The 56,764-nt window shown below is 69.3% G+C and carries 51 protein-coding genes and 1 pseudogene; 22 read left to right on the top strand and 30 right to left on the bottom strand.

The genetic code is table 11. The annotated features are described in order from the left end of the window. Positions 1-19: 19 nt before the first annotated feature. Genes LOK44_RS25380 through LOK44_RS25370 form a run of 3 tightly spaced genes read left to right on the top strand, consistent with a single transcriptional unit; the run spans position 20 to position 3,667 of the window. Entirely contained in the window at positions 20-760 is a 741-nt protein-coding gene (locus tag LOK44_RS25380) for a lysophospholipid acyltransferase family protein (RefSeq protein ID WP_237573001.1), read from the top strand. 20 nt (positions 761-780) lie between these two features. Further along, entirely contained in the window at positions 781-2,424 is a 1,644-nt protein-coding gene (gene fadD12 / locus LOK44_RS25375; protein WP_237572862.1) for an acyl-CoA ligase FadD12, read from the top strand. Then, the gene (locus LOK44_RS25370) at positions 2,408-3,667 is read left to right on the top strand and encodes an alpha/beta hydrolase (protein ID WP_372481325.1); all 1,260 of its coding nucleotides are present in this window, start codon (positions 2,408-2,410) and stop codon (positions 3,665-3,667) included. The genes fadD12 and LOK44_RS25370 overlap by 17 nt, the downstream gene beginning before the upstream one ends. Positions 3,668-3,679: 12 nt before the next feature. Here LOK44_RS25370 and LOK44_RS25365 read toward each other — a convergent pair whose 3' ends face one another. Beyond that, positions 3,680-5,098 (bottom strand): WS/DGAT/MGAT family O-acyltransferase, encoded by a 1,419-nt coding sequence (locus LOK44_RS25365; protein WP_237572860.1) that lies wholly within the window; start codon positions 5,096-5,098, stop codon positions 3,680-3,682. Positions 5,099-5,148: 50 nt separating this feature from the next. Then, positions 5,149-6,372, bottom strand: coding sequence for an alpha/beta hydrolase (locus LOK44_RS25360; RefSeq protein ID WP_237572859.1), 1,224 nt, complete (start codon positions 6,370-6,372; stop codon positions 5,149-5,151). Positions 6,373-6,506: 134 nt separating this feature from the next. Between LOK44_RS25360 and LOK44_RS25355 the strand changes: the two genes are divergently transcribed. Both LOK44_RS25355 and LOK44_RS25350 read left to right on the top strand, forming a co-directional pair. Beyond that, entirely contained in the window at positions 6,507-8,711 is a 2,205-nt protein-coding gene (locus LOK44_RS25355) for an acyl-CoA dehydrogenase family protein (RefSeq protein ID WP_237572858.1), read from the top strand. A gap of 148 nt (positions 8,712-8,859) precedes the next feature. Continuing rightward, entirely contained in the window at positions 8,860-10,164 is a 1,305-nt protein-coding gene (locus LOK44_RS25350; protein WP_237572857.1) for a septum formation family protein, read from the top strand. Between the two features lie 209 nt (positions 10,165-10,373). Here LOK44_RS25350 and LOK44_RS25345 read toward each other — a convergent pair whose 3' ends face one another. From LOK44_RS25345 to LOK44_RS25320, 6 genes are read right to left on the bottom strand one after another with little or no spacing between them, the layout of a single operon-like run. Further along, complete coding sequence (locus tag LOK44_RS25345) at positions 10,374-11,171, bottom strand: ABC transporter permease (RefSeq protein ID WP_237572856.1); 798 nt, start codon at positions 11,169-11,171, stop codon at positions 10,374-10,376. Beyond that, positions 11,146-12,054 (bottom strand): 2-aminoethylphosphonate ABC transporter permease subunit, encoded by a 909-nt coding sequence (locus LOK44_RS25340; RefSeq protein WP_237572855.1) that lies wholly within the window; start codon positions 12,052-12,054, stop codon positions 11,146-11,148. Before LOK44_RS25340 ends, LOK44_RS25345 begins: the two co-directional genes overlap by 26 nt. Further along, positions 12,051-13,223 (bottom strand): ABC transporter ATP-binding protein, encoded by a 1,173-nt coding sequence (locus LOK44_RS25335; RefSeq protein ID WP_237572854.1) that lies wholly within the window; start codon positions 13,221-13,223, stop codon positions 12,051-12,053. Before LOK44_RS25335 ends, LOK44_RS25340 begins: the two co-directional genes overlap by 4 nt. Position 13,224: 1 nt before the next feature. Beyond that, positions 13,225-14,280 (bottom strand): 2-aminoethylphosphonate ABC transporter substrate-binding protein, encoded by a 1,056-nt coding sequence (locus tag LOK44_RS25330; RefSeq protein ID WP_237572853.1) that lies wholly within the window; start codon positions 14,278-14,280, stop codon positions 13,225-13,227. Positions 14,281-14,282: 2 nt separating this feature from the next. Next, positions 14,283-14,984 carry a phosphonatase-like hydrolase gene (locus LOK44_RS25325; RefSeq protein WP_237572852.1) on the bottom strand — a complete coding sequence of 234 codons (702 nt, stop codon included), beginning with the start codon at positions 14,982-14,984 and terminating at the stop codon, positions 14,283-14,285. Between the two features lie 10 nt (positions 14,985-14,994). Then, positions 14,995-16,110, bottom strand: coding sequence for a TIGR03364 family FAD-dependent oxidoreductase (locus LOK44_RS25320; protein ID WP_237572851.1), 1,116 nt, complete (start codon positions 16,108-16,110; stop codon positions 14,995-14,997). A gap of 109 nt (positions 16,111-16,219) precedes the next feature. Between LOK44_RS25320 and LOK44_RS25315 the strand changes: the two genes are divergently transcribed. The 3 genes from LOK44_RS25315 (at position 16,220) to LOK44_RS25305 (ending at position 18,380) form a co-directional block, all read left to right on the top strand. Continuing rightward, positions 16,220-16,753 (top strand): HD family phosphohydrolase, encoded by a 534-nt coding sequence (locus LOK44_RS25315; protein WP_237572850.1) that lies wholly within the window; start codon positions 16,220-16,222, stop codon positions 16,751-16,753. Further along, entirely contained in the window at positions 16,750-17,445 is a 696-nt protein-coding gene (locus LOK44_RS25310; protein ID WP_237572849.1) for a GntR family transcriptional regulator, read from the top strand. The genes LOK44_RS25315 and LOK44_RS25310 overlap by 4 nt, the downstream gene beginning before the upstream one ends. 71 nt (positions 17,446-17,516) lie before the next feature. Next, positions 17,517-18,380: an alpha/beta hydrolase gene (locus LOK44_RS25305; RefSeq protein WP_237573000.1), complete on the top strand. Its 864-nt coding sequence runs from the start codon at positions 17,517-17,519 to the stop codon at positions 18,378-18,380. A 163-nt stretch (positions 18,381-18,543) separates the two neighbouring features. Here the strand turns inward: LOK44_RS25305 and LOK44_RS25300 are convergent, their stop codons facing one another. From LOK44_RS25300 to LOK44_RS25290, 3 genes are read right to left on the bottom strand one after another with little or no spacing between them, the layout of a single operon-like run. Further along, positions 18,544-19,857 (bottom strand): amidohydrolase family protein, encoded by a 1,314-nt coding sequence (locus LOK44_RS25300; RefSeq protein ID WP_237572848.1) that lies wholly within the window; start codon positions 19,855-19,857, stop codon positions 18,544-18,546. Further along, a complete protein-coding gene (locus tag LOK44_RS25295) occupies positions 19,851-21,029 on the bottom strand; it encodes a CoA transferase (protein WP_372481321.1) in 1,179 nt (392 codons plus the stop codon). Before LOK44_RS25295 ends, LOK44_RS25300 begins: the two co-directional genes overlap by 7 nt. Before the next feature lie 19 nt (positions 21,030-21,048). Next, a complete protein-coding gene (locus LOK44_RS25290; protein WP_372481320.1) occupies positions 21,049-22,056 on the bottom strand; it encodes a MaoC family dehydratase in 1,008 nt (335 codons plus the stop codon). A gap of 51 nt (positions 22,057-22,107) precedes the next feature. Here LOK44_RS25290 and LOK44_RS25285 point away from each other — a divergent pair, with 51 nt between their 5' ends. Beyond that, a complete protein-coding gene (locus LOK44_RS25285; RefSeq protein WP_237572846.1) occupies positions 22,108-23,310 on the top strand; it encodes an acyl-CoA dehydrogenase family protein in 1,203 nt (400 codons plus the stop codon). Positions 23,311-23,312: 2 nt separating this feature from the next. Next, the gene (locus LOK44_RS25280) at positions 23,313-24,032 is read left to right on the top strand and encodes a GntR family transcriptional regulator (RefSeq protein ID WP_237572845.1); all 720 of its coding nucleotides are present in this window, start codon (positions 23,313-23,315) and stop codon (positions 24,030-24,032) included. Between the two features lie 51 nt (positions 24,033-24,083). Here LOK44_RS25280 and LOK44_RS25275 read toward each other — a convergent pair whose 3' ends face one another. From LOK44_RS25275 to fadD4, 5 genes are all read right to left on the bottom strand, one after another. Next, positions 24,084-24,428 (bottom strand): ester cyclase, encoded by a 345-nt coding sequence (locus LOK44_RS25275; RefSeq protein ID WP_237572844.1) that lies wholly within the window; start codon positions 24,426-24,428, stop codon positions 24,084-24,086. Between the two features lie 32 nt (positions 24,429-24,460). Then, complete coding sequence (locus LOK44_RS25270; RefSeq protein ID WP_237572843.1) at positions 24,461-24,820, bottom strand: DoxX family protein; 360 nt, start codon at positions 24,818-24,820, stop codon at positions 24,461-24,463. 85 nt (positions 24,821-24,905) lie between these two features. Continuing rightward, positions 24,906-25,478, bottom strand: coding sequence for a TetR/AcrR family transcriptional regulator (locus tag LOK44_RS25265; RefSeq protein ID WP_237572842.1), 573 nt, complete (start codon positions 25,476-25,478; stop codon positions 24,906-24,908). Positions 25,479-25,554: 76 nt separating this feature from the next. Then, positions 25,555-26,439, bottom strand: coding sequence for an enoyl-CoA hydratase/isomerase family protein (locus tag LOK44_RS25260; RefSeq protein WP_237572841.1), 885 nt, complete (start codon positions 26,437-26,439; stop codon positions 25,555-25,557). After that, positions 26,436-27,956 (bottom strand): fatty-acid--CoA ligase FadD4, encoded by a 1,521-nt coding sequence (gene fadD4 / locus LOK44_RS25255; RefSeq protein ID WP_237572840.1) that lies wholly within the window; start codon positions 27,954-27,956, stop codon positions 26,436-26,438. Before fadD4 ends, LOK44_RS25260 begins: the two co-directional genes overlap by 4 nt. Before the next feature lie 264 nt (positions 27,957-28,220). Here fadD4 and LOK44_RS25250 point away from each other — a divergent pair, with 264 nt between their 5' ends. Continuing rightward, positions 28,221-28,949: a hypothetical protein gene (locus tag LOK44_RS25250; protein WP_237572839.1), complete on the top strand. Its 729-nt coding sequence runs from the start codon at positions 28,221-28,223 to the stop codon at positions 28,947-28,949. 11 nt (positions 28,950-28,960) lie between these two features. Here LOK44_RS25250 and LOK44_RS25245 read toward each other — a convergent pair whose 3' ends face one another. Both LOK44_RS25245 and LOK44_RS25240 read right to left on the bottom strand, forming a co-directional pair. Continuing rightward, a complete protein-coding gene (locus LOK44_RS25245; protein ID WP_237572838.1) occupies positions 28,961-30,790 on the bottom strand; it encodes a phosphoenolpyruvate carboxykinase (GTP) in 1,830 nt (609 codons plus the stop codon). A 116-nt stretch (positions 30,791-30,906) separates the two neighbouring features. Beyond that, positions 30,907-32,109 carry a hypothetical protein gene (locus LOK44_RS25240; RefSeq protein ID WP_237572837.1) on the bottom strand — a complete coding sequence of 401 codons (1,203 nt, stop codon included), beginning with the start codon at positions 32,107-32,109 and terminating at the stop codon, positions 30,907-30,909. A gap of 41 nt (positions 32,110-32,150) precedes the next feature. On the opposite strand from LOK44_RS25240, the gene trmB reads away from it, so the two are divergent. From trmB to LOK44_RS25225, 3 genes are read left to right on the top strand one after another with little or no spacing between them, the layout of a single operon-like run. Beyond that, complete coding sequence (gene trmB / locus LOK44_RS25235; protein ID WP_372481319.1) at positions 32,151-32,933, top strand: tRNA (guanosine(46)-N7)-methyltransferase TrmB; 783 nt, start codon at positions 32,151-32,153, stop codon at positions 32,931-32,933. A gap of 22 nt (positions 32,934-32,955) precedes the next feature. Continuing rightward, positions 32,956-33,651 carry an NYN domain-containing protein gene (locus LOK44_RS25230; RefSeq protein WP_372481318.1) on the top strand — a complete coding sequence of 232 codons (696 nt, stop codon included), beginning with the start codon at positions 32,956-32,958 and terminating at the stop codon, positions 33,649-33,651. A 53-nt stretch (positions 33,652-33,704) separates the two neighbouring features. Next, a complete protein-coding gene (locus tag LOK44_RS25225) occupies positions 33,705-37,010 on the top strand; it encodes an MMPL family transporter (protein ID WP_237572835.1) in 3,306 nt (1,101 codons plus the stop codon). On the opposite strand, the gene LOK44_RS25220 is transcribed toward LOK44_RS25225, so the two are convergent. Beyond that, positions 37,007-38,182 carry an AI-2E family transporter gene (locus LOK44_RS25220; RefSeq protein ID WP_237572834.1) on the bottom strand — a complete coding sequence of 392 codons (1,176 nt, stop codon included), beginning with the start codon at positions 38,180-38,182 and terminating at the stop codon, positions 37,007-37,009. The genes LOK44_RS25225 and LOK44_RS25220 overlap by 4 nt on opposite strands. Positions 38,183-38,258: 76 nt before the next feature. Between LOK44_RS25220 and LOK44_RS25215 the strand changes: the two genes are divergently transcribed. From LOK44_RS25215 to LOK44_RS25205, 3 genes are read left to right on the top strand one after another with little or no spacing between them, the layout of a single operon-like run. Further along, complete coding sequence (locus tag LOK44_RS25215; protein ID WP_237572833.1) at positions 38,259-39,392, top strand: lysylphosphatidylglycerol synthase transmembrane domain-containing protein; 1,134 nt, start codon at positions 38,259-38,261, stop codon at positions 39,390-39,392. Positions 39,393-39,401: 9 nt separating this feature from the next. After that, positions 39,402-40,673 (top strand): M23 family metallopeptidase, encoded by a 1,272-nt coding sequence (locus tag LOK44_RS25210; RefSeq protein WP_237572832.1) that lies wholly within the window; start codon positions 39,402-39,404, stop codon positions 40,671-40,673. After that, positions 40,660-41,046, top strand: coding sequence for a DUF3054 domain-containing protein (locus tag LOK44_RS25205; RefSeq protein ID WP_237572831.1), 387 nt, complete (start codon positions 40,660-40,662; stop codon positions 41,044-41,046). The genes LOK44_RS25210 and LOK44_RS25205 overlap by 14 nt, the downstream gene beginning before the upstream one ends. Here the strand turns inward: LOK44_RS25205 and LOK44_RS25200 are convergent. From LOK44_RS25200 to LOK44_RS25185, 4 genes are all read right to left on the bottom strand, one after another. Then, complete coding sequence (locus LOK44_RS25200) at positions 40,940-42,364, bottom strand: sensor histidine kinase (protein WP_237572830.1); 1,425 nt, start codon at positions 42,362-42,364, stop codon at positions 40,940-40,942. The genes LOK44_RS25205 and LOK44_RS25200 overlap by 107 nt on opposite strands. Before the next feature lie 2 nt (positions 42,365-42,366). After that, positions 42,367-43,044, bottom strand: coding sequence for a response regulator transcription factor (locus tag LOK44_RS25195; RefSeq protein WP_237572997.1), 678 nt, complete (start codon positions 43,042-43,044; stop codon positions 42,367-42,369). A 122-nt stretch (positions 43,045-43,166) separates the two neighbouring features. Next, complete coding sequence (locus LOK44_RS25190) at positions 43,167-43,550, bottom strand: heme-binding protein (RefSeq protein WP_237572829.1); 384 nt, start codon at positions 43,548-43,550, stop codon at positions 43,167-43,169. Positions 43,551-43,721: 171 nt separating this feature from the next. Further along, a complete protein-coding gene (locus LOK44_RS25185) occupies positions 43,722-44,303 on the bottom strand; it encodes a hemophore (protein WP_237572828.1) in 582 nt (193 codons plus the stop codon). A 305-nt stretch (positions 44,304-44,608) separates the two neighbouring features. On the opposite strand from LOK44_RS25185, the gene LOK44_RS25180 reads away from it, so the two are divergent. Both LOK44_RS25180 and LOK44_RS25175 read left to right on the top strand, forming a co-directional pair. Continuing rightward, complete coding sequence (locus LOK44_RS25180; RefSeq protein ID WP_237572827.1) at positions 44,609-47,602, top strand: MMPL family transporter; 2,994 nt, start codon at positions 44,609-44,611, stop codon at positions 47,600-47,602. Then, complete coding sequence (locus LOK44_RS25175; protein ID WP_237572826.1) at positions 47,599-48,123, top strand: XRE family transcriptional regulator; 525 nt, start codon at positions 47,599-47,601, stop codon at positions 48,121-48,123. The genes LOK44_RS25180 and LOK44_RS25175 overlap by 4 nt, the downstream gene beginning before the upstream one ends. Here LOK44_RS25175 and LOK44_RS25170 read toward each other — a convergent pair whose 3' ends face one another. Both LOK44_RS25170 and LOK44_RS25165 read right to left on the bottom strand, forming a co-directional pair. Next, positions 48,124-48,813 carry a hypothetical protein gene (locus LOK44_RS25170; protein ID WP_237572825.1) on the bottom strand — a complete coding sequence of 230 codons (690 nt, stop codon included), beginning with the start codon at positions 48,811-48,813 and terminating at the stop codon, positions 48,124-48,126. It abuts the gene before it with no gap. Continuing rightward, positions 48,810-49,397: a hypothetical protein gene (locus LOK44_RS25165; protein WP_237572824.1), complete on the bottom strand. Its 588-nt coding sequence runs from the start codon at positions 49,395-49,397 to the stop codon at positions 48,810-48,812. Before LOK44_RS25165 ends, LOK44_RS25170 begins: the two co-directional genes overlap by 4 nt. 111 nt (positions 49,398-49,508) lie before the next feature. On the opposite strand from LOK44_RS25165, the gene LOK44_RS25160 reads away from it, so the two are divergent. After that, positions 49,509-51,500, top strand: coding sequence for a M13 family metallopeptidase (locus tag LOK44_RS25160; protein WP_237572823.1), 1,992 nt, complete (start codon positions 49,509-49,511; stop codon positions 51,498-51,500). A 67-nt stretch (positions 51,501-51,567) separates the two neighbouring features. Beyond that, positions 51,568-51,756, top strand: a complete 189-nt coding sequence (locus tag LOK44_RS25155) for a GNAT family N-acetyltransferase (protein WP_237572822.1) — start codon at positions 51,568-51,570, stop codon at positions 51,754-51,756. Between the two features lie 7 nt (positions 51,757-51,763). Here LOK44_RS25155 and LOK44_RS25150 read toward each other — a convergent pair whose 3' ends face one another. The 4 genes from LOK44_RS25150 to LOK44_RS25135 all read right to left on the bottom strand — a co-directional run bounded on the left by LOK44_RS25150 (position 51,764) and on the right by LOK44_RS25135 (position 54,773). Beyond that, on the bottom strand, positions 51,764-52,414 hold the full coding sequence (locus tag LOK44_RS25150; protein ID WP_237572821.1) for a TetR/AcrR family transcriptional regulator: 651 nt from the start codon (positions 52,412-52,414) through the stop codon (positions 51,764-51,766). Between the two features lie 136 nt (positions 52,415-52,550). Next, positions 52,551-53,558, bottom strand: a complete 1,008-nt coding sequence (locus tag LOK44_RS25145) for a L,D-transpeptidase (protein ID WP_237572820.1) — start codon at positions 53,556-53,558, stop codon at positions 52,551-52,553. Between the two features lie 233 nt (positions 53,559-53,791). Beyond that, on the bottom strand, positions 53,792-54,127 hold the full coding sequence (gene ricR, locus LOK44_RS25140; protein WP_308192791.1) for a copper-sensing transcriptional repressor RicR: 336 nt from the start codon (positions 54,125-54,127) through the stop codon (positions 53,792-53,794). A gap of 1 nt (position 54,128) precedes the next feature. Next, the gene (locus tag LOK44_RS25135; protein ID WP_237572819.1) at positions 54,129-54,773 is read right to left on the bottom strand and encodes a DUF305 domain-containing protein; all 645 of its coding nucleotides are present in this window, start codon (positions 54,771-54,773) and stop codon (positions 54,129-54,131) included. A gap of 78 nt (positions 54,774-54,851) precedes the next feature. Here LOK44_RS25135 and ilvD point away from each other — a divergent pair, with 78 nt between their 5' ends. Next, entirely contained in the window at positions 54,852-56,555 is a 1,704-nt protein-coding gene (gene ilvD / locus LOK44_RS25130; RefSeq protein WP_237572818.1) for a dihydroxy-acid dehydratase, read from the top strand. A 77-nt stretch (positions 56,556-56,632) separates the two neighbouring features. Here the strand turns inward: ilvD and LOK44_RS25125 are convergent. Next, positions 56,633-56,764 (bottom strand): annotated as a pseudogene (locus LOK44_RS25125) (IS481 family transposase); the annotation flags it as partial.

The raw sequence follows: 56,764 nt of genomic DNA, 5'->3' as shown, positions 1-56,764 counted from the left end.
GGGCCTCACCGAGAAGGTCATGGGCTGGATCCGGCCACTCATCAAGGGTTACCACCGCGCTGAGGTGCGGGGCCTCGACAACGTCCCGCCCGGCGGCGTGCTCGTCGTGTCGAACCACTCGGGTGGCCTGTTCGCCATGGACGTACCGGTGTTCGCGACCGACTTCTACGCGAAGTACGGCTACGAACGCCCCGTCTACACACTCGGATTCGACCTGCTGTTCGTCGGACCCACCGCCGAACTGTTCAAGAAGACCGGCTTCATCCCCGCCAACCACGAGAACGCCGACGAGGCCCTGCGGACCGGCGGCGTCGTCATCGTCTTCCCCGGCGGCGACTACGACGTGTACCGACCGACGTTGGCCCGCAACAAGATCGACTTCGGCGGCCGAACCGGGTACATCCGCGCCGCACTCAACGCAGGCGTGCCGATCGTTCCGTCGGTGTCGATCGGCGGACAGGAGAGCCAGATCTACCTCACCCGCGGCACCGCACTCGCGAAGACCCTGCGCCTCGACAAGCTCGTGCGGGCGAAGATCCTGCCCGTCTCGATCGGCTTCCCGTTCGGCCTGTCCGCGGTGCTGCCCGTCAACGTGCCCCTGCCGACCAAGATCGTCACGCAGGTGCTGCCGCCCATCGACATCGTCGCGGAGTTCGGCGAGGACCCCGACATCGACGAGGTCGACGCCCACATCCGGCACGTGATGCAAACGGCGCTCGACGAACTCGCGCGGGAACGCCGCCTGCCGGTACTCGGCTGAGGCGACGGGAGACGAGGACAGTGGCTCTCACCGACCGCCTGACTTCGACCATCGGCCTGGTCACCACCATGGCCCGCGCCGGCGTCATCGCGCCCATGCGCCCGGACAAGTACGTTCGCGTCGCCGCGGCCATGGCACGCGAGAACATGGGCATCACCTCGGGTTTCGCCGCCGCCGCCCAACGCTGCCCTGACCGCCCAGGTCTCGTCGACGAGATCGGCACCCTGACGTGGCGCGAGATCGACCGGCGCGCAGACGCTCTGGCGGCTGGGCTGCAGCAGCTGTCCGGCGGGACTCCCGGCACGGTCGGCATCATGGCGCGCAATCACCGCGGTTTCGTCGAGGCGCTGATCGCCGCCCACCGCATCGGCGCCGACGTGCTGCTGCTCAACACGTCGTTCGCCGGACCCGCGCTTGCCGAGGTGGTGGAGCGCGAGGGCGCCGACGCGATGATCTACGACGAGGAATTCACCCCGACCGTTGACCGCGCCCTGGCCGACGCGCCGGATGCGGTGCGCATCGTGGCGTGGGCCCATGAGGAGGGTCACCCCCACACCGTCGAGGGCCTGATCGCTGCCAATCTCGGCCGCACCCCGCGGCGGGCCAACGCCAAGAGCAAGACCATCCTGCTGACGTCGGGCACCACCGGAACCCCCAAGGGCGCCAGCCACTCCGGCGGCGGACCCGACACCCTCAAGGCCATCCTCGACCGCACGCCGTGGCATGCGGAGGAGACCACGGTCATCGTCGCGCCCATGTTCCATGCGTGGGGCTTCTCGCAGCTGGCCTTCGCCGCGTCGATGGCGTGCACGATCGTCACGCGGCGCAAGTTCGACCCCGAGGCCACCCTCGCGCTGATCGACACGCACCGGGCGACCGGATTGTGCGTCGTGCCGGTGATGTTCGACCGCATCATGGACCTCCCGCCGGCCGTGCTGGCCCGCTACAGCGGCCGCACGCTGCGCTTCGCCGCCGCGTCGGGTTCCCGGATGCGTCCCGACGTGGTCACCGCGTTCATGGACCGGTTCGGCGACGTCATCTACAACAACTACAACGCGACCGAGGCCGGCATGATCGCTACGGCCACACCGGAAGACCTGCGCGCCGCGCCCGACACCGCGGGCCGCCCCGCCGAGGGGACGGACGTCAAGATCCTCGACGCCGAGTTCCGCGAGCTCCCCACCGGCGAGGTGGGGTCGATCTACGTACGCAACTCCACGCAGTTCGACGGCTACACCTCCGGCACCACCAAGGACTTCCACGAGGACTACATGTCCTCGGGCGACGTCGGCTATCTCGACGCCGCGGGCCGGCTGTTCGTCGTGGGCCGCGACGACGAGATGATCGTCTCGGGCGGCGAGAACGTCTATCCCATCGAGGTCGAGAAGACCCTCGCCAACCACCCCGACGTGGCCGAGGCGTCCGTGCTGGGCGTCGACGACGCCGAATACGGGCAGCGTCTCGCGGCGTTCGTCGTACTGACTCCCGGAGCGTCGGCCACCACCGAATCACTCAAGGCATACGTGCGCGAGAACCTCGCCAACTACAAGGTTCCGCGCTCCATCACAGCCCTGGAAGGTTTGCCACGGGGCAGCACCGGCAAGATTCTCCGTCGTGAGCTTCAAGATCTCCTCGACTCGGACGGCGATGGGTCGCAGACGTAAGCGCCGCTTCGTGCGAAGCCAGACCTCCCGTGACATCACGTCCTTGGTACGCGCCACCGCGGAGGTACTCAACGCCGCCAACGCCGTACAGCCACTGGGTCGCGAGGGCTACGTCACCATCCCGGTGTTCTTCCTGGGGTGGCCCACCGGCGAGGCCGCGCCGGTCATAGCCGGCGCCTCGGTGCTCGACGCGCTGCGGCGCGGCATCCGCGGCGACTTCTCCAGCCGCAGCGGCCGAGCCGCGCTGGCGCTCACCGCCGCGTCGTGGGGTCTGCTCGGCTACGTCTACTACCGCAACAAGAAGTCGCAGCCGTCCTTCGAGGAACCGCTGCGCGAGGCCCTCGGCGACGACTACGCCGCCGTGGCGAAGGAGGAGCGACGCCGTCGGCCCGGCGGCGTGTTGCGCACCTCATGGGCGCGGCGGGCATACGTCAAGAAGACCGACGTCGTCCGCTACGGCCCCCACCGCGCCAACGTCGCCGACATCTGGCACCGCGCCGACCTGCCACGCGACGGCAAGGCGCCGGTGCTGCTCCAGGTGCCCGGTGGTGCCTGGGCGATCGGGATGCGCCGGCCGCAGGCCTACCCGCTGATGAGTCACCTCGCCGAGCAGGGCTGGATCTGCGTCTCGATGGCCTACCGGATCAGCCCCCGCCACACCTGGCCCGCGCACATCATCGACGTCAAGCGTGCGTTGGCCTGGGTTCGCGAGAACATCGCCGACTGCGGCGGCGACCCGGACTCCATCTCGATCACGGGTGGGTCGGCGGGCGGTCACCTCTGCGCGCTGGCCGCGCTCACGCCGAACGAGCCGCAGTGGCAGCCCGGTTTCGAGGACGTGGACACCTCGGTCGTGTGCGCCGTCCCGATCTACGGCCGCTACGACTGGTTCACGAGTAAGGGATCCGGACGGCCCGAATTCATTTCGATCCTGCAGAAGTTCATCGTGAAGCAGCCCTACGCCGAGGCTCGCGGGGCGTACCTCGAGGCGTCGCCCATCACCAGGGTGCGGGCCGACGCCCCGCCGTTCTACGTGCTGCACGGTGGGGACGATTCGATCATCCCCGTTCGGGAGGGGCGCGAGTTCGTCGACGCCCTCAAGGCGGTGTCGAACAATCCCGTCGTCTACAGCGAGATCCCGCACGCGCAGCACGCCTTCGACTTCTTCGGCTCGCCGCACGGCGATTACACGGCTCAAGCCGTCGGCCGATTCCTCGACTGGGTGCGAGCGAAGCGCACCTGACGGCTGGGGCCGCTACTGCGCCATCGCAGACGGCACGACGGTCAGCTTCTCGGAAAGCCCTACCGCACGGCGGATCTCGATGAACGCTGCCACCATGGCGTCGGTGAGTTCGTGGGGATCGTCGAGTGTGGCGCCGTCGGAGAGCACCGAGATGTTCAGCTGGTCGACGTAACTCCACACCGTGATGTTCAGGCCGCTGCCGGTCGTCAACGGGCCCACCGAGTAGATCTCGGTGACCAGTGCGCCACCCACCCGGCCGTGTTCCCGGGGCCCCGGCACGTTCGAGATCGGAAGGTTCAACACCTTGTTCTGGCCGTCCTTCTCGGCGAGCCAGTGGAACATCTTCTCGGCGGGCGCCGGCGGGAAGTAGGCCGACCAGCGGCTGACCAGTTCCGGGCCCATCAGATGGTGGGTCTCCTTCGCGTCGACGGCGGCATGGTGCACGGCCCGTACCCGCTCCAGCGGATCGTCGAGCTGGATGGGCACCACCATCATCACGCCGGTGAAGTAGTTGCCCGACAAGCGTTCCCGCGAAAAGTCGAAGCTGACCGGTACCGAGGCCAGCAGCGGATGGTCGGCGTGCCCGTCGTACTTCAGCGACAGTTCGCGCAGCGCGCCCGCCGAGATGGCGAGCACCATGTCGTTGATCGTGACGTCGAGGTGCTTTGCGGTCTGCTTCACGTCGGCCAATGCCAACGTGGCGGTGGCGAACTTGCGCGTCGCATCGACGCGGTGGTTCATGAACGACGGTGGTGGGGTGAACGGGCGCGTGAGTTCGGGCGACAACTTCTTGTCACTCTTGCGGACCCGGCTCAGACCCTGCGCGGTGTACTGCATGACGCCCGGCAACCGTCGGATCTGGCGGAGGTGGTCGAAGAACGCGGTTCGCACGAGTTCGGACTTCTCCGGCGGCGGGTCGGTCGCATACGAGTCCCGGTCTGGCTGAGGATCGGCCGAGAGGTCCATGCCCCGTGCCAACAGATTCGCCGAGGCGACGCCGTCGGCGAGCGCGTGATGGATCTTGCCCAGGACGGCGATCCGCCCGTTGGCGAGCCCCTCGATGAAGTACATCTCCCACAGCGGGCGGCTGCGATCCAGTGCGATACTGGCGATCTCGCCGATGGCGGCATCGAGTTCGCGGCGCCCACCGGGGCTCGCGACCCGGTACGACCGCACGTGGTACTCGAGATCGACCTCGCAGTTCTCCCGCCACATCGGGTGGTGGAACTTGAACGGGATGTCGACGAGTTCGTAGCGGAACGGATCGAGCTTGTAGAGCCTGCCGTGAATGACCTGACGGAACTCGTCGATGCCGAATTGACGGCCCTTCAACTCCGATATGTCGATCACCGCGAGCTTCAGGGTGTGCATGTGCACGGTGGGCGTCTCGCTGTACAGCAGCACCGCGTCCCACCCGCTGAGCCTCTTCATCGGCTGCCTGCCTTGACCGGATGCGATGCACGAGGAGCCATGGGGTGAGGCTATATAACCTGCTTGTCGCCCATCACCGAATGGTTGCGATGAACCTGGTTGAGGAACAGGCCGATTGCCGTCGCCATGGGTCCCGTGCGCGCGCCGTCGGTCATGTCGAACCCGTGGCCTGCGCCAGGCAGCTCGACGTAGCTCACCACCGACCGCGACACCCGCTTGAGCTTCTCCACGAAGTCCCGCGCCTGCTTCACCGGTATGACCGTGTCGCCGGAGCCGTGCACCACCAGGAACGGCGGAGCGTCGGAGTGCACGCGGGCCAGCGGCGAGGCCTTGCGGAACACCTCGGGGTGCTTGTCGATCTTGCGGTTGACCACCACGCGCTCGAGGAAGTCGACGAAGCGTGCGCGCTCGACCGTCGAACGGTCCTCCCAGCAGTACCTGCCGTAGATGCCGATGACGGCGTCCACCGAGGTGTCGGAACCCTCGGGCAGGTCGGCCTGCATCTCGGGGTCGTTGGCGGTCAGGCCGGCCAGCGCGGCCAGGTGGCCACCGGCCGAGGTGCCGGAGATGGCCACGAAGTTGCGGTCGCCGCCGAACTTGTCGACGTTGGCCCGTGCCCACGCGATGGCGGTCTTCACGTCGGTGATGTGTTGCGGCCAGCGGTTGTTCGGTGCGACGCGGTAGTCGATGGACAGGCACACCCAGCCCATCTCGGCGAGGTGGGACATCAGCGCGTAGCCCTGCAGGATCCGGCTGCCGTGCACCCACGCTCCACCGGGCAGGAAGATCAGGACCGGGGCCGGCTGCGCCGGCAGCTCCTTCGGCCGCCACACGTCGAGTACCTGGCTCGGGTGGTCCCCGTAGCGGACCGAACTCCGGTACACGTTGCGGCGGTGCTCCAGCGCCTTCCACACCGGCGGGGTGCGGTCGGGCTCGGGCCATTCGGTGTCGAGTGCCTCGGTGTTGACCACGCCGCGCAGCGCAGCCTGGGCAACGGCGTTCGCCTGGTCCCGCTCCTCCTTCTTGGCCTCGCCGATGCCCGGGGTGAACCACGACTTCGCGGCGGCGGAGATGAACTCGGGCATGACCCGCACGCCCCAGATGCTCATGGCCGTCATGCCGCCGAGGGGTTCGAGATGCTTGCCAACGACCGGGAGCGACGTCGCGCCCACGCTCATGGCCAGCAGGTAGTCCGAGGGACCGGCCTCCATCAACCAGCGGAGGCGGGTCGTCATCGTCGGGCCTGGGTACCGGACATCCGGTCGCGCCGTCATTGCGCGACCATACCCCCGGTTAGCCGTCGGCAAACGACAACTTCGTCAACCTGTCTACCCATCGGCCGTTGACCTGCAACCTGTGAGTCAGATCACAGTCTGTGCGACCGCCCAACGATGGTTAAGTCGAGCCCGTGGGCACCTCAGCGCTAGCCATCACCGACGATCATCGCGACCTCGCCGACTCCGCATCGGGGCAGCTCAAACGCCTGGACAGTCGCTCCGTCGCGCGGGCCACGCTCGACGGCGGCTCCAAGCACCCCGAGCGGCTCTGGCAGGCGGCTGCCGAACTCGGCTGGCAGGGCCTGGCCCTATCCGAGGAATTCGGTGGCTCCGGCGTCACGCTCGCCGAGCTGGCGGTGGTGCTCGAGGTGCAGGGCCGCGAGTTGTGCCCCGGCCCGTTCCTCTCGAGCGTCGCCGCAGCGGTGGTGATCGACCGGTGCGCATCGGACGACGTTCGGGCGCAATTGCTTCCGGGCCTTGTGGACGGATCCACCGTCGCGGCGCTCGGCCTGTCCGGCACGTTGGTCGTCGGCACTGATTCCGCGGTGAGCGGCGAATGTCCGGCGGTGCTGGGTGCCCCCGACGCCGGGGTGTTCGTGCTGGTCGCCGGTGAGGACGTGGTGATCGTCGACAGCTCGGCCGACGGCGTCACGGTGACGCCGCTGGACGGGCTGGACACCACGCGCAGCATCGGGTCGGTGGAACTGCGTGACGTCGCGGTCGATGCGTCGCGCGTCCTGCGCGGATCCGCGGTTCGGGCCCGCACGGTGTTCCGCATCCTCGCCTCGGCGGAGGCGGTCGGGGTCAGCTGGGCCGCGCTGGACATGGCCGTCGACTACGCCAAGGTCCGCGAGCAGTTCGGGCGCACCATCGGCACGTTCCAGGCTGTCAAGCACCACGCTGCGAACATGCTGGTCAACGCCGAGCAGACCACGGCCGCGACGTGGGACGCCGCACGCGCCGACGACCTGGACGGTGCATGGTTCCCGGCAGCGGTCGCCGCAAGCCACGCCATCCGCACGCAGATCTTCAACGCGGAGTTGAACATTCAGCTGCATGGCGGCATCGGGTTCACCTGGGAGCACGACGCCCACCTGTATCTCCGCCGCGCCCGCACGCTGGCCGCGCTGATCGCCGACGCGGGCGACCCACTGCACGACGTGGTGGAGGCCCAGCGTCGCGGCCTGGCGCACGGCGCATCCTTCGCGCTTCCAGAGGAGGCCGAGGTGCACCGCGCCGCGGCTCGCGACGCCGTCACCACCGTTCGGTCGCTGCCCGCCGACCAGCAGCGCGACTTCCTCGTCGACTCCGGCTACCTGGTGCCGCACTGGCCCAAGCCGTGGGGGCGCGAGGCCGACGTGCTCGAGCAGTTGGTGATCGAGGAGGAGTTTGGGTCGGCGGGCAGGAGCGGAGCGACCGGGGAAGTGGAACCGGTCGTCCGGCCGGACATGGGGATCACGGGCTGGGTGACGCTCACGATCGCCCAGGCGGGCAACGACGACCAGCGCGAGCGCTGGGTGGAACCGGTCCTGCGCGGCGAGGTCATGTGGTGCCAGCTCTTCTCCGAGCCGGGCGCCGGCTCCGACGCCGCGGCGGTGCGGACGTCGGCGAAGCGGGTCGACGGCGGCTGGCGCATCACCGGACAGAAGGTGTGGACGAGCCTGGCCCACGAGTGCCAGTGGGGCCTGGCGACCGTCAGGACCGATCCGGATGCGCCCAAGCACGCGGGCGTCACGATGATGGCGATCGACATGAGCGCCGACGGCGTGACCGTCAACCCGTTGCGCGGCCTCACGGGCCACTCGCACTTCAACGAGGTGTTCTTCGACGACGTCTTCGTCCCCGACGGCGACGTCGTGGGCGACGTCAACCGGGGCTGGCTCGTCGCCCGCGCCACGCTGGGCAACGAGCGGATCTCGATCGGCGGAGGCTCGTCGGCGCCCACCGGCTTCACCGTCGACGACGCGGTCGAACTCCTCGACTGCGCGGCGCCCGACGTGGCAGCCGCCAACCTCCGTCGGGTGGGTGAGGCGATCGCCGACTCGCACACCCTGCGGCTGCTCAATCTGCGCCGCGTGACCAGGGCGATCGCCGGCGCCGAACCAGGTCCCGAGGGCAACGTCACGAAGCTCGTCCTCGCGGAGTGGTCGCAGCGTCTGACCGAACTCGGGATGGACCTCTCGGGCGTCGCCGCCGTCGTCGGCAAGACCCCGATGCTGACGGTCACCTACCTGGGGAACCGAGCGATGACCATCGCGGGCGGCACGTCGGAGATCACCCGGAACACGATTGCCGAGCGGATCCTCGGCCTGCCGCGGGACCCCTTGATCAAGTAACGATCACGAACCGACCCGAATACGATGCGGCGACCTCGGATAGCGCCCCACAGAGACGTATGCCAGGCTTCTCAATCGTGGCTGCCAAACGCCGCTGCGTCACCGCCCCGAGCGGTGACCGGCCACGAGCACGGTCGCGTGGTCGCCAGTGAAGGACTCAGACCTCCACACCGCGCTGGCCGCGCTCGAACGTCAGCGCGCCCTGTGCTCGGGCCCCCAGGCCGAGGCCTCGACCGCGTCCCCGTGCGCATCGGCGACCGCGCGCACCAACAAGCGCGCAGCACTCGGCCTGGTCCTGATGGCGCTGCTGGCCGGTGCCGTCTTCCAGCTCAGCTCGCCCGACTCGGCCGTGCGGAACCTCGCCGGCGGTGACACCCGCGCCGCGAAGGTCTTCGGCAACGCCGAGAGCGGCACGTGCCTGGGCTGGCCGCCCGACGAACCCGACAAGCCGTCGTTCGTGCAGTGCAGCAGCGACCACATGTTCGAGGTCGCCAAGTCCGTCGACATGGGAAACTTCGCCGAACCGTGCCAGCGGGCCGTCAGCGAGTATCTGGGGGCCAAGTACGACCCGAACAGCAAGTTCACGATCAGCGTGCTGTGGGCCGGCGACGCGGAGGCCCCGCCCGCCGACCGCAACCTGCTCTGCGGCCTGCAGCTGCTCGGCCCCGGCGCCAAGCCCGTTCCGTTCAAGGGGAGGGTGGCCGAACTCGACCAGTCCAAGGTGTGGCCGCCAGGGACCTGCCTCGGCGTCGACGAGGCGTCGAACCGGCCCACCGATGCACTGGTCGACTGCGCTGAGCCGCATGCCGCCGAGGTCGCCGGAGCCGTGAGCCTCGCCGGGCGCTTCCCGACCGCCTTCCCCGACGAGTCCGAGCAGGAGTCGTTCATCCGCGACGAGTGCACCCGCATCGCCGACGCCTACCTCCCGCCGGGCGGTCTCGCCGAGGCCGGCCTCACCGTCGACTTAATGCCGCTCGCCCGCTCGAGCTGGGATGCGGGTAGCCGTCAGGTGTCGTGCAACGTGACGCGGCCCGCCGGACCGGACTGGACGCCACTGACCGGTCGCGTCGGACGGCAGGAGGGCGACGTTCCGGCGCCTGCCGCTCCCCCGCCACCACCACCGCCGCCCCCGTCGGCCCCCGCGCCCGCGGCTGTCGAGGCGCCCCCGCCCGTGTACACCGAGCCGCTGGCTCCAGCGCCGGTCGCGGGCCCTGCGGAAACGATCGCGCCGCCGCCCGCCGAGACGACGCCACCGCCATCGCCGCCGGAGAGCGCGCCTGCGCCGCCGCCGCCCGCGGAGTCACCGACGCTGGGGCCCCCGCCCGGTCCGCCCGAGTCGGAGATCCCCCCGCCTGCACCCGAGCCGCCACCGGCCAACGTCCTCGAGATCCCCGGGCTGGCGCCAATCACGCTGCCAGGGCCCCCGCCTGCCCCGCCTGCGCCGCCTGCCTGACAGGGTCGCCTGCCTGACAGGGTTGCGCGCCTAACAGGGTCGAGCGCCGAATGGCTGCTTATGTCACGCATTTCGGCGTTTCGCGTGCCACAACTGGCCACTCGCCGGCCACCCCACCGTCGGGCCCACCCCACCCGCGAGCGTGCGCGAACTCGGGTTTTGACCCGGCGTGTCGCCCGCAGACACGCACGCTCGCCGGAGAAGTCCAGTCAGCGGATGGCGGCGCGGCCACGGATGCGGCCGAGGAGTACCAGCGCGAGCAGGGTCACCACCAGGAGCACCGACGTGCACGCTGCGGCCTGAAACGCTTGGCCGCGGTCGGTGAGCGCGAAGATGCTGACGGGCAGCGTCTTCCACGTCGCGGGGTAGACCATGACGGTGGCACCCAGCTCGCCCATCGACAGCGCGACCGCCAGCCCCGCCGCCGCACCGAGCGCGGGCAGCAGCAGCGGCAGGGTGATCCGGGTCAACACCCGCACTGGCCCTGCGCCAAGCGATTCCGCGGCCTGACGATAGGCCGGGTCGAGCCGGTCCAGCGCCGCCGACACCGCACTGAACGCGAACGCGAGCACCAGCACCGCGTGGGCCAGGATGACGATCCACCGCGTCCCGCCCAGCAGAAGGGGCTGCTCGTTGAACGCGATCAGCAGACCCAGTCCGATCGCCACCGAGGGGACCGCGATCGGCAGGTGGAACACCCCGTCGACCACCCGCGCCAGCCACGGCGGGCACTCCCGCGCGGCCAGCGCCGCCCACGTCCCCAGCACCAGGGCCACGCCGCCGGCGAGGAACGCGGTCTGCAGGCTCACCGACAGACTGGCCAGGCTCTCGCCGGTCAGCGCGTCGTCGAAGTGCTCGAACCCGAGGTCCGACGGGACCGCACCGGTCCAGGACCCCGCCAGACCGGCAGCCACCACGGTCGCCAGCGGCGCGACGAACACCACCGCGACGACGAGCCCGAACAACCCGATCAGGATCGCCCTACTTCGCCGGCTCCACAACAACATCCGCTTCACCCCTGCCCTTCATCAGGCGCGCGAACACCACGCGGTACAGCGTGTACAGGGCCAGCGAGAGCGCGATCTGCACGGTCGCGATCACCGCGGCGCCGGGCAGGTCGAACGTGACGATGCCCCTGGTGTAGATCAGCACCGGAAGCGTGATCACGCCCTTGGCGCCGGTGAACAAGACGATGCCGAACTCGTTGAGCGTCAATAGGAGAACGAGGCTGCCACCTGCGACCAGCGCCGGCCAGGCCTCCGGCAGCACCACCGTGCGCAAGACCCGCAGCGGCGACGCGCCGAGACTGGCCGCCACGTCGAGCTGGGCCCGCGGCAGCATCGAGAACGACGCCAGCAGCGGCCTGATGACGAACGGCGTGAAGAACGTGATCTCCGCGGCGATGACACCCGCGGGCGTGTAGAGGAAGTTCAGCATCGGCGACGAGCTGCCCGTCAGTCCGGCGATGGCCGCGTTCACCGCGCCCGCCGTGCCGTAGAGGAACGTGAACGCCAGCGTGATCAGGAACGACGGCAGCGCGAGCACCGTGTCGATCAGCCGACCGATGAGTCGCGAACCCGGAAATGGCACGAACGCCAGCACGATCGCGAGGAACGTGCCGAGGACGAGGCACCCCAGCGTGGACGTCACGGCGATCGCCACGGTCCGCCACAGTGCATCGCGGAACGCCTCCGAGCCGAGCACGCCGAGCCACGTCGACGCGCCGGTCTCACCCTCGGCGGTCAGGGATTCCAGAGCAACCCGGACCAGCGGGTAGACCACCGCGATCAGGACGATGAGCAGTGGCGGGACCGCCCACCACGCCGCCCACGACCGGGGTGCGCGGGCCCGCTCCGGTGCGTGCTCGGGTGCCTCGAGAGTCGCGGTCACGACGCGGCCGCCACCAGCACGCCGGCGGGCTCGGGGAACCGGACTCCCACCTCGCTGCCGATCTCGTAGTGCGCATTGCCCGGCACGTCGACGTCCAGCAGCTGGTCGGGCATCGCGCCCACCGACAGCACCAGCCGGGTACTGGCACCTCGCCACACCACGGCGTTCACGTTGGCGCGCAGCGCGTCCCGGTCACCGAGCGACACGATACGCAGGGCGTGCGGTCGGACGCACAGCAGTGCCTTGGAACCCGGCGCCCAGTCGGTGCGGCCCACCGTCGGCTGAGGCGCCTCGGTGTTGACGGTCTTGTGCGCGAACGTGACCGGCGCCGAGGTCCCGATCACACGGCCCACCGTGCAGGGGATGAGGTTGGCACCACCGAGGAAGGCCGCAGTGAAACTCGTCGGTGGTCGCCGCCAGAGGTTCTCGGCGGTGTCGACGTCCATCAGGCGGGCGTCGTTCATGACCACGATGCGATCGGCGAGGGCGAGCGCCTCGGCCTGGTCGTGCGTCACGTAGAGCATCGCGGTGTCGGGCAGCGCCTCCTTGAGCCGCTGCAATTCGGCCAGCATCGACTGCCGCAGTTGGGCATCGAGTGCTGCCAGCGGTTCGTCGAGCAGCAGTACCTTGGGTCGGATCGCCAGCGCGCGGGCGATGGCCACGCGCTGCTGCTGCCCGCCGGAGAGTTCCCGCGGCAGGCGGCGCCCGTAGTCGGAAATGCCCACCATCTCCAGCGCCTCGGCTACGCGCCCCGCGACCTCGGTCCGCGGAACGCGTTGCGACTTGAGGCCGAAGGCCACGTTGTCGGCTACGCGCATGTGCGGAAACAGCGCGTAGGACTGCAGCACCACGCCGATTCCCCGGCGGGCGGGCGGCAGGTCGGTGACGTCGCGTCCACCCAGACGGACCGTGCCCGACGTCGGCCGTACGAACCCGGCGAGCGCGTTGAGAGCGGTCGACTTGCCCGACCCGCTGGGGCCCAGCAGGGCGACCGTCTCGCCCGCTGCGACGCGCAGGTTGAAGTCGACGAGCGCGTCGGTCGCCTTCCTGCCACGTCCGTACCGCACCCCGACCCTGTCGAAGGTGATTGCAGCACTGGCGGAGTCCTGCGCCGCGCGCGTTGCCACCGCGTCGCGCGTGCCCGTGCGGCCGACGCCGATGTCGGTCATGTCAGCTACCGGTGGCCTTCTGGTAGGCGGCCAGATCGGCGTCGAGGTCGGCGAGCACGGTGTTCCAGTTCGGCACCCACACGTCGACGCCCTCGAGGACGCCTGCCGGGGTGTTCGGCTCGGCCGACTGCTGCGCTGCATCGACGAGCGACGTCAGCACGGGGATGCCCAACGCCTCGGGCGCCACGGTCTTCTGCACGTCCTCGGAGATCAGGAACGCGAGCAGCTTCTTGGCCGCGTCGGCGTGCGGCGCACCCTTGGTCACACCCGCGACGTACGGCAGCGAGACGGTCGTCTGCTTGCCGTCGGCGGTGGCGGGGATGAAGACGTCGAACTTCGACCCGTCGTCCTTGATGGAGCCCAGGTTCATCTGCACGTCACCGTTGGCGACGAGCAGTTCGCCGTTGCTGACCTTCGGCTGCAGCTTGCCGGTGGACGACGACGGTCCGACGTTGTTGGCCTGCAGGCGGGCCAGGTAATCCAGTGCGCCGGGCTTGCCCATCAGGTGCTGCAGCAGGATCAGCACGGCGGTGCCGTCGCCGGCCTGCCCGGGCGTGGAGTACTGCAGCTTGCCCTTGAATTCGGGCGCGAGCAGGTCGTCCCACGTGCGGGGCTGCGGGTCGGCACCCGGGTTGGCGATGAAGCTCAGCGCGTTGTTGACGATGGGCACGTAGCTGGCGTCGGGTCCCACCTGGTCGCTCGGGATGCCCGATGCGTCGACTCCGCTGGGCTGCAACAGTTCCGACTCGGCTGCCCGCTGGATGAACGGGGGCAGCGTGACGAGCAGGTCCGCCTGGGGGTTCGACTGCTCCTTCTCCACGCGCGACACCACCTCACCCGAGCCTGCCTCGACGAGGTTGACGTTGATGCCGGTCTCCTCGGTGAACATCTCGAACTGCCCCTCGTACCAGGTGGCGAGTCCGTCGGCGCTGTAGACGGTCAGCGTCTCGCCGGCCCCTGAGCCGGACGAGCCGGTGCCGCCACACGCGGTCAGCGCGACGGCGACCAGGGTCGCCGACATCGCGGCGATGCCGGTGCGCAGTAGTGGTCTCTTCATGGTCAGCCCTTCACGGTGCGGTTGGTGGTGAGGATGAGATCGGCGAAATCGCCGACGTTGGTGACGACGTGGGTCGCACCGGCCGAGCGCAGGTGCTCCTCGTCGTGGGCGCCGGTGAGCGTGCCTGCGGCGATGACACATCCGGCCCGCAGCGCGCTGTCCACGTCGCTGGTGGTGTCGCCGAGCGCGGCGACGTCGCCGACCGCGTCGATGCCGAGCCGCATCAGCGCGGTCAGGATCAGGTCGGGGTAGGGCCTGCCTCGCACGCCGTCACCGGGTGCGAGCGCGAGGTCGGCGATGGTCTGCCAGCTGAGGGCGGCCAGCAGCTTCTCCTGCGTCGCGCCGCTGAACCCGGTCGTCAGCGCCACCTTGACACCGCCGTCGCGTAGCCGCGTGATGGCCGCGGCCGCACCGTCGATGGGTCGCGCATGGCCCTGGTCGATCGCTGCGGCGTAGGCGCTCTCGAATGCGGCGTTGGCCTGCTGCGCACGGTCCTCGTCACCGAGCAGTGCCCGGAATACGGTGATCTTCGACTGCCCCATGGTGTCGAGCACGTACTGCCGGGCATGCTCTCGCTCGCCGCCGTGCTCCGGGAGTCCCACCGCCGTGGCGGCCGCCTCGAACGACCGGACGACCAGGCCGTCGTCGGCGACCGTCGTGCCCGCCATGTCGAGGACGGCAAGTCGAATCAGATTGTCGGACATCGTGTCTCCTCTACAGTTCCAGCAGATCGGCGGTCGTCTCGGCGATGACCGGGCCGAGGGTCATGCCACGGCCGCCGGGCCCGGTGATCACCCATACGCCGTCGTCGGCGCGGTGCCTGCACGCCAGCAGGCCGGGGTCGACGCACTGGCTGTAGACGCCTGCCCAGCGCCGCCGGACCGGGGGGAGCGGGCGCCCGAGGAACTGCTCGACGAGGTCGGTCAGGTAGGCATACGGCGCTTCGTCGACGTCGAACGCGAACGGCTCGTCGTACTCGTGCGTGTCGCCGATGGTCAGCCCGCCGTGCAGGCGCTGCACGCAAAGCAACTGCATGCGGTGGGCGGCGGCGACGGGGTCCTGCGGTTCGTCGTCGCGCAGTGCGTCGAGTGCCCTGCCCGCGAAACCCGGGTAGTACCTGAAACTGTCGCCGTCGGCGATCGCGGTGGTGAGCGGTTCGTCGAGCGGATCGGTCTGCATCATCTGCAGGCGCACCCGGCGTACGGGCAGCTTGCCGGCGACGTCGCGGGTGAGACCGCCGTGAGCGGCGCCGGGACACAGGAGCACCACGTCGGCCTCGTGTCTGCGGCCGCGGTCGTCGCGCACCGTGCGACCGGTCACGTCCATGGCCTCGGTGCCGGGCAACCACTGGTACCTGCCCGTGCCGGCCAGGTGGTCGCGGATGGCGGGCATCGCCTGACGGGACTCGACCGCGGCGTCGAACGAACAGTGCAGTGCAGCAACGAACTTGCCACGCAGAGCGGGGTTGAGCGCGCGGGCCCGGTCGGTGTCGACCACCGTGAACCCGCGAGCCGCGGCATCCGGTCGGGCCGCCACCTCCTCGGCGACCGCGACTTCGCGCGGCGTGCGCAGCAGCGTGAGGGATCCGGCGGGCCGAAAGCCCACCCCGGGAATGTCGGCGCCGATCCGCTCCCACAACTCCCGGGAACGGAGGGACGCGTCGAGTTCGGTCGAGGACCGCCCGGACACCCAGACGAGCCCGAAGTTGCGGACGGTCGCGCCGCGGGCCTCGGTCTCGCGGTCGAGATGGGTGACCTCGTGGCCGCGCCGAACGGCCTCCAGGGCATGGGCGGTTCCGAGGATCCCGCCGCCGATGATGGTCACACGCATGGGAAGAGACCTTTCTGGTCGATCACGTCGCCGAACGGAAGGTGCGGTGGTGGCAGCGCGAACAGCAGGTTAACAATTGGTATAGACCAATTGGGGTTACACTTGGGCCATGCGTCCGCTGGAGGAGACCGAGGCCGTACTGCGCTCACTGCGCGGAGTGTGGGACGAGGAAGCCGTCGACGAACTCGACCACGCGCTGCAGGCCGCGGCGTGCGCGATGGCCGACGGCGCCGACGACGAATTGGTCCTCGCCGCCGCCCTGCACGACGTCGCACACAGCCCGCTGCTCGGCGCCTCGTCCGCACACGACGAGGAGGCACGGCGGTGGCTCCGCCCCCGATTCGGCGACCGGGTCGCGTGGCTCGCAGGCGCCCACGTCGCCGCCAAGCAGTACCTGGTCGCCACCGAACCCGGTTACGCCACAGACCTTTCCGAGACGTCGGTGCGCTCGCTCGCAGCGCAGGGCGGCGCCCACGTCGATGAAGCCTTCACCGGTCACGAGTGGTGGCCCGACGCCGTGCGGCTGCGTCGCTACGACGACGCGGCGAAGGACCCCGAGTCGTCGGGCGCCACCATCGACGACGTGCTGACGGTGGCCCGCCGCGTGCTGCAGAGTTCGGGCGCGGAGCGAGCCGACCGGTGAGCAAGCCCTACCTCATCCGCACCTCTCTGGAGGAACTGCTCGGCGACCTGGTCGAGGGCGATCCGTTCCCTCCGGAGCGTGAACTGGCGGCGCGGTTCGGGGTCGCCCGCGAAACCGTGCGCCAGGCGCTGCACGAGTTGCTCGTCGAGGGCCGCATCGAACGTCGCGGTCGCGGCACGGTGGTGGCGAAGTCCAAGCTGACGCAACCGCTTTCGCTGCGGTCGTACACCGAGGGCGCGCTGCGCATGGGCCGCAAGCCCGGGCGCATCCTGGTCACCTGGGACGACGTTGCCGCGCCTGCCGATCTCGCGGCAGCCCTCGGTGTCGCCGACGGCGAACCCGTCATGCGACTGGATCGCATCCTGCTCGCCGACGGGCAGCGCATCGGCCTGGAGAACACTCACCTACCCATGCACCGCTTCGGTGGGTTCCGGGAGACGTTCGACCCGACGACGTCGCTCTACGCTGCGATCCGGGCGACCGGCGTCGAGTTCGGTTCCGCCACCGAACGCATCGAGACGGTGCTGGCGTCACCGCGCGAGGCGGGGCTGCTGGAGTCGACGACCGCGATGCCCATGCTCCGGCTGCACCGCCGTTCGCTCGACACCGACGGCACCCCCATCGAGGTCGTGCACGCGCTGTACCGGGGCGATCGCGTGGCGTTCGAGGCAACTCTCACCGATGGCGACTGAGCGCACGAGATCGGCAGTAGGGTCGGCACGTGCCCGCCTTCCATCCCGAACTGGAGCGCGCTGCCCGGTTCATGCCCCGAACCCTCATCACGCCACGCTCCCTGCGATACCTCCGCATGGCCATGCCGCTGATGGACCGCCGTGTACCCGGTGACGTCGAGAAGCTGACCCTGACCTCCGGGGTCGGCGTCCGGCTGCATCGCCCACCGGGCGTCACGGCGCCCGGCCCAGCGTTGCTATGGATCCACGGCGGCGGCTACGTCATCGGCAGCGCCGCGCAGGACGACGTCACCTGCCGCCGGTTCGCGCAGGAGCTGGGCATCACCGTCGCGGCCGTCGACTACCGACTGGCACCCGAATTCCCATATCCCGCACCGCTCGACGACTGCTACGAGGCGCTCGCGTGGCTCGCGGGCCTTCCCGCGGTCGACGCGACCCGGGTCGCGATCGGCGGTGCCAGCGCGGGCGGAGGTCTCGCGGCGGCGCTGGCGCTGCTGGTCCGCGACCGCGGTGAGATCGACCTCGCGGCGCAGGTTCTCGTCTACCCCATGATCGACGATCGCTCCGCGACCCAGGAGGGCCTCGACAGCCCGCATCACCGGATGTGGACCCAGACGTCGAACGCGTACGGCTGGTCGGCCTACCTCGGCGGCGCCGACCCGAACGTCGCGGTGCCCGCCCGCCGCGACGATCTCGCGGGCCTACCGCCGGCCTGGGTCGGCGTCGGCACGTGCGACCTGTTCCACGACGAGGACCTGGTCTACGCCGAGCGCCTCCGCGCGGCGGGCGTCCCGTGCGACGTCGAGGTGGTCGAAGGCGCCTTCCACGGCTTCGACGGCGTGGCACCCAAGGCCGAGGTCACCAGACACTTCGTCGAAGGCCAGGTCGAGTTCCTGCGCCGGACGTTCAGGCAGACGCAACCGGCCTCTGCCTGAAGCCGTCGCCGCCAGAACGGCGTCCACGATCGCCGACTTCGCGGGCCCGTCCTCGGTGTGCACGACGGCTGCCAGCTTCGTGAGCCTGCCTTCCTCGCCGTTGCGGTACTTGCCGGTGAGGAGCCCGCCGCTGGGTTTATTTCACGACACCCAGACGGGCGCGCTATCGACTGGACACGACCGAGCCCGCCACCACGGTGGCGACGACCATGTCCGACGCCAGCTCGGCCAGCACCTCGTCCGGCGCCGCCGTCAGCACACACAGGTCACCCGGCTGTCCCGGCGCGACGGTGCGGCGCTGCGTGGGTTGCTCGGGCTCGCCGTGGAACAGCTCGAGCGCAGTTCTGGCCGAAACCGCCTCGCCCGGCCCGAGCGGCGCCCCGGACGCCGTCGTCCGGCGTACCGCCGCCCGCATCGCCGCCCACGGGTCGGCGTCGCCGAACGGCATGTCGGTGGACAGCACGACGGGCACGTCGGCGGCGAGCAGGGAACCCAGCCGCCACAGCTGATCGTGGTCGTCGACCGGGACGTCGACCAGGTATTGGTCACCGCGTTCGCACACGAAGTTCGGCTGGGTCGCGACGACGACGCCGAGGTCGGCGAGGTCGGCCAGGCAGTCGTGCGGCACCATCGCGGCATGCTCGATGCGGTCCCCTGGCACCGTGCCCGCGGCGCGCAGGGCGGCGATCGTCACGACCAGTTGAGCGGCGGTCACGCAGTGCACGGCGAGGTGCCCACCCTGCCGGTGCCTCGCCTCGATCCACTCGGTCAGCTCCGCGAGGTCGAGCCCGTCGTCGTGCAGGATGCGCTTGCCGGGTGCCAGGCAGTGCACGTGCTGCAGGAGGTCGCCGTGGCGACGCGCCTCCGCGAACGCCACCACGTCGTCGACACCCAGGTCCGGGGTCGCGTCGGTGACGCCCGTGACGCCGTAGGACGCGAGCCTGCGGCTCACCCGAGACAGGCCGCCCGCCACGCCGACCTCGCGGCGCTGCAAACCGCCGGACCAGCCGCGGTCGTTGCTGCGCAGCCTGCCGTCGGGGTGTTCCGGCAGACCGACGTGGGCCAGGCCCGCCGAGTTGAGCGTCCACAGCACCCCGCTGCGGTGCTGCACGCGCACCGGTACCGGCGGCGCCAGCGCGTCGAGGCCGTCGCGATCGAGCGGCCCGGCCACTGCTTCGTGGTAGCCGATCGCCCGGATCCAGCCGTCCTCCCCGATGGGCGCAGCGCCGAGGGCCCGGCGCAGGTCGTCGGGGCCGAGCACTTCGTGCGGGCCGACGCGCACCGACGTCAGCGCCGCTGCCGCGGAGTACAGGTGCACGTGGTGGTCGTGCAGCCCTGGCACGACGGTGCCGTGTGCGGCGTCGAGCACGTCCTCGCCACGGCGCGGTTCCAGGCGCTCACCGAGCTCGACGACGAGCTGTTCCACCCGGACGTCGCAGGACGTCCCGTCGATCGTCCGGGCACGCTGAATCAGCATGGGGCGAGCCTTCTCTCGTCGATGAGGCGGTCGACGCGGGCGCGGTCGCCGTCGAGTTCGGACGCTGGGGTCGTCGTGCCCGGCGGGGCGGGTGGAGCCGCCTCGGCCAGGGTGGGCGCGACCGTCTGCGGCAACGCCGCGTAGGTCGCGGCGACCTCGGACATCGCGACGTGCACGGTCTCACCACCGCCGCGACGCAGCGACCTGACGACCTCCAACGCGGCGTGCAGTCCGGTCAGCGGGTCGGCGATGGCGTCGGCACAGAACACCGGGCCGCCTGCGCACCGACCCACCAAACCCCCTGCGACTGCGGCGTCGTCGCCGAACGCGACCCTGCCGGTGTCGGCGTACCCGGTGATGGACAGCCACACCCGGCCGTCACGGGCGGCGACGTCGCCGGGACCGAGACCGCGCCTGCGCAAGGCCGCCGGCCGCGACGACTCGATCACGACGTCGGCGATGGCAAGCAGCTCGCGTAACCGACCCGGGTCGTCGAAATCAGCTGCGTAGCTGAGCTTTCCGCCGTTCATCCAGTCGAAGAACGGGCGTGGTCCGCCGCGGCTGCCGTCCAGCCGGCCTGGGCTCTCCACCTTGACGACGGTGGCGCCGGCGCGCAACAGCAGCCGCCCGCACGACGGGCCCGCCCACATCGACGACAGATCCACGACGGCGAGCCCGGCCGCCGTGCGTGGCGCGCTCCGCGGTCCTGCCTGGCGCACCGTCGGCGGGTGGGCCACCGCTTCACCGAGCGCAGCGGCGGGCAGGTCGAGCAGCCGGGCGCGCTCCACGACGTCGGCAACGTCCCGGGTGGACGACCAGTCCCGCACCGCGCGCCACGGTTCGACGACGGCATCGGCCTCCACCAGTGCGGGCACGGTGTCGACGTCGTCGGGCCGCGACAGCGTCAAGGCCCACCAGCCGTCCGCCGTCGGCAAGATGCGGGACGCACCGCCCGCCGACGTCCGACCGCGCCGGGCGAAGCCCAGAAGCGCGGCCCGGCCCGCGAGTTCCTCGGCGGCGTCGACCCGCACGCCGGTGAGGATCTCGAACTCGGCCGCCACCGCGCGCGCCGCGGCCAGCACCGCTGCCCGCGAGTAGTCCGGTGGCCCGGCGGGGTCGCCGGTCAGATACGCAAGGCCGCTGGCACCCCAGTCGTCGGCCAGTGCGTCCACCCGGCCATTGTCCATGCGGCTAGAACCGGAGGGCGGTGAATCTCCAGTCCAGCACCTGACGGTCCTGCCCGCCCGCTTCGGTCGCCGCGGCGTACACCAGCGAGCGCAGGCTCAGCACGCCACCGCGACCGCCAGGCAGTGATCGCGCGTCCTCGACGTGGATCTCGCTGTAGAGGGTGTCGCCTTCGTACACCGGCCCGGTGTGGTCGCACGACTGCCACCCGAGCACCGTGACGAGGTCGGGTAGCGCGCGGGTCACCTGCGCGAGCGCCACCCCGATCGTGTGCCCACCGTAGACCATGCGTTGGCCGTTGATGCGCGAATCATGATGTATGGCAGCGAGGTTGAGGGTCAGTCGGGCGAGTTCCGGTGCACTGCTGACCACGTCGGCCGTGCCGGTCAGCACCGAACCGGCCAGTGCCGGGTCGAAGCCGGCGCCGGGTACGCGGGTGCGGTACGCCTCGACGTCCCAGCCGGCCGTGGGGTCGGGCGGCGCCGGGGTGTCCGCGCCGATGGCCGACAGGTCGTCGGCGTGGCCGGTGTCACCGGCGCCGTCACTCAGCGGCAGCATCGCGCACCGGTGGAAGTCGAGCACCAGCCGGTCGGCCTGGTCGATGGTCGTCATCCGCAGCGCGGCCATGCCGGTCGGCGCGCGGCCCGGCTTGGCCGAGTTCTGCCGCAGCCCAACGACTTCGGTGCGGGTGTACAAGGTATCGCCGATCACCGGGAAGCGATGGAATCCCAAGCCGCGGTAGAACAGGTTCGCCTTCACCCGCTGCGTCGCAAGCGTGGACTGACCGATCGCGACGTCGGTCACGTACACGGGGTGCGCGAGCACGCCCGGCGCGCCCGTCACCGCGTGCGTCAGGGTCGCGTCAAGCGGCAGGCGGAGTCGGTCGCCGATGATCGACTGGTGGACGGCCGCGGCTCCCGAGGTGAGCGTCACGGCGGGCGCGGCGTCGAACACGTCGCCGACCCGAAGGTCGTCGAAGTACGGGCCACCCGATATTTGGCCGGACAAAGTCACAGCGAACCATGCTGGCAGTGCATTGATCGGCGTGTCAATATGGTTGTCGATATGGCCGTACCTTTGCGCACCCACGAACTGGACGACGACGAGGCGATGCTGGTCGAGACGGTCCGCGCCTTCGTCGACCGCGACGTCAAGCCGACCGTGCGCGACGTCGAACACGCCAACGCCTACCCCGAGGCGTGGATCGAGCAGATGAAGCAGCTCGGCATCTACGGCCTCGCCGTGCCGGAGGACTTCGGTGGCACGCCGGTGTCGACGCGGTGCTACGCGCTGGTCACCCAGGAACTCGCCCGCGGCTGGATGAGCCTCGCGGGCGCGATGGGCGGGCACACCGTCGTCGCGAAGCTGATCGACCTGTTCGGCACCGAGGAGCAGAAGCAGCGTTATCTGCCGTCGATGGCGACCGGCGAGCTGCGCGCGACGATGGCGCTGACCGAACCGGGCGGCGGATCGGACCTGCAGGCCATGACCACGATCGCGCGGCCCGACGGCTCCGACCTGGTGATCAACGGCGCCAAGACCTGGATCTCGAACGCGCGCCGGTCCGGTCTGATCGCGCTGCTCTGCAAGACCGACCCCACCGCCTCGCCCAAGCACCGGGGCATCTCGATCGTCCTGGCCGAGCATGGAGAGGCCGCCCCGGGTCTCGACCTCCGGTCGAGCGCCGGCCTGACCGTCTCGCGTGACCTGCCCAAGCTTGGCTACAAGGGCGTCGAGTCCTGCGAGCTGTCGTTCGACGACTACCGGGTGCCGGCATCGGCGGTGCTGGGCGGCGAACCGGGACGTGGGTTCTCGCAGATGATGAAGGGCCTCGAGACCGGGCGCATTCAGGTGGCGGCGCGCGCGCTCGGCGTGGCCACCGCGGCGCTGGAGGACGCACTCGCGTACGCACAGGATCGGGAGAGCTTCGGCCAGCCGATCTGGAAGCACCAGGCCGTCGGGCACTATCTCGCCGACATGGCCACCAAGCTCACCGCCGCCCGCCAACTGGTCTTCCACGCCGCCGATCGCTACGACAGCGGGGAGCGCGCCGACATGGAGGCGGGCATGGCCAAGCTGTTCGCCTCGGAGACCGCGATGGAGATCGCGCTCAACGCCGTGCGCATCCACGGCGGCTATGGCTACTCCACCGAGTACGACGTCGAGCGGTACTTCCGCGACGCACCGCTGATGATCGTCGGCGAAGGCACCAACGAGATCCAGCGCAACGTGATCGCCGCACAGCTGGTGGCGCGCGGCGGCCTGTGACCGTGAGACCGCCCCCGGCGTATCAGGCGCTGCGGCAACGGCTTCGGGACGAGATTGCCTCGGGCGCCTACCGGAATGGCGCCCGGCTGCCAACGGAGTCCGAACTCGTCGAGCGGTTCGGGCTGTCCCGCCAGACCGTGCGACGGGCGTTTCAGGACCTGGTGTCCGAGGGCGAGGTGTACCGCGTGCCGGGCCGGGGCACGTTCGCGAACGAACGCTATCTCCGTCAGCTCGGCTCGATCGAGGACCTGATGAGCCTGTCCGACGACACCACGATGGAGGTGACCTCGGGATTGCGGCGGCAGGTGGACGTCGAGGCCGCCAGTCGGCTCCGCCTCGACGACGACGTCGTGTTCGCGGTGTCCTTCCGGCGGCTGCACTCTCGTGTGCCCTTCGGCGTCACGCGGGTGTCGCTGCCCGAGGCGGTGGCGCGGCCGGTGCTCGACGCCGCCGAGACCCAGACTGGCGCCGTGAGCACCACGACGATCATCGGCCTCATCGAACCGCACCTGGCCGAGCCGATCGCCGAAGCGGCGCAATCGATCACCGTGGGCGCGGCCGATCCGGAGGTGGCCGAGGCCGTCGGCTGCCCGATGGGTCACCCGATGCTGCGCGTCGACCGGCTATACTCCGATTCGTCCGGCGCGCCGGTCGAGCTGGCCGTCAGCCACTTCCTGCCCGAGCAGTACACCTACCGCGTGACCCTGCGCCGCTCGCGCTGACTGCGATTCGTGGAACATCTCCCGCGCTCACCGCAGGTAATACTCCACAGATCACGCGGTTGAGGTGCCCGTCCAGTACTCGACGATGCGCTCACCGTCGAGGCGCAGGATGTCGTTGCCGGTGAAGCGCGTCTGGCCGGTCTCGAGCCGTCCGACGCCGGTCCAGCGGCCCACGAGGAAGTCACCGTCGCGCAGGGGACCCAGTTCGATCTGGAAGGTCAACTCGTCGAACATCTCTCGGGTCGTCTGCACGACCGCCGCCAACTCGTCGCGACCGAGTACGTCCCGGTCGGGCCAGTGCCCTACGAAGTCGTCGGCGACCAGGTCGTCTGATACCCGACCGTCGGACCACACCTCGTCGATCCAGCGCTGGAACACGTCGGCGCTCTGGGACATGGGAGTTCTCCTCTCCGTTTCTCGATTCTCGTTTAGATCAGGAAGCAGTAGACGCCGACGGCCGCGCAGATGACTAGCATGCCGGTGGCGTTGAGGAACAGGTTGCGGCCGAAGTCCCGCGCCCGCACGTGCGCCGCGATCGCACACAGGAAGTAGACCACGAGCGCCGCGCAGGTGATTGCCCCGAGGTATGGGATCCACAGCCCCACAACGAGTCCGGCGGATGCTGCGAACTTGATCGGGGGCATCAGCCACCACAGTCGTCGCGGCCATCCGACGCCCTCGAAGCACTGCGCGATGAATGCAGCGGGCTTGAGGCACATCAGCGCGTCGACGAACTGCACCACGGCCAACGCGATGATCGGCCACTGTGGATCTGGCAGCGATGTCACGGCCGGCTTCCTTCCGTCCAAATCAAACCATACGGTACGGTATGCTTAGCACGACGCAACCGTCAAGGTCGACCGGGACGACGCGTCAGTCCCGAGCTTCGGGCACCAGCGTCAGCAGCGTCTCGTACACCCGCCGGAGTTCGTCGGCACCGACGGGCGGGACGGCGACCGCTGCGCCGATCGCCACCAGGTACGGCAGGAGGGCCGCCGTCCTGGCCTCCTCCGGCGTCTGCGAATACGGCTGCCACACCCGCTGCAGTGCCGCGAGCCGGGACCTGTCGATCCTGGCCTGCACCGCACGGACGTCGGGATCCCACGTCGCCCAGGCGCGCACTGCGAGTTCCAGTTCGGGCCAATAGACTTCGTGACGATCGGGTGCCACCATCCGGGTCAGCTTGCTCAGCACCATGCGGATGTCACCCGGCGCCTCGACCTCGCCGATCACGCGTTCCAGCGCCTCCACCGAGATGTTCTCGAAGTAGTCGAGCAGGTCCCGCTTGAAGCCGTCGGCGCCGTCGAAGTGGTGGTGGAACGACCCCTTCGACAGCTTGAGCTTGGCGGCGATCCGGTCGATGCGCACGGCGGTCGGCCCCTCGGCAGCCAGCACCTTCAGCCCGGCGTCCAGCCACCGGGCGCGCGAGTCCGTGCGATTGACCATGGGCTTGACCATACCGAACCGTATGGCGCGATTCGTGGAGCATTTCCCGCGCTCACCGCAGGTGATACTCCACAAATCACTCGGTGACGCTGTCGACCAGTCCCCACTGAAGCGCTGTCGCCGCATCGATCGTCGCGCCCGAGAGCACCAGGTAGGCGGTACGCCATCTTCCGATGCGACGGGTGACGCTCACCGTGCCGCCTGCACCGGGGAGCAGACCGAGCGCGAGTTCCGGCAGCCCGAACACCGCACCGGCGCGTGCCGTGACGTGACCACAGAACGCAGCCATCTCCAGGCCACTGCCCAACACCTGGCCGTGCACCTCGGCGCGGCAGGCAGGCCCGAGGCGGGCCGTGATGGCCTCGAGCGCCAGCGCCGGGCTGTGCCGCGTGCGGGCCAGATGCGCCGACGCCGGATCGGCGAAGCTACCGAACTCGGCGAGGTCGCCACCGCTGCAGAACGACGACCCGTTGCCTGCCAGTACCAGTTCGCCGACCGACGGATCGACGCGCGCCACCTCCAACGCCTCGAGCAGTGCGGCCCGAGCGGGTGTCGAAAAGGCGTTGTGCCGCTTGGGTCGGTTGAACCGCACGTACAGGGTGTCGTCGACGCGTTCGGCCACGACGGGGTCGGGTTCTGAGTGCAGGTGCGCCGGGCCGCGTTCGGCGAGCCAACGTGCGAACTCCGGCCCGCCCTGCAGCGTCGAGTACGCCAGCGACTCGGTGATCACACCGGGGTACGCGGGTGCGGTCACGTCGACCGAGCGGAGGACGTCGTCGCACACCGCCGCCGCGTGCGGCCAGCGCGCGACGCGTCCGCCGATGCGGTCGACCGCCTCGTTCATCGACGCGACGGTGACGACCCGCCGGTCGTCGGTCGGCGCCTCAGTCACCGTGAACGTCGCGCTCTCGGCGGAGTCTGCGCCGACGAGACCGTCACCGGAGACGCGGAGGTGCTTCACGAGTACTTCTTGACCAACTCCTGCTTGTACAGCTTGCCGGTGTCGGTGCGGGGCAGCTGTGCCTCGAACGAGATGGATCGCGGACACTTGTAGTGCGCCAAGCGATCCCGCAGCCAGCCCAGGAGTTCCTCGGCGAACGCGTCGGTGGCGTCGGCCTGGTCGACGGTCTGCACGACGCCCTTGACCCGCTGGCCCATCTCCTCGTCGGGAACGCCGAACACCGCGGCATCCATCACCTTCGGATGGGTGACGAGCATGTTCTCCGCTTCCTGCGGGTAGATGTTCACGCCGCCGGAGATGATCATGTGGTGCCTGCGGTCGGTGAGGTAGAGGTAGCCCTCCTCGTCGACGTAACCGATGTCGCCCACCGTCTTCCAGCCGCGCGAGTCCCTCGACGACGCCGTCTTGTCGGGATCGTTGAGGTACTCGAAGTCGAACCCGCCCTCGAAGAAGATCTCGCCGGGCTGCCCTGGCGGCAACTCCTCGCCGTTCTCGTCGAGGATGTGAACGGGACCTGCCATGGACCGACCGACCGACCCGGGATGGGTCAGCCACTCCTCCGCGGTGATCAGCGTGGAGCCGTGCGCCTCCGAGGACGCGTAGTACTCGTCGACGATCGGGCCCCACCAGTCGATCATCTGCTTCTTGATCTCCACCGGGCACGGCGCCGCGGCATGCATGACCCGCTCGAGGCTCGAGACGTCGTACGACTCCCGCACGGACTGCGGCAGTTTCAGCATGCGCGTGAACATGACCGGGACGAACTGGCCGTGGGTGACCCGGTAGCGCTGGATCGCGTCGAGGGCGCCCTCGGCGTCGAACTTCTCGAGCACCACCGTCGTGATGCCCCCGGCCTGCACCTGCATCGACCACACCGACGGGGCGGTGTGATAGAGCGGCGCGGGGCTCAGGTAGACCGCCTCGGGGTGCATCCAGAACCCGATGAGCGCGGCCATCAGGCCGGGTGACTCCGACGGCGGTACGTGCGGCAGTTCGCGCTTGATGCCCTTGGGCCGGCCCGTGGTTCCGGACGAGTACTGCAGCAGATCGCCCTCGATCTCGTCGGCGATCGGCGTATCGGGGTGGCCGGCGACGGCCTCCGGGTAGCGCTGCCAGCCGTTGAGGTCGCCATCGGCGATCAGCAGCAGGTCGGGTAGCCCGTCGATGAGGTGTTCGCCGAGTTCGGCGAGGGTCGCGACCAGCGCCACCGAGCCGACGATCGCCTTCGCATTGCTGTTGCCGACGATGTAGGCCGCCTCGGCCGCGGTCAGGTGCGTGTTGATCGGCACGTAGTACAGCCCGGACCGGCGCGCCGCCCACATGACGGCGTGCATGTGCTCGTTGTTCTCGAGGAGGATCGCGACCGCATCGCCTTCGACGAGACCGGCCTGGCGGAAGTGGTGGGCCAGCCGATTGGCGCGTGCCTCCAGCTCGCCGAACGTCACGACCGTTCCGGACGGGTGCATGACGATGGCTGGCTTGTCCGGAGTGGCCAGGGCGGTATCGCGGATCTGCATGGGCTGACTTTACGACGGCCCTTCGCGCAGCTGAACCCCGAGGCCCGAAAAACTTGACAGGCGTCAAGACTGAGCGGTCGGCGGAGGTCGCTCAGCACGGGTGAGGCCCGCTACAGCAATGTCATACGGACTTGCGCTGCACGCTATTGGCGTAAGTTTATGCACTGTAAACGTGGTTATATTCCGTCCATGGGTTGTTGCCTGAACGAAATTAGTTAATACTGGCCGTATTCACGACGACGACCGGGGACCACCATGGCTGGGATGTTGACGGCGGATCACTCCGCACTGCAGGGCCACATCGGCGCGGCGGCGCCCGACACCGCACGACGCGTCGAGGAGGTCGGCTATGCCGCACTGCCCGGCGTCGTCAGCGCCCGATGGCTGGACTCGGCCCGCAGTCTGGCCACCACGGTCAATCGCCCCGACGCCCAAGAAGTACTGCTCGAAGACATGACCGCGGGTGACGGCGAGGCGATCGACGCGTTGCTCGCGGACCCGGAACTGGCCGACTTCCTCGAGTCCGTCGCTACTCGCCTGCACCCGAGGTCGGACCCCGACGACCGGCACGTCGACGTGTCACTGCGAATCATCAACGGCCCCGACGAGGGCGAGCAGCCCCTGTGGTTCCACTACGACGCCACCGTCGTCACCGTGGTCTTCCCCATCGAGATACCCGCGACCGGAGGGGAACTGGTGCTGCACGCCAACCGCCGACCGTTCCGGCGCCTGGTGCTGACCAACATCGTCGAGAAGATGGTGATGCAGAGCAACGCCTACCGGCGTCGCTTCCACGCGGGCGAACCGACCGCGGTGTCACTGGTTCCGGGCAACGCGTACGTGTTCTCGGGCTACCGGTCGTACCACGCCACGCTGCCCTGCCCGGTCGGCGCCAAGCGCATCACGCTGATGGTGCACTACAAGGACGCCCACGGCGGCAGCAAGACGCTGCGGGGCGCGAAGTCGCTGTACCACCGCGTGGCCAGCGCCTGAGCAGCTGAGACCTACTCCGCCTCGGCCAGCCGGGTCTTCAGCGCGTCGAACTCGTCCTTGATGCCCGTCGGCAGCTTCTCGCCGACGAACTCGAACCACTCCTCGATCAGCGGCACCTCGTTGCGCCACTCGTCGACTCGGACTGCCAGCGCCTCGTCGACGTCGGCCGCATCGACGTCCAAACCGTCGAGGTCCAGGTCGGCCGCGGTCGGGACGATGCCGATCGGCGTGCTCTTGCCGTCGGCATGGTGCTCGATGCGCTCGACGGCCCACTTGAGCACGCGGCTGTTCTCACCGAAGCCGGGCCACAGGAACCGGCCGTCGTCGCCGCGGCGGAACCAGTTCACGAAGAACACGGCGGGCAGCTTCGACTCGTCGGCGTTCTTGCCGAGGTCGATCCAGTGCTGGAAGTAGTCGCCCACGTTGTAGCCGAGGAACGGGAGCATGGCCATCGGGTCGCGACGGACCGTGCCCACCTTGCCCTCGGCAGCCGCAGTGGTCTCGGAACCCAGCGTGGCGCCGATGAAGACGCCGTGCTGCCAGTCGCGGGCCTGGGTGATCAACGGGACGGTGGTCTTGCGACGGCCGCCGAAGAGGATGGCCGAGATCGGCACGCCTTGCGGATCGTCCCATTCGGGGGCGAGCGTCGGACACTGCGAGATCGGGGTGCAGTAGCGCGAATTGGGATGCGCTGCCTTGGTTTCCGTCTCCCGCAGGACCCAGTCGTTGCCCTTCCAGTCGATCAGGTGGTCGGGTTCGCCCTCGAGGCCCTCCCACCACACGTCACCGTCGTCGGTCTTGGCGACATTGGTGAAGACGGTGTTGCCACCGGCGATGGTCTTCATCGCGTTGGGGTTGGAGTCCCAGTTGGTGCCCGGCGCGACACCGAAGAAGCCGAACTCGGGGTTGGTCGCGTAAAGCCTGCCGTCCTTGCCGAATCGCATCCATGCGATGTCGTCGCCGACGGTCTCCGCGCGCCAGCCCGGGATGGTCGGCTGCAGCATCGCGAGGTTGGTCTTGCCGCACGCCGAAGGGAAGGCCGCGGCGATGTAGTACGACTTGTTCTCCGGCGAGATCAGCTTGAGGATCAGCATGTGCTCGGCGAGCCAGCCCTCGTCGTGGGCCATGGCCGAGGCGATGCGCAGCGAGTAGCACTTCTTGCCGAGCAGGGCGTTGCCGCCGTAGCCCGAACCGAAGCTCCAGATCTCGCGGGTCTCGGGGAAGTGGCTGATGTACTTCGTGTCGTTGCACGGCCAGGGCACGTCCTGCTGGCCCGGCTCGAGCGGAGCGCCGATCGAGTGCAGCGCCTTCACGAAGAAGCCGTCGTCACCGATCTTGTCCAGAGCGGCCTTGCCCATCCGGGTCATGGTGCGCATGGACACGACGACGTACTCGGAGTCGGTGATCTCGACGCCCAGCTTGGGGTCTTCGGCCTCGAGAGGACCCATGCAGAACGGAACGACCCACATGGTGCGGCCGCGCATGCTCCCGCGGTAGAGGTCAGTCATGAGGCCGCGCATCTCGGCGGGGTCCATCCAGTTGTTGGTGGGACCGGCGTCGATCTCGCGCTGGGAGCAGATGAAGGTGCGGGACTCGACGCGCGCGACGTCGGACGGGTCCGACAGCGCAAGGTAGGAGTTCGGCTGCTTCTCCTGGTTGAGCTTCTGAAAGGTGCCCGCCTCGACGAGCTGCTCTGCGAGACGCTCGTACTCTTCCTGCGAGCCGTCGGCGAAGACGACCCGGTCCGGCTGAGTGAGTTCGGCGACCTCGCGAACCCACGCCAGAAGGCCCTCGTGCTTGGTCGGTGCGTCGTCCAGACCCGGAATGGTCGCTGCGGTCATGTGAAACTCCCCGTTCGCGGTGTTCCATCGAGATTAACTTGGGTGACATACCCGCGGTTAATTGGGACTATGTCCGATCGCTCACAGGAACGATTCAGATTCAGCGGACTCGGATTTTATTCCTTCTCATTGGTGTCCGTCACGCCCCGAGCCGGTGACCCGCGCCCGCCGGCGGCCGTCATAAGCGCAACCTCGACGGTCAGCAGCCTGCTCGCGACGACCGCCTCGCAGTGCGAGCGCACCGCAGCAGCGACGTCGACGGCCCACCTGTCGAGGACCGCGCGGGTATGCAGCAGGTTGCGGACCGCGATCAACCACACCGTCACGATGACACCCATCAGCGCGCCGCCGAGGACGCCTGCCGAGATCGGTCCGCCTGCGACCTCCGCGAGCAACCTGCCCGACGCGAGCCCCGCCCCCAGCCCGAATCCGGCACCGAGCACGCCGGTCAACTGGTTCTCCACGCGCCGCGACGTCGACACCGGCGCGGGGAGGCGCACGGCGGGCGCGCCCGCACCGTCGAAGTGGGCGTGCGGACCGGCCAGTGCCCGCGCGTTCCGCTTCACCCGGTCGTCGACGTCGTCGATCAGGGCGGTCGCCGCGGCGCGCACGCGGGCCTCGAAGTCGGCGGCGCCACGACGGGGCACCGACGCGGCGTCGGTCCGCCACCGGCCGGCCGCATCGGAGCACTCGCCCCGCACCCATTGGACGAGGCGCAGTCGTGACTGGTGCACCGCCGCCCGCCTCGCCGCCGCGCCGCCCGTTTGTCGGGACGACGGCCGGCCGCGTGCCTCTTCGAGGAGCCGCAGTGAGCCGCGGACGATGTCGGCGCTGCACGAGCGGTGCAGCGGGACGACCCGGCCGCGTCCGTAGCGTCGCCAGTGCGTGGCCCGGCGTCGATGCGCATCCCGGTCGTCCCCGCGGTCGACGGGCAGGCCGGCAGCCTCGACCACCGCGACCGCGGCGGTCATCCGGAGCAGCGTCGCGGCGTCGCCGTGCGACCAGTCGAACAGCTCCTCGTGTCCCGAGCGCAGCGCCTCGCACCGCATCTGCACGAGGGCGTCACACAGTCGCCGATACCGCACTTCGTCGTCCAGCCCGCCGGTCGCCTCGTCGGGGATTCGCAGCCCTGCGATGACCGGCACGAGACCGGGCGCACCCCGACCAGCGAAGCGCTCCAGCTGGTCGGCGAGCAACGTCAGCACGTCGGTCGCGGCAGGTGGCGTGCCCGGGGAACCCACCTCGTCATCGTCGCACCCGCGCAGGAGCGTCCCGAGCACGAATTCGGACGCGCCGACGCCGCGCCCGAAGGCAACCATTGGGTATCAATCTGCACCACGATGCGGGTACTCCCAGTCGCATGGGTGACGATGGATCAATGCATGCCCAGCGCGAGGACGCCGATTCCGACGTCGACCTCGCCGCGACGGCGCACCGCTTTCCCCGCGTGACCAGCTTCCGGTCCAGGCACGCGGCGCTGTCCGACCGCCAGCAGGAGACGTGGGAGCGGCGCTGGCCCGAACTCGGCACCGAACCCAGGCACGCCGACGGCACGCCCGTCGGACCCATCGACACCGCGGCGTGGTTCGGCCGGACGGCACCGCTGGTTCTGGAGATCGGATGCGGGGCGGGTATCTCGACGCTGGCGATGGCGATCGAGGAACCGCACCTGAACGTCATCGCCGTCGAGGTCTACAAGAAGGGCCTGGCGCAGCTGCTCGGCGGCGTCGACCGCGAGGGCCTGAGCAACGTCCGATTCGTCCGCGGCGACGGCGTCGACGTGCTCGAACACATGCTCACCCCGGGATCGCTGACCGGCGCGCGGGTGTTCTTCCCGGACCCATGGCCGAAGAGCCGCCACCACAAGCGGCGGCTCCTGCAGCCGCCCACGGTCGCGCTGATCGCCGACCGGCTCGCACCCGGCGGCGTGCTGCACGCCGCGACAGACCATGCCGACTACGCAGTGCAGATCGGTGAGGTCGGTGACGGCGAGCCACTGCTTCGACGCATCGACCAGAGCCGCATCGACGCCGGCGATCTACCCATCTCCGTACGACGGCCCGAGACGAAGTACGAGGCGAAGGGTCTACGCGCAGGAAGCGCGATCACGGAGTTCGTGTGGGAAAGGCGGGCCGGCCGATGAGCGCTTGCGCGAAGAGAAACCGGTGAGCATCACCGAGGACGTGACCGACGAGCAGGCCGACCAGCGGACGGCCGCACCGGTGGTGCCCCAGCGCGTGCTGCTGGTCTGGGACGCTCCCAACCTCGACATGGGCCTCGGCTCGATCCTCGGCGGTCGGCCCACCGCGGCGCACCGGCCGAGGTTCGACGCGCTCGGCCGCTGGCTGCTGTCGGAGACCGCCGACCTCTCTGCCGCCCGCGCCGCCGACGACCAACAGCCCGCGCTCGAGCCCGAGGCCACGGTGTTCACGAACATCGCACCGGGCAGCGCCGACGTGGTGCGACCCTGGGTCGAAGCGCTGCGCAACGTGGGGTTCGCGGTCTTCGCCAAGCCGAAGATCGAGGACGACAGCGACGTCGACTCGGACATGCTGGCGCACATCGCACTGCGCCGCAGCGAGGGTCTGGCCGGCCTCTACGTGGCGTCGGCCGACGGCCAGGCGTTCCGGCTTCCGCTGGAGGACATCGCCCGCGACGGCGTCAACGTGCACGTCCTCGGATTTCGTGAACATGCCAGTTGGGCGTTAGCGTCGGATACCTTGGAGTTCGTCGACCTCGAGGACATTCCCGGGGTCTTCAGGGAGCCGCTGCCGCGAATCGGCCTTGATTCGCTGCCCGAGCAGGGGGCATGGCTGCAGCCATTCAGGCCGCTGTCCGCACTACTGACCTCTCGGGTCTGACAACTCAATGCAGCCCGAGGCAAAGTCTTGATACGAATCGTGAGGAGCTGAGCGTGTTCGCTTGGTGGGGTCGAACGGTGTACCGATTCCGATACGCAGTCATCGGAATCATGGTCGCACTGTGCCTTGGTGGCGGCGTGTACGGAATCAGCCTTGGTTCCCACGTCACGCAGAGTGGTTTCTACGACGAGGGCAGCCAGTCGGTGCACGCGTCGCTGGCCGCGGACGCGGCCTACGGCCGTGACACGTCCGGCCACATCGTGGCCATCTACACAGCGCCAGACGGCAAGACGGTCGACGACCCGGCCTTCCAGAAGAAGGTCCTCGACAACCTCGCAGAACTCGAACGCGAACACCCCGACCAGGTCCTGCGGACCATCGGCTACTTCAAGAGCCCCGAACTGCTCAAGAACATGGCCGACGAGGACAAGCAGCGCGCCTTCATGTCGGTGCAGCTCAAGGGCGACAACGACGACGCGATCCTGAACAACTACAACAAGAACGTCGGCGAGGACGGCAAGACCGTCAAGGAAGCCCTGAACATCGATGGCATCGAGGTTCAGCAGGCAGGCCTGCAGCCGCTGGCCAGTGAACTCACCGGCACCATCGGCGAGGACCAGAAGCGCGCCGAGGTCGCCGCGATCCCGCTGGTCTGCGTCGTCCTGTTCTTCGTGTTCGGCGGCGTCATCGCCGCCGCGCTGCCCGGCATCATCGGCGGCCTGACGATCGCCGGCGCGCTCGGCGTCATGCGTCTGGCTGCGGAGTTCATCCCCGTGCACTTCTTCGCCCAGCCGGTGGTGACGCTCATGGGCCTTGGCATCGCCGTCGACTACGGCCTGTTCATGGTCAGCCGGTTCCGAGAGGAACTCGCCGAGGGGTACGACACCGAAGCGGCAGTACGCCGCACGGTGATGACCTCGGGCCGCACCGTCATGTTCTCCGCGGTGATCCTCGTCGCCTCGTCGGTTCCGCTGCTGCTGTTCCCGCAGGGCTTCCTGAAGTCGATCACCTACGCGATCATCGCCTCGGTCATGATCGCGGCGATCCTGTCGATCACCGTGCTGGCCGCCGCGCTGGCGATCCTCGGCCCGCGCGTCGACGCGCTGGGCGTCAAGACGCTGATCAAGTTCGCCGAGCCCGACCCCGTCGCCGGGGATCCCTCGGTGCAGAAGACCAACACCTTCGCGCTGGCGTCGATACCGCTGGGTCTGCTGGTGCCGCCCGTCGGAATCGCGCTCGGTCACATCGCCCGCAAGCGAATCAAGCAGACCGGTGAGCAGGGCGCCAACCTCGCCCTCATCGGTCAGGTCATCGGCTACACCGCGCTGTACGGCGCGATGGCCTACGGCGTGATCGCGCTGCGGGACGCCGACGTCATCGGCACCGCCGTGTACTGGATGCTGATGGGCATCGTCATCTTCCTCGTGGTGGTGACGTTCGGCCTGGCGCTGGCGCGGTACGTGCCGCTGGCCCGTAAGCCCATCGTGTGGTGGCTGCATTGGCTTGCCGAGAAGACGCAGAAGAACAAGACGCGCGCCGAGGTCGAGAAGGGCTTCTGGGGCAAGCTCGTCAACCGCGTGATGAAGCGGCCGGTCGCCTTCGCCGCGCCGATCGTGATCTTCATGATCATCCTGATCATCCCGCTGGGCCAGCTCGCGCTCGCGGGCATCAGCGAGAAGTACCTCCCGCCGGACAACTCGGTCCGTCAGGCCCAGGAGCAGTTCGACCGGACCTTCCCCGGGTTCCGCACCGAACCGCTGACCATGGTCCTCGAGAGCGACGACGGCGAACCGGTCACCGACCAGCAGATCGCCGAGGTCCGCGCCAAGGCCATGACCATCCCCGGGTTCATCGAGCCCGAGGACGACCCGACCAAGATGTGGCAGGAACGGTCCTACCTCGACGGCGCGTCGAAGAACCCGGACACTCGGGTGATCCAGAACGGCCTGGTGAACCGCGCCGACGCCGCCGACAAGATCGACGAGCTGCGCGCCATCCCGCCGCCGCGCGGCATCACCGTGTCGGTGGGTGGCACGCCTGCGCTGGAGCAGGACTCCATCCACAGCCTGTTCGACAAGCTGCCGCTGATGGGCCTGCTGCTCATCACGACCACGACCATCCTGATGTTCCTGGCGTTCGGGTCGGTGGTGCTGCCGATCAAGGCCGCGTTGATGAGCGCGCTGACCCTCGGTTCGACGATGGGCGTCCTCACCTGGATGTTCGTCGAGGGCCACGGGTCCGGGCTGATGAACTACACGCCGCAGCCGCTGATGGCGCCGATGATCGGCCTGATCATCGCGGTCATCTGGGGTCTGTCGACCGACTACGAAGTGTTCCTGGTGTCCCGCATGGTGGAGGCCAGAGCACGCGGGATGTCGACGGCCGAGGCCATCCGCATCGGTACCGCGACCACGGGCCGGCTGATCACCGGCGCGGCCCTGGTCCTCGCGGTCGTCGCAGGTGCATTCGTCTTCTCCGACCTGGTGATGATGAAGTACCTGGCGTTCGGTCTGCTGCTCGCGTTGCTCCTCGACGCGACCGTCGTCCGAATGTTCCTGGTGCCCGCGATCATGAAGATGCTTGGCGACGACTGCTGGTGGGCGCCGCGCTGGATGAAGCGCCTGCAGGAGCGACTCGGCCTCGGCGAGACCGAGCTGCCCGACGAGCGCAAGCGGCCGACCGTGCGCGAGCGCGAGCCGGACGAGGCCCTGGTCGGTGCCGGTGCACCCGTGCGGCAGCGACCGCCGCACGATCCCGGACATCCCGACGGCGGCGGCAGTGGTGGTGGCACCCCGGTGCCGCCGCGACCGCTGCCCCCCGGCCCGTCACGCGGTGGCCGCATCCCGCCGGCGCCGCCTGCCCCGCCACGAGTGAACCCGCCGTCGGCGACCGGCACCACGCGCATCCCGACGCCCGCAGGCGCGGGTGCCACGTCCGGTGAGGCTCCGACGACGCGCTTCGCCGCGCCGACGGAACCGCCGGTCGACGCTCCGACCACGCGTACACCGCGCGTCGACCCCGCCAGGGCCGGCGTGCCACAGGCACCGCCCGCGGTTCCGACGCCGTCGCGCCGGGCCGAGCCTGCCCGCTCGAATCGCGAGATCGAGTCGTGGCTGGGTGAACTCCGTGGCGGCGCTCCGGCGCAGCCGTCGGCCGAACCCACGCGGACGATGCCCGAGCAGCGGCCCCCGCAGCCCGAGCGGGACGAGCCGACGACCGCGATTCCCGCACCGCGCAAGCAGGACCCTGAGTCGACCGAGAAGATCGACACGCGGGAAGCGGCGGCAGAGGACGAGCGCAAGCGCCGTGGCGGCGGCATGAGCGCGGCCGACCTGCTGCGCCGCGAAGGCCGGATCTAGCGGCTCGGCGGTTTCCGTTCGACGTCATCGGCGTCGGCCACGATCGGTGGACCCGACTCGGCCTCGAGGATCGCTTCCTCGGCGGCCGGGTCGGTGGCCAGCAGCACCCGCACCGCGCTGTTGAGGAACGCGACGATGGGCACGGCGAGCAGGGCCCCCACGATGCCTGCCAGCACGCCACCGGTGGCGATCGCCAGCACCACGGCCAGTGGATGGATCGACACCGCGCGGCCCATCACCAGCGGCTGCAGGACGTGGGCCTCGAGCTGCTGCACGGCGATGATCAGACCGAACGTGATCAGGGCGTAGACCCAGCCCTTGGCGATCAGCGCGACGATGACCGCCAAGCCTCCGGTGAGCACCGCACCGACCAGCGGGATGAACGCGCCGAGGAACACCAGCGATGCCAGTGGCAGCGCCAACGGGATGCTCATGATGGCGAGACCGGTTCCGATGCCGATCGCGTCGACCAGCGCCACCAGGAACGTCGCGCGCACGTAGCCGATCAGCGAGTGGAAGCCCGCCCGGCCTGCGTCGCGAACGCGGCTGCGGACGGTCGTCGGGAAGATCAGCGAGACGAACGCGAAGATGTTGCGGCCACCGTGCAGCAGGAACACCAGCGTGAAGAACACCAGCAGCGCGCCGGTGACGATCTCCGCGATCGTGCCCGCCGTGGAGAACGCCCCGCTGGTGAGCTTGGCCTGGTTGTCCTTCAGCGCCTGGATCGCCGCGTCGGATGCACTGCGCACCTGGTCGTTGCTGAAGTGGGCGAACACACCGCTGGACAGCGCCTGCCGGAAGTTGGTGATGCTGCGCGTGACTTGCTCGACGAGGGCGGGCGCACCCGCGATGAACTGGCTGACGACGAACGTGAGTAGTCCGCCCACGACGACGATCCCGGTCAGCAGGACGACCGCCACTGCGGCACCGCGGTTGAGGCCGCGCCGGTCGAGGCCGTCGACGACCGGCAACAGCATCGCCGCCACCATCGTGGCGAGCAGCACCGGCACCACGATCAACTCGAGCCGCGACACCACCCACAGCAGTGCGAGCAGCGCACCGAGGATCACCAGCACCCGCCACGACCAGGCGGCGGTCTTGCGGACCAGCGGGTGCACCGCCGCGTCCGCCGCCGAATCCACCGAGAACTCGCCCGACGCACCCCGTGACATGGCGGAAGCGTAACGAGTGAACTCGCCCCGACGCGGGACGCTTTGAGCCGGGCATCCCGCCGTTACCCTGTAGGGCGTGTCGCACGACGCGCCGGCCGGCGACGCTCCCCAGGAGAGCCGCCCGCGCGGGAAGTACTGGTGGCTGCGCTGGGTGCTCATCGCCCTCGCGGTGATCGTGCTGACGGTCGAGATCGTCCTGGTGTGGGACCAGCTCGCCAAGGCGTGGAAGAGCATCCTGACCGCGGACCCGCGGTGGGTGCTCGCGTGCGTGGTGGCCGCCATGGCGTCGATGCACAGCTTCGCCCAAATCCAGCGGACGCTGCTGCGGTCGGCAGGCGTCCAGGTCCGGCAGTGGCGCTCGGAGGCCGCGTTCTACGCGGGCAACGCGCTGTCCACGACGATGCCGGGCGGGCCGGTGCTCTCGGCGACGTTCATCTACCGGCAGCAGCGCATGTGGGGCGCCTCGCCCGTGGTGGCGTCCTGGCAGCTGGTCATGTCCGGCGTGCTGCAGGCCGTCGGTCTGGCGCTCCTGGGCCTCGGTGGTGCGTTCCTGCTCGGCGCGAGCAAGAACCCGCTGTCGCTGATCTTCACGCTCGGCGGGTTCGTCGCACTGCTGCTGCTCGCGCAGTCGGTCGCGGCCAACCCGCAGCAGATCGAGGGCATCGGCGCCAAGCTGCTGTCGTGGGTGAACTCGTTGCGCAACAAGCCTTCCGACACCGGGCTGGAGAAGTGGCGCGAGACCCTCGAACAGCTCGAGTCGGTGAGCCTGAGCCGCCGCGCACTGGGGACGGCATTCAGCTGGTCACTGTTCAACTGGATCGCCGACGTGGCCTGCCTGGCGTTCGCCGCGTACGCCGCGGGTGGCCATCCGTCGCTGGCGGGTCTAACGGTCGCCTACGCTGCCGCCCGTGCGGTGGGAGCCATACCGCTGATGCCGGGCGGGCTCCTGGTCGTGGAGGCGGTGCTCGTGCCCGGCCTGGTGTCGAGCGGGATGACGTTGGCGTCGGCCATTTCCACGATGTTGATCTACCGTCTGGTCAGCTGGATCTTCATCTCCGCCATCGGCTGGGTCGTGTTCTTCTTCATGTTCCGCACCGAGAAGGACATCGACCCCGACGCCGCCGACGCAGAATCCGACGAGACGCCTCGCGGCGACGCCCAACCCGAAGCCGTTCGCGAATCCGAGTCACGGCGTGATCGTGACCCCTAGGATCAGTCGATGAGGCATCCCGCGCGTCGCGTCACCGCCCTGCTCGCGGTGTTGTCGCTGCTCACCGCCTGTTCCGGCGGCAGCGAATCGTCAACCCCTGCAGCGGATTCCGGGTCACCATCCACGTCGACTGCGCAGGTTGCCGAGGCCGAACCGGCAGTGGCGACACCCATGCTGGCGCGCGTGCTGTCGGCGCCCATTCCGGTGCCCATGACCGACGGCAAGGTCCATCTCGCCTACGAGCTCGACCTGACCAACGCGCTGGGCCAAGACCTCGATCTACGGTCGGTGACCGTGAAGGCCGGCGACCGGTCGCTGCTGACGCTGTCGGGTGACGACCTGGCGGCGCGCACCCGAATCCTCGGCGACGCGGCCAAGCCGACGAGAACGTTCGGGCTCGCGCAGAGCGGCATCGTTTGGCTCGACGTCGTCATCGACGGCGCCGAGGGCAGCAGCACACCGGCTGTCCCGCAGGAACTCTCGCACACCATCGACGTCGGCCTCAGCAAGCCCATGCCGCCGCTGCTGCCCGCGACCATGGTCGTCGACGTCGCACCCACGACCGTCTCCACCAACGAACCGGCGGTCATCTCCCCGCCGCTCGACGGTGCGGGGTGGTTGGACGGCAACAGCTGCTGCGACATGACCGCGCACCGCATGGCCCTCAACCCGCTCAACGGCGAGCTCTGGGCGGCCGAGCGCTTCGCCATCGACTACGTGCAGCTCAGCGCGAACGGCACGATATTCGGCGGCGACAAGTCCAAGACCGAGTCCTATCCCTTCTTCGGCGCCGACATCCACGCGGTGGCCGACGGTCCCGTGGTGTCGGTGCTCGACGGGCTGCCCGAACAGGTGGCTGGCACGGCGCCGACCGGCCTGCGGCTCGAGGAGTACGGCGGCAACCACGTGGTGCAAGACATCTCAGGGGAAGGCACCGACAAGAGGTACGCGTTCTACGCGCATCTGAAGACCGGGTCGGTGAAGGTGAAGCCCGGCGACCAGCTCAGCACCGGCCAGGTACTCGGCAATCTCGGCAACTCGGGCAACACCGACGCGCCGCACCTGCACTTCCACGTGATGAGCACGCCAGACCCGCTGCGCGCCGACGGCCTGCCGTTCGTCTTCAATACGTTCAGGCTCGACGACCGCATGGCCGATCAGGCCGCGCTCGACCCGCTGCTCGATGGCCGACCCGCACCCATGACGCCGGGGTTCACCGCCCGCGACGAGACCAATGTCAGCCCACTGGTCCTGGACGTGATGACCTATGACCTCGGCTAGACGCACCGTCGCCGCCGCACTGCTCGCCGACGCCGTCTGCGTGGTGGTGTTCTGCACCATCGGGCGGCGCAGCCATGCCGAGGGCCTGAGCATCGCGGGCGTCGCCGAGACGGCGTGGCCGTTCCTCACCGGAACGGCGTTGGGCTGGTTGGTGATTCGCGGCTGGCGGCGACCCACCACGCTGACGCCGACGGGCCTGGCGGTGTGGCTGGCCACGGTGGCCGTCGGCATGGCGTTGCGCAAGGTGTCGGGTCAGGGCACTGCGGTCAGCTTCGTGGTGGTCGCTTCGCTCGTGACCGGAGCCCTGCTACTCGGCTGGCGTGGCGTCGCAACGATCCTCGTTCGGCGCCGACCAACTCGACTCGATCGGTGACCTCGTCGGCGTCGGCAGACGTCGACACCGTCAGTGTGGCACGCAGGCCGCCCATCGGACCGTGGGACAACGCGATGCTGCCGCCGTGCAGTGCCGCCTGCTGCGCCACGAGCGCGAGGCCAAGACCCGAGCCGCCCGCGGTCGCGGTGCTGCCACGGGCGAACCGGCCGAGCACCGCCTCGTGTTCCTCGGCGGGCAACCCGCGCCCGTTGTCGTCGACGACGATGACCATCGAGGACCCGGACGGGTAGGCCGACAGGACGATCCTCGTCGCCTCGCCGTGCGCCACCGCATTGCGCACCAGGTTGTCCACGGCCAGCCGCAGCCCGCCCGGCCAGCCCCATACGGACCCGACGTCCTCGCCCACCTCGACGACGATCTCCACGCCGTGATGGGCGTTCTCGCGCGCCACCCGGTCGAGCAGGTCCGTGACGTCGATGGCCTCGCGGTCCTCGGCCTGCGCGAGCTGCCCCGACGCCAGTTGGCCGAGCGCGGTGATGATCGCCTCGACGCGGCGTTGCGCACGCGACAGGTCCGCGACCACCTCATCGCGCTCGTCGGCGGGCAAGTCGTGGATGCGCAGCGTGTCGAGGTCGGCCCGCATGGCGGTCAGGGGCGTGCGCAACTCGTGGGCGGCATTGGCGGCGAAGTCTTGGGCGGCCTGCAGGCTGTTGGTCGTCGCCTGCTGCGCGGCGGCCAGCCTGCTCAGCATGCCGACCATCGCGTCGGAGAGGTCCTCGGCCTCCCGGACGCCCTTGACCGGGTCGATCTTCTCGGTGCCCTTGCCCAACCGCAGCGTCTGCGCGGTCAGCCGGCGCAGCGGCCGGATCGCAGGCCCGGCGAGCAGCCACCCGAGCCCCGCGGCGATCAGCACGGTGCCCACCCCGACCGCCGTGTAGAGCGGGATCCGCGCGCGGCTCAACAGGATGCTGTCGGCCCGGATGCCCACCGACATCAGCACGCCGCCCTGCTGGTCGACCGGGATGGTGCGCACCCGGTAGTCGAGCCCGTTCACCTCGACGGTGTCCGTACCCGGCGGCAGTTGCGGCAGCTGGAAGCCGCGCTGGAACACCACCTGTCCGGTAGTGCGCGACCGGCCCGTGGTGAGCACGCCGCGGGTGGAGTCGCTCTGGTCGGGATACACGCTGGCGTCGACGATCGAGTCGAGTCGCCGATCCAGTTGCGCCGCATCGTTGTTCGCCAGGACGACCGAGGTGAGGACGGTGAACACCGCAACCACCGCGGCGGCGGCTGCTGCCGATGCCAGTGCCACCCGGGTCCGCAGCGACGCCGAGCGGAGGAACCGAGGGAGCTGCACTGCTACGGGTCGGCGCGCAGGACGTAACCGATCCCACGCACCGTGTGGATGACCCTGCTGTGCCCGTCGCGTTCCAGCTTGCGCCGCAGATAACTGATGAAGACGTCGGCGACGTTGGTGTCGACGTCGAAGTCGTAACCCCAGACCAGCTCGAGCAGGCGTTGCCGGGTCAGGACGACGCCGGCATTCTCGGCCAGCACGGCAAGCAGGTCGAACTCGCGCTTGGTGAGGTCGGCGCGTTCACCGTCGACGAACACGAGACGCCGTGCCGTGTCGATGGTCAACGATCCGACGGTCATGCTGTCCGACGACTGCTCGGAGTGCGTCGACCGGCGCAGCAGCGCATGCAGACGCGCGACGAGTTCGCCGAGGTCGAACGGCTTCGTCAGGTAGTCGTCGGCCCCGGCCTCGAGTCCGGCGATCCGGTCGTTGACGGTGTCGCGCGCCGACAGCACGCAGATCGGGATGTCGTTGCCGAGCGCGCGCAGCGCTGTGACGACCGCGACGCCGTCGAGTTCGGGCATCTGCACGTCGAGCACGAGTGCGTCGTGGGTCTCGGTCGACAGCAGCCGCAACGCTTCCTTGCCGTTGGACGCGACGCGGACGTCGAAGCCGGAGTGTCGCAGCCCGCGCGATACCGACGTACGGACGTCCGGGTCGTCGTCGACCATCAAGACCATCCGGCCGGAGCCGTCGGGCAGCGATCGGTCTGACACGTCAGACGTCTCGGACTGCCCCGACCGCTCCGCGCCGGTGTCCTCCCCCTGGTTCGGAGGTGCCCCCTGCCGCAACGGCATCGGGCCTACGGGATTGCGGGCGCCGGTGCCGAGCCGCAGCGGTTCTTCAGGTCGACCAGCGGCTGGCGGATACCCGTCAGCTCGGCCTTCACCTGCGGGTTGTCATTGAGGTAGCGGTCGACCTCGACGCGGACTTCCTCGCGCTCCTTGCCCTCGAGGCTGGTGAAGAACCAGTTCACGTCAGGGTGGGTGAAGAGGTAGGCCGAGGTCGAAGCCGAGACGCCGGAGGCCACACCGGCCAAGTCGGCGGCGGTGCAGTTCGGCGGGTTCAGCGCGGGATCGTCCGCCATGGCGGAGGGAATCGCACCGAACAGCATCGCGCCGGCGATCGAACCGGCGCCCAAGGCACCAGCTACCGCACGTCGCCAAGCACGGGCCGAGAGCAACATGGTCAAGCTCCTTCTCGAGAACTTCAGACGCCGTAACCCCTGGCGGTTACCGACAACGGAAAGCTAAGCAGAATCCGTTCCGACTTTCTTGCCTTGCGCCCAATCCACTGTGAAGACGCCGAGAACCGCAGGTCAGCGGGCCCCTGCCGGGAGCGCCAACCGACGGTGGAGTTAGCCCGCCGACCTGGAAGCCGGACCGGGGAGGGGTCCCGTGCCCTGCCTGGCGGTCGACGCCGTCGACGGCGAGGACAGGCCCAGCGGTCCCTGGACGCCCGCGGTCTGCGCATTCGGCCCCGTTGCCGGCAAAGCACCGGTGGTCGCACCCTGCGCGGCACCGCCCTGTGCGGACTGCATGAGCCCAAGCAGCTGGGGCAGCGTCAACGGCAGCTTGCAGCGACTCGAGAGGCCGACCAGCGGGGCCTGCAGCTGCTGCATGTCCTTGGCCGCCTGCGGGTTGGCGTCGAAGTACGACTTGATCGCGACGAGCTGCTGCGGCCCGGCCTGCTGTTGCGAGATCGTGGTCAGCGCGGTGTTCGTCTCGGGGTGGCTATCGAGGTAGTTGCCCGTCGTCGTGGCCACCGAGCCCAGCGTCTTGGCCACCTCGCTGGCTGCACACGGGTCGGATGCCGCCGTCGCAGACGGGGCCGAGAGTCCGCCGGGGACGGCCAGCGCCGCCACCGCAGCACCGCCCGCCGCAGTCACAGCGAACACGCCGAGGAGGCCTCGACGTGCGGTTCCGGTACTGGTCCTCATGATCGACTCCTCATCGTCGCGATCCACACGTGGCGTCGCGAAACCCACGCTGTCCGGCCCTGGCATCGTCTCGGCGAGGGGCCCGACGATGCCCTGCGCTCGCCATCCTGCCATCTACGCGCGCCGACCGCACAATCCGTCCAGCAAAGCCGCAGCTCACTCGGATCGGAGTTGCGGGCCGCGCGAACTGCGCGCGGCACTGGCTGGTACGGGCCCCTTGCGGGCCGGGGACCCTACCTCAGCCTGCGGTACGCTCTGGCTACGAAACGCCGGGAAGAAGGCCGAGGTTCGTCATCCAGCAGTTCATGATGCGCTTGAGCAGCAACTTGCGCAGGTATCGCTGGGCGGTCTTCGCTGCATGGCTGCTGCTCCTGGTACCTGCGGTGTACCTGTCGCTGACCAACTCCGGCAACCTGACCGGCGGCGGTTTCGAGGTCTCCGGTTCCCAGTCACTGAACGTCGAGTACCAGACCCAGGACCACTTCCCCGACCAGGGCGCCTCGCCCCTCGCGCTGGTCGCCGCACCGCGGGCCGACGCGTCGTTCGAGGACATGAACGGCGCGGTCGCCGACCTCGAGCGCATCGCGGCCGCCGAGCCGCGCGTCAAGATCGTCTCCAACCCGCAGCAGCCGCCGCCGCAGCCGGACCGGCCGTACGTGGTGTCCCTACAGACCGGGTTCGGCAGCGGTAGCACCGACATCGCCAAGGCGCTCCGCAAGGAGATCGGCATCGAGGGCGATCAGCCCGGCGAGACCGCCGACGGCAAGGTCCGGCTCTACGTCATCGGGCAGGGCGCGCTCAGCGCGGCGGCGGGTGAGGCCACCAAGCACGACATCGCCCAGGCCGAGAAGTGGAACCTGCCGATCGTGATGATCGTGCTGCTGGCGGTCTTCGGCTCGCTCGCCGCGGCGGCGCTGCCCCTGCTGCTCGGCGTGTGCACGGTCGCGGTGACGATGGGCCTGGTCTTCCTGTTGTCGACCGTCACCACGATGTCGGTGTTCGTGACGTCGACGGTGTCGATGTTCGGCATCGCGCTGGCCGTCGACTATTCGCTGTTCATCCTGATGCGGTTCCGCGAGGAACTGCGCGCCGGGCGCGACGCCGAACAGGCGGCCGACGCCGCGATGGGCACCTCGGGCCTGGCGGTGCTGCTGTCGGGGCTGACGGTGATCGCGTCGGTGACCGGCATCTACCTCATCAACACCCCCGTGCTGTCCTCGATGGCGACCGGGGCGATCCTCGCGGTCGCGGTGGCGGTGCTGACGTCGACGACGCTGACGCCTGCGGTTCTGCGGACGTTCGGCAAGGCGGCCGCGAAGCGCTCGACCTACCTGCACCTGTCCCGTCGCCCGGACACCACCCAGTCGCGCTTCTGGACGCGCTGGGTGACCGGCGTGATGCGCCGACCGTGGGTGTCGGCGATCTCGGCGGCCGTGCTGCTGCTCGTGATGGCCGCGCCTGCCTTCGCGATGACCCTCGGCAACAGCCTGCAGCGGCAGTTCGAGCCCACCCACGAGATCCGCGGCGGCATCAACGCCGCGGCCGAGGCCCTCGGTCCCGGGGCGCTCGGCCCGATCCGCGTGCTGGTCACCTTCCCCGACCGCAACGCCAATCAGCCGGAGAACGCAGGCACGCTGACCGCGGTCGAGACCAAGATCGCCGAGGCGCCGTTCGTGGCCAACGTGTCGCCGCCGGTGTTCGGCGACGACAACCGCAGTGCGCTGCTGTCGGCGGTGCTGTCGGTGGATCCCGAGGACCCCGGCGCCCGCGAGTCCATCGACTGGATGCGCGCCAACCTCCCGCAGGCGGCCGGTGACCAAGCGCAGGTGGACGTCGGTGGTCCGACGGCGCTGCTCAAGGACTTCGACGACAGGGTGTCGGCGACTCAGCCGCTGGTGTTCGCGTTCGTCGCCCTGATCGCGTTCGTGATGCTGCTGATCTCGATCAGGTCGGTGTTCCTGGCGTTCAAGGGCGTCTTGATGACCGTGCTGTCGGTTGCGGCCGCCTACGGCAGCCTGGTCGCGGTCTTCGAGTGGGGCTGGCTCGAACCGCTCGGCTTCGAGCCGCTGTCGTCGCTGGACAGCACCATCCCGCCGCTGGTCCTCGCAATGACGTTCGGGTTGTCGATGGACTACGAGATCTTCCTGCTGACCCGCATCCGCGAGCGGTTCGTCCAGACCCAGAACACCCGTGACGCCGTCGCGTACGGCGTGAGCACCAGCGCCCGCACCATCACCAGCGCCGCGCTGATCATGATCGCGGTGTTCGTCGGATTCGCGTTCGCGGGCATGCCGCTGGTCGCCCAGCTGGGCGTGGCGTGCGCGGTGGCGATCGCCGTCGACGCGACCGTGGTGCGCCTGATCCTGGTGCCCGCCCTGATGGCGATGTTCGCCGAGTGGAACTGGTGGCTGCCGCGCTGGCTCGACCGCATCCTGCCGTCGGTCGACTTCGAGAAGCCGCTTCCCAAGGTGGACATCGGCGACCTCGTCATCATCCCCGAGGACATCTCCGAACTGGGTCCGTCCGGCTCGGACATCCGCACCGTCGTCAAGTCGGCAGCGAAGCTGAAGAACCTTGCGCCGCAAAGCATCACGGTCGCCGACCCACTGGCGTTCAGCGGCTGCGGGCCCGTCGTGGTGAGTCGCACCAGCGACGGCGACCAGGCCCTGCTCGTCGGGTCGGGCGTGCGGGCGATCAACGCCGTCGGCGCGGGCGCGACCGCGGTGGCACCCGCCGGCACCGACACCGTCCGCATCGGCACCCGCGGCGGCCGGTTCTACTCGGTGCGCGGCGGCGGCAGGAAGGTGCCGCCGACGACGGTCCACCCGGTCACGATGTGGCGGGGCAGGCTCGCGGTCGCGTTGGACGCGCTGCAGACCGCTGCCGATGCCGACGTCCCGGTCGTGGAACGGCGCAAGCCGATGGAGACCACCAACGTGCTGCTGCCCACCGGTGACCGGCTGCAGATCCCCACCGGTGCCGAGACGCTGCGGTTGAAGAGCTACCTGATCATGTGCCGGAACTCGACCAGGGACTTCACGGAGTTCGCCGATCTGATCGACTCGATGGAGACCCAAACCGCGGCGGAGGTGCTGGCCCGGATGGACCGGTATTACTCTGGTCAACGCTCCCGCAGGCAGTGGGTGGCCACGCAGCTGGTACGCCGTCTGGCCGATCCCCACCCGTCGGATGCGGACGACGTCGCCGCAGCGGCGGACCCCGACGCGGGCGCCGAATGGGAGAGAGTGAGAAAGCGCTGCCTCTCGGTGGCGGTGGCGATGCTGGAGGAGGCGAGGTGACGTTGTCCGCAGACGCGCGGGACACGCTCAGCGACACCCCGGGTCGCCCGCGTCAAGCCGCAGGCCCCGCACAGCGCAGGCCACCGGTCGACGACCGACCGGTGGAGTTCTGGCCCACGTCGTCGATCCGCGCCGCCCTCGACACCGACGACCTGACGGTGTGGCAGCGCATCGTCGTCGCCATCAAGCGAGACCCCTACGGCAGGACCGCCCGGCAGGTCGAGGAGGTCCTCGAGACGGCACCGCCCTACGGCGTGTCCAAGGCGCTGCAGGAGGTCCTGATCCGGACCCGCGCGCACCTCGAGGCCAATGAGTGCGCCGAGGTGGCCCGGCACGTCCGGCTGCTGCTCGAGCGGTCAGGTCTCGGGGAGCAGGAGTTCGCCTCGCGGATCGGCCTACCGACCTCGACGTTCGCGGCGTACCTCGACGGCAGCCAGTGCCCGACCGCGTCGCTGATGATCCGCATGCGTCGCCTGTCCGACCGCTTCGCCAAGATCCACGACGAGCGCACGCGCCGCTGACTAGCGAGCGTTGATGGGCGTCACGTCGACGACCATCCACTTCCCACTTTCCTTGGACAGCGTGATCCGCAAGGCGTAGACCGCGACGTCGGGCTTCTTGTTCGGAGCGTTCTGCGTGCCGCGCATCACGACGGCCACACTCGCGACGGCGGGCCCGATCGCCTCGACACCGGCCGAGATCGTCTCGGCCTGCCCCGAGATGTTCTTGCTCGTCAATTCCCTTGCGACAGCAGCGAACTCGTTGCGGTAGGTCTCTGCGCGTTCGGGCGTCATCAGCCCCGCCGCACGGTCGATGGACGCGTTGGGGTCCTGCGGGGTGAACGTCGCGGACGCCTCGGCGACGCTGCTGGCGATGCCCACCACCTCGTCCACGTCGGCGCGCATGGCGCGATCGGGCACCGTCCACTGCGTATAGCCGACGACGACGGCGGCGATCAGCGCCGCGGCCGCGATGCCGACGACCGCCAGGCGTAGACCGGGGCCCTCGTCGTCGGTGCCGACGGTGACGCCGTCGCGGCGGTACAGCACGTAGTCGACGACCATCGCCTGCACGATCAGCAGGCACAGCACCGAGCACACCGACACCCACCACAGCGGCCACGCCAGTGCCATGCCGACGTAGATCAGCGCGACGAGCGCCGCCACCGGCGCCAGCACGTCGAACAGCACCACCCGCAACGGGTTTCTCATCGCAGCGTCTCCAGCCGCGAGATCAGCAGCTTGCCGTCGACGTCGGAGACGCCGAGGCGGAGATTCCACCGCACGGTCTGCGGTTCCTGAGCGCCCGCGTTGCGGCTCAGCGACGTCGCGACCACGATCACGGTGTCGGTGCGCGACGCGACCGACGACAGCTCGGGCTGGTCTTCGGCGGGCGCCTGGCCGGGCGGGTCGTGGTGGAGCGATTCGATCGACACCGACTCGACCTGGCCGGTGGTCTGCGACTGCAGCTTCGTCACCAGTTGCTTGAACGGCTCGACGGTCGACTCGAAGTCGGCGCTCAGCTGTCCGACGGTGCCGTCGTGCAGCGTGCGCAGGCTCTCGTCGAGGCCGCCCTGGTTCATGTTGATCAGGACGTTGGTCCAGTCGACGGCTGCCTGCAGCACCTCAGTTTGATAGGTCCGCTCGGCGCTCTCACTGCGGTGACCGGACCAGATGAGGAACGCGAGCACGACGGCCGCGACGGAGACGACGCCGAGCACGGCCGATGCGATGCCGAGACCGGTGATCCGACCGCCTGCGTCCTCGGTGGTCGTTGCTGCTGGCTCGTCGGGCATGGCCGTGAGGGTACCTGGCACCCGTCGGTGTCCCCGCCGTCGTGCCGCCGCAGACGCCCGTCCTGACCTCGGTGGCGGCGCGCACCCGGCGCGCGATGGCAGGATGGCGGAGTGACGCTTGAAGCCCTCAAATCCGGTATCGACCTGTCCTACGTGGACGACGATGCACGTCCCCAGGACGACCTCTTCGGACACGTCAACGGCCGCTGGCTGACCGAATACGAGATCCCCGCCGACCGCGCGACCGACGGAGCGTTCCGCTCGCTCGCCGACCGGGCGGAGGAGCAGGTCCGGGACATCATCATCGAAGCCAGCGACCTGAAGGCAGCGCCGGGCACCGACGAGCAGCGGGTGGGCGATCTGTTCGCCAGCTTCATGGACGAGGCCGCCGTTGCCAGCGCCGGGGTGACGCCGTTACTCGATGAAATCGAAGCCGTCGACCTCGCCGTGGACCGCGACGCACTGGCGTCGGTGCTCGGGGCCTTGCAGCGCGTCGGCGTCGGAGGCGGCACGGGCGTGTACGTCGACACCGACTCGAAGGACTCCAACCGCTACCTGCTGCACTTCTCGCAGTCGGGGCTGGGACTGCCCGACGAGTCGTACTACCGCGACCCGCAGCACGCCGAGATCCTCGCGGCCTACCCCAAGCACATCGCGCGGATGCTGGGCCTGGTCTTCGGCGCCGAGCCGCAGCCCGGCGAGTGGGAGGCGACCGCCGAGCGCATCGTCGGCCTGGAAACCGCGCTCGCCGCAGCGCACTGGGACGTCGTGAAGCGTCGCGACGCCGACCTGACCTACAACCTGCGTGCGTTCGCCGACCTGGCCGCCGAGGCGCCCGGCTTCGATTGGTCCGGCTGGGTGGCCGCGCTGGGCACCACTCCCGAGCAGGTCGCGGAGGTCGTCGTCCGCCAGCCCGACTTCCTGACCGCTTTCGCCGAACTGTGGGCCGAACGCGACCTCGAGGACTGGAAGCGCTGGCTGCGCTGGCGCGTCATCAATGCGCGGGCGTCGCTGCTGACCGACGAGCTGATCGAGGAGAACTTCGACTTCTACGGTCGCACCCTGTCGGGCACCGAGCAGATCCGCGACCGCTGGAAGCGCGGCGTCGGTCTGGTCGAGGGCCTGATGGGCGACGCGGTCGGCAAGCTCTACGTCGAGCGGCACTTCCCGCCCGGCGCGAAGGCGCGGATGGACGAACTCGTCGAGAACCTGCGCGAGGCCTACCGGGTCAGCATCAACGACCTGGAGTGGATGACGCCCGAGACGCGGCAGCGCGCGCTGGCCAAGCTCGACAAGTTCACCCCGAAGATCGGCTACCCGGCGCGGTGGCGCGACTACTCGGCGCTGGTCATCGATCGCAATGATCTGTACGGCAACTACATTCGCGGGCAGGCCGTCGACACCGACCGTGAACTCGCCAAGCTCGGCGGCCCGGTCGACCGCGACGAGTGGTTCATGACTCCGCAGACCGTCAACGCCTACTACAACCCGGGGATGAACGAGATCGTCTTCCCCGCGGCGATCCTGCAGCCGCCGTTCTTCGACGCCGAGGCCGACGACGCGGCCAACTACGGCGGCATCGGTGCGGTGATCGGCCACGAAATCGGGCACGGGTTCGACGATCAGGGTGCCAAGTACGACGGTGACGGCAACCTCGTCGACTGGTGGACCGACAGCGACCGCGACGAGTTCGGGGTGCGCACCAAGGCGCTGATCGACCAGTACGAGACCTTCACGCCACGTGGACTGGAGCACAATCACCACGTCAACGGCGCGTTCACGGTCGGCGAGAACATCGGCGATCTGGGTGGGTTGTCGATTGCGCTGCTGGCGTACCAGATCTCACTGAACGGTGCAGAGGCGCCGGTCATCGACGGGCTGACCGGTGTGCAGCGCGTGTTCTACGGCTGGGCGCAGGTGTGGCGCACCAAGTCCCGCGATGCCGAGGCGATCCGCCGGCTCGCGATCGACCCGCACTCACCGCCGGAGTTCCGCTGCAACGGCGTGGTTCGCAACATCGACGCCTACTACGACGCGTTCGGCGTCGCGGAGTCCGACGGGCTGTACCTCGAACCCGCTGCCCGCGTGCGCATCTGGAGCTGATCTGCGCCGAGACGTCGGTTGTCGACGGTTTTCCGCGTTGTTCCGTCAACTTCCGTAGTCTCGGCGGATGGGGGACGACTGGGGCAGCGGCCTGGGCTTTGAACTCCTCGACCGGCTGGAGACCCACCTGCGCGAACGAGGCGTCCCAGATGTGGTCCTCGGTGCGCTGCCCGGCAACCACGACGCGATCCGGCTGTACGAACGGCGGGGGTGCCGGCCGACGTGGCTGTACCTCTCGAAGTTCGAGGGCCGTTAGACCCCGGTTAGCCGGCGAGGGCGTTGGACTTCGACGGGCCCCGGACCACCCCGTGGGGCAGCACCACGTCGAGGTAGTTGGAGACCCGCGCCACCGCCTCCGCGTCGTCGACGAAGCCCGCATACAGCTGTACGCCCCACAGGATCGACGAGAGCAGGCCGACGATGGCGCGTTGGTCGACGTCGGCGGCCAGCTCGCCTCGCTCGACGGCGTTGCTCACCATCGCGCCGATCAGGTCCGTCGCCGTCATCAACAGCGACCCCTTGCGCTTGCGCTTGGGTCCACGCGCAACGTCGAGGTAGTCACGCATCATGAACGGCATCAGCGAACGGTCCTCGGCGTCGAGGCGGCGCATCGCGAGGACGTAGTGGCGAATCTGGGCGCGCAGCGTCGGTTGGTTCAGGACGTCCCGGACGGACCGCTTCATCACGGACGAGACGTCGGCGACGACCGCATCGTGGATGTCGTCGATGCCCGCGAAGTAGTAGTAGACCGCGGTGTTGGACAGTCCTGCCTGGTCGGCGACCATTCTGACGGTGGCCGCCCTTCGCCCCCTGGAGCCGAGCACGATCCGGCCTGCCGACACGATGGAGGCACGGGTCTCCCCCGCGCTGCCGCCCGCCGGCCGACCTCGCTTCGGTTTGACTGCCTTCACCACCGGTTTACTCTCAGCCACGCTTCCCCCAACGCCCAGCACGACCATATCGTGCGGAAAGCGCAGAGCAAAGCGGGCAGAGCAAATTAGGGGGTAGGCAACGGACTCCCCCCGGAGGTGGGTTGCCGAAGAAAAGCGCTTAGAACATTTGCCAGTCCGACGCACCGTCGGGCTGGGTATAGAGGCCGCCGGTCGAGTTCTTGATGACGACGGGGTCGCCGCTCCCGAAGTTGTCGTAGAACCATTGGGCGTTGGTCGGGCTCAGGTTGATGCAGCCGTGGCTGACGTTGCGCTTGCCCTGATCGCCGACAGACCACGGCGCGCTGTGCACGAAGATGCCGCTGTTGTCGATACGCACGGCGTCCTGGACCTTGAGCTTGTACCCCTCCGCCGAGGTCACCGGTACGCCATAGGTCGACGAGTCCATCACGATGTCCGGGAACTTCTCCAGCACGTAGTACGTGCCGTTCTTGGTCTCGTGCTTGCCGTCTTCCTTGCCCATGGACATCGGGAACGTCTTCTCGAGTTCGCCGTTGCGCCTGACTTCCATCGTGTGGGTCGCATCGTCGATGGTCGCCACCAGGTAGTCGCCGGTGCGGAAGCTGGACTTGGTGCCACCGGCGTCGATGTTCACCGTGGTGTTGGCCGGCCAGAAGTCCTGCGGACGCCAGCGCACCTGGGTGTCGCTGGTCCAGTAGAAGCGGCCGGGAACCGGCGGGCTCGACGAGATGTGGATGGCCTGCTCGGCCATCGCACGGTCGGCGATGGGGCGCTGGAAGTTGATGTAGATCGGCTTGGCCACACCGACCATCGACCCGTTGAGCGGGTTGAACGTTGGCGGCGCGAACACCGGCTCCCCCGTGTACGGGGTCGGGTTCTGGCCCGCGGGCGTCCCCTCGGGGATGACCGCGGGTGCGCCGTACTGGTTGAGCGCGGGGGTGGCGGGCACCACCGGATCGGCGACGGGCGGCGCAGGCGGATCCCACGGCATGCGCGGCATCTGGAACGGCGCCGGGGGCGCCGGCTGCGCGACGGGCGGCACGGGCACCGCCGGGTCCGGTTGCGGTTCCGCCCAGGCAGATGGGCTGCCGAGTGCGAATGAACCGACCAGTCCGGCCGTGAACACCGCGGTCGCGATCCTCTTCATCGCCCTCTTTGGCGCCTGAACGTACGTCCTTTGCGGCATCTAGCCACCTCCATAACCCAAACTGACCCCAGTGTGGCACAGCGCGGGGTTCCACCCATCCCCGCGACGACCGTCACGGCCCGGCATCGGGCCGGGTACGCGGCCGACGAATGACCGCTGAACTGCCACTTTGATCGCCTTCGTCCAGACGATCGTTACGCGTATCGCACGCTTCGCATTCCGGCCAACGCCGGTCAGGACCGCACCAGCCGGGCGATCGCAGCCGACGCCTCGGCCAGCTTCTTGTCGGCCTCCTCGCCGCCCTCGGCGACGGCATGGCTCACGCAGTGGCCGAGGTGTTCGTCGAGCAGGCCCAGCGCCACCGACTGCAGCGCACTGTTGACGGCGCTGATCTGCGTCAGCACGTCGATGCAGTACTTGTCCTCGTCGATCATCTTCGAGATGCCGCGCACCTGGCCCTCGATGCGCCGCAAACGCTTGGCGTAGTTCTCCTTGTTCGACGAATAGCCATGTGCGGCAACCTCGTCGACGGGCGAGTCAACCTTGGACACGTCAACGGTCTCGGACACGTCAGCCTCCCAGCATCTGTTTCATCTGATCGATCTCGGCCTGCTGGGTCTTCACGATCTCGGCGGCGAGGTCCTTGGCGTCGGCATTGGCGCCGTCGGCTATCTCGGTGTTGGCCATCGCGATGGCTCCTTCGTGATGGCCGATCATCGACTGCAGCCACAGTGTGTCGAATTCGGCGCCCTTGAGCGTCTCCAGCCTCTTCATCGTGGCCCCGTCGACCATTCCCTGCATCCCCATGCCACCCATGTCGTGACCTTCGTGACCGGTCGCGGCGCTGCCGGTCCACTCGGTGAGGAACCCCTGCATGGTCTCGATCTCGGGTTCCTGGGCCTTCGAGATGGCCGCGGCCAGTTCGATGACGGCGGGGTCCGACGACCGGTCGGGCACCAGCTCCGACATCTGGACGGCCTGCTCGTGGTGCGGAATCATGCCCTTGGCGAAGTCGACGTCCGCGGCGTTGACGCCTGCGGGCAGGGCCGCGGGCGCTTCGCCGGACGCGGCGGGCGCGGACGACTCGGCGCCCTGCGAATGGCCGGCGTGGTCGTCCGACGCGGGCGTCTCGGTACAGGCGGACACGAACAGGGCGGTGGCGGCTGCGGCGACCAGCGCGGCGATGCGCCCGGTGGCCGACGTGGTGGAGGTCATGAATCCACCGTACCGGATACCCCCAAGGGGTATCGAAATCGTTTTGGACTACTAACTGGTCGAGCGCATAATCGACGGATGCCCTCAGACGCTCAACCCGACATCAAGCCCCGCAGCCGCGACGTCACCGACGGCCTCGAGAAGACCGCCGCCCGCGGGATGCTCCGCGCGGTGGGAATGGGTGACGACGACTGGGTGAAGTCGCAGATCGGTGTCGCGTCGTCGTGGAACGAGATCACCCCGTGCAACCTGTCACTGGACCGGCTGGCGAAGTCCGTCAAGGACGGCGTGCACGCCGCCGGCGGCTTCCCGATGGAGTTCGGCACCATCTCGGTGTCCGACGGCATCTCGATGGGCCACGAGGGCATGCACTTCTCGCTGGTGTCCCGTGAGGTGATCGCCGACAGCGTCGAGACCGTGATGATGGCCGAGCGCCTCGACGGCTCGGTGCTGCTCGCCGGCTGCGACAAGTCGCTGCCCGGCATGCTGATGGCCGCCGCCCGCCTCGACCTGGCCAGCGTGTTCCTCTACGCCGGCTCGATCATGCCCGGCAAGGCGACGCTGACCGACGGCACCGAGCGCGACGTCACGATCATCGACGCGTTCGAGGCCGTCGGCGCCTGCGCCCGCGGGCTCATGTCGCGCGAGGACGTCGACATCATCGAGCGCGCCATCTGTCCGGGCGAGGGCGCCTGCGGCGGCATGTACACCGCCAACACCATGGCCTCGGCGGCCGAGGCGCTGGGCATGTCCCTGCCCGGGTCCGCCGCACCGCCCGCCAGCGACCGGCGCCGTGACGGCTACGCCCGCGCCAGCGGCGAGGCCGTCGTCGAACTGCTCAAGCGCGGAATCACCGCCCGCGACATCATGACCAAGGAGGCGTTCGAGAACGCCATCGCCGTCGTGATGGCGTTCGGCGGGTCCACCAACGCGGTGCTGCACCTGCTTGCGATCGCATGGGAGGCGGGCGTCGAACTCACGCTCGCCGACTTCACCCGCGTCGGCGCCAAGGTGCCGCACCTCGCGGACGTCAAGCCGTTCGGCAAGCACGTCATGTACGACGTCGACCGCATCGGCGGCGTGCCCGTCGTCATGAAGGCGCTGCTGGACGCCGGTCTGCTGCATGGCGATTGCCTCACCGTCACGGGCCGGACCATGGCGGAGAACCTCGCCGACATCGCACCGCCCGATCCCGACGGCAAGGTGCTGCGCGCCCTGACGTCGCCGATCCATCCGACCGGCGGCATCACGATCCTGCACGGCTCGCTGGCACCGGAGGGCGCGGTCGTGAAGTCCGCGGGCTTCGACTCCGACGTGTTCGAGGGCACCGCACGGGTCTTCGAGCGCGAGCGCGCCGCACTCGACGCGCTCGAGGACGGCACGATCACCCACGGGGACGTCGTCGTCATCCGCTACGAGGGCCCCAAGGGCGGGCCCGGCATGCGCGAGATGCTCGCGATCACCGGTGCGATCAAGGGCGCGGGCCTCGGCAAGGACGTGCTGCTGATGACCGACGGCCGGTTCTCCGGCGGCACCACCGGCCTCTGCGTCGGCCACGTCGCGCCGGAGGCCGTAGACGGCGGACCGATCGCGTTCGTCCGCGACGGCGACCGGATCCGGCTCGACGTCGGCAAGGGCACGCTCGACCTGCTGGTCGACGCCGACGAACTCGAGTCCCGCAAGGTCGGCTTCGAGCCGCTGCCCCCGGTGTACACGTCAGGCGTGCTCGCGAAGTACACCAAGCTGGTGCAGTCGGCGGCGACCGGCGCGGTCTGCAGCTAGCGCTCGACTTCCCGCGAACGTTGGTTACCGCCACGCCATCCACGAAAAAGCGTGACGGTAATCGACGTTCGGCGGGGCTAGCTGTACTGCCCAGGGACGTTGGTCAACCTGGTGATGGGCGAGGTCTTGCCTATTGCTGAGTGTTGCCGGTGGTGATTGTAGGTGTGCAGCCAGGCCGGCAGGGCCGAGCGGCGGGTGAGTTCGTTGGG

Origin of the sequence: Mycolicibacterium lacusdiani (assembly GCF_021916785.1) — a bacterium.
Lineage (GTDB): Bacteria > Actinomycetota > Actinomycetes > Mycobacteriales > Mycobacteriaceae > Mycobacterium > Mycobacterium lacusdiani.
Note: the sequence above shows the minus strand (reverse complement) of the source record. Positions and strands in the feature narration are given on the sequence as shown.

What these genes read in the sequence shown, in the direction of transcription:
- LOK44_RS25275 (WP_237572844.1), bottom strand. Translation starts at nt 24,428, where the DNA reads ATGTCCCAGAGCGCCGACGTGTTCCAGCGCTGGATCGACGAGGTGTGG.
- LOK44_RS25360 (WP_237572859.1), bottom strand. Translation starts at nt 6,372, where the DNA reads ATGACGGCGCGACCGGATGTCCGGTACCCAGGCCCGACGATGACGACC.
- LOK44_RS25190 (WP_237572829.1), bottom strand. Translation starts at nt 43,550, where the DNA reads ATGTTGCTCTCGGCCCGTGCTTGGCGACGTGCGGTAGCTGGTGCCTTG.
- LOK44_RS25300 (WP_237572848.1), bottom strand. Translation starts at nt 19,857, where the DNA reads ATGCTGATTCAGCGTGCCCGGACGATCGACGGGACGTCCTGCGACGTC.
- LOK44_RS25185 (WP_237572828.1), bottom strand. Translation starts at nt 44,303, where the DNA reads ATGAGGACCAGTACCGGAACCGCACGTCGAGGCCTCCTCGGCGTGTTC.
- LOK44_RS25320 (WP_237572851.1), bottom strand. Translation starts at nt 16,110, where the DNA reads ATGCGTGTGACCATCATCGGCGGCGGGATCCTCGGAACCGCCCATGCC.
- LOK44_RS25210 (WP_237572832.1), top strand. Translation starts at nt 39,402, where the DNA reads ATGAGGCATCCCGCGCGTCGCGTCACCGCCCTGCTCGCGGTGTTGTCG.
- LOK44_RS25345 (WP_237572856.1), bottom strand. Translation starts at nt 11,171, where the DNA reads ATGTTGTTGTGGAGCCGGCGAAGTAGGGCGATCCTGATCGGGTTGTTC.
- LOK44_RS25165 (WP_237572824.1), bottom strand. Translation starts at nt 49,397, where the DNA reads ATGCCCGACGAGCCAGCAGCAACGACCACCGAGGACGCAGGCGGTCGG.
- LOK44_RS25205 (WP_237572831.1), top strand. Translation starts at nt 40,660, where the DNA reads ATGACCTCGGCTAGACGCACCGTCGCCGCCGCACTGCTCGCCGACGCC.
- LOK44_RS25315 (WP_237572850.1), top strand. Translation starts at nt 16,220, where the DNA reads ATGCGTCCGCTGGAGGAGACCGAGGCCGTACTGCGCTCACTGCGCGGA.
- LOK44_RS25195 (WP_237572997.1), bottom strand. Translation starts at nt 43,044, where the DNA reads ATGGTCTTGATGGTCGACGACGACCCGGACGTCCGTACGTCGGTATCG.
- LOK44_RS25330 (WP_237572853.1), bottom strand. Translation starts at nt 14,280, where the DNA reads ATGAAGAGACCACTACTGCGCACCGGCATCGCCGCGATGTCGGCGACC.
- LOK44_RS25240 (WP_237572837.1), bottom strand. Translation starts at nt 32,109, where the DNA reads ATGGTTGCCTTCGGGCGCGGCGTCGGCGCGTCCGAATTCGTGCTCGGG.
- LOK44_RS25180 (WP_237572827.1), top strand. Translation starts at nt 44,609, where the DNA reads ATGATGCGCTTGAGCAGCAACTTGCGCAGGTATCGCTGGGCGGTCTTC.
- trmB (WP_372481319.1), top strand. Translation starts at nt 32,151, where the DNA reads ATGGGTGACGATGGATCAATGCATGCCCAGCGCGAGGACGCCGATTCC.
- LOK44_RS25135 (WP_237572819.1), bottom strand. Translation starts at nt 54,773, where the DNA reads ATGACCTCCACCACGTCGGCCACCGGGCGCATCGCCGCGCTGGTCGCC.
- fadD4 (WP_237572840.1), bottom strand. Translation starts at nt 27,956, where the DNA reads ATGCAGATCCGCGATACCGCCCTGGCCACTCCGGACAAGCCAGCCATC.
- LOK44_RS25370 (WP_372481325.1), top strand. Translation starts at nt 2,408, where the DNA reads ATGGGTCGCAGACGTAAGCGCCGCTTCGTGCGAAGCCAGACCTCCCGT.
- LOK44_RS25285 (WP_237572846.1), top strand. Translation starts at nt 22,108, where the DNA reads ATGGCCGTACCTTTGCGCACCCACGAACTGGACGACGACGAGGCGATG.
- LOK44_RS25245 (WP_237572838.1), bottom strand. Translation starts at nt 30,790, where the DNA reads ATGACCGCAGCGACCATTCCGGGTCTGGACGACGCACCGACCAAGCAC.
- LOK44_RS25265 (WP_237572842.1), bottom strand. Translation starts at nt 25,478, where the DNA reads ATGGTCAATCGCACGGACTCGCGCGCCCGGTGGCTGGACGCCGGGCTG.
- LOK44_RS25145 (WP_237572820.1), bottom strand. Translation starts at nt 53,558, where the DNA reads ATGAAGAGGATCGCGACCGCGGTGTTCACGGCCGGACTGGTCGGTTCA.
- LOK44_RS25365 (WP_237572860.1), bottom strand. Translation starts at nt 5,098, where the DNA reads ATGAAGAGGCTCAGCGGGTGGGACGCGGTGCTGCTGTACAGCGAGACG.
- LOK44_RS25155 (WP_237572822.1), top strand. Translation starts at nt 51,568, where the DNA reads ATGGGGGACGACTGGGGCAGCGGCCTGGGCTTTGAACTCCTCGACCGG.
- LOK44_RS25170 (WP_237572825.1), bottom strand. Translation starts at nt 48,813, where the DNA reads ATGAGAAACCCGTTGCGGGTGGTGCTGTTCGACGTGCTGGCGCCGGTG.
- LOK44_RS25220 (WP_237572834.1), bottom strand. Translation starts at nt 38,182, where the DNA reads ATGTCACGGGGTGCGTCGGGCGAGTTCTCGGTGGATTCGGCGGCGGAC.
- LOK44_RS25250 (WP_237572839.1), top strand. Translation starts at nt 28,221, where the DNA reads ATGTTGACGGCGGATCACTCCGCACTGCAGGGCCACATCGGCGCGGCG.
- ilvD (WP_237572818.1), top strand. Translation starts at nt 54,852, where the DNA reads ATGCCCTCAGACGCTCAACCCGACATCAAGCCCCGCAGCCGCGACGTC.
- LOK44_RS25305 (WP_237573000.1), top strand. Translation starts at nt 17,517, where the DNA reads ATGCCCCGAACCCTCATCACGCCACGCTCCCTGCGATACCTCCGCATG.
- LOK44_RS25325 (WP_237572852.1), bottom strand. Translation starts at nt 14,984, where the DNA reads ATGTCCGACAATCTGATTCGACTTGCCGTCCTCGACATGGCGGGCACG.
- LOK44_RS25380 (WP_237573001.1), top strand. Translation starts at nt 20, where the DNA reads ATGGGCTGGATCCGGCCACTCATCAAGGGTTACCACCGCGCTGAGGTG.
- LOK44_RS25335 (WP_237572854.1), bottom strand. Translation starts at nt 13,223, where the DNA reads ATGACCGACATCGGCGTCGGCCGCACGGGCACGCGCGACGCGGTGGCA.